Here is a 57,671-nt window from a genome sequence, read left to right as displayed (position 1 = left end):
TAGCATTATAAGGCTGCAATTTCGCATAAGTACTAAAACTCCCGTAGGGAGAATCTTCCGAGCGCGTTGAAGAATAACTTAAAGTATTCATTATCTGCAACCAAGAACGATGACGAAAATCAATCGTTAAACTAGCACCAGCACGACTCCGATGCGATCCGATCATCACTCCGTTATTACTATCGTAATTCAAATCCAAGCTATACCGGATACTTTCCACCCCTCCCTGCAAATTCAAACTATGTTTATGATTAAAAACATTTCTCAAAGGCTTGGCTAACCAATCCGTATCGACACCACGCAAAACATTTGCCAATTTATTCTGATATTCAATATTCTTCGTAATCTGCATACTCGGAGTTTCCGAGGTATACACTCCTGCCCACTTTTCCAATTCCAACTTTTCAGCCGCATTACACAAATTATAATCGGATAAATCCGGGAACTCCGCACCTCCGTTAAAATTATACGTAATCCTCAACTCCCCGGGTTTAGGAGCAACCGTGGTAACAACAACGACCCCATTAGCCGCCCGTGACCCATACATGGCCGTTGCCGCCGCATCCTTTAGAATCGTCATACTTTCAATCCGATTCATGTCCATATCATATATCTTCTGAACAGAAACTTCAAAACCATCTAATATAAAAATCGGTAAATTAGGGTTATCGGTTAAATTTGTTCGTTGAACTTGCTTAGCCTGCTCCACGTCTAGCCCCTTATTCATACCAATACTCGATTCCCCACGAATATTGAACTCGGGTAAAGCATTCGGATCAGACCCCCACAATGTATTTTCTTTAATACGAAAAGAAGGATCAAAATATTGCAACGCCGCGATCACGCTTTTATTATTTACTTTAAGCAAATCCTCTTTCGTTACGGTTGTCGCATTCCCGGTAAAACTTGATTTCTGCACGTTAGCATATCCGGTAACCACCACTTCGTCCACACGTACCTTATCCTCTTGCAAAATAACATTAATTGTATCTTTTCCCACATATTTTATCTCCCGAGACTCCATTCCCACAAACGAAAAGATTAACGCAATATCTTTCATTTCTGGCAATGTTAAAACATACTTTCCCTCCGAATTCGTGGCCGTTCCCACGTTGGTTCCTTTAACCATGACCGTCACACCGGGCAAAGCCATTTTCTCCCGGTCTGTAACCTTACCAACAATCCGGATCTCTTTTCTTTTCTCTTCGTCCTTCACAGGCTTCAAAACAATAACGTGATCTTGAATAACATAAGTCAATCCTGTCCCCTTCAAACACGTGTTCAATATCTCCTCTACCGAGGATGCTTTAGCTTCAACATTCACTTTTCCCACCTTATCCAAATCTGCTTCATGATACATGAACACGAATGTTGTTTGCCTTTCAATAGCCCACAGAATATCCTTCAAAAAAACATCCTGCATAGAGATCGTAACCTGCTGTTTATTCTGGGAATAAGCCACCCCATAGGTATTCATCATCCCAAGAAAAACAAATAAAAATGTCCACTTTGACATACGCCATAATTTTTGCAATTTCTCATGTTTATTCACAAGAAACATCAGATAATTTTTCATAAATTTGTTCTCTTGATATTAGTTAATAATTATCTCTGTTCTAACAAGGTAATTACACGCAGGAAATGCTAGACCCATTTCCTGCTTTTATCTTCCTTGTCTTATCTTTAATACCGTTCCTTCTTTATTTATTTTCACTTTACCATTTAACTCAAAAATATTCAATAAAGGCTCAATCGTTTCATGCCTACTCATGTTAAAACCAAAACGCAAATTTTTAACACTCTCATCTTCATATACGACCTGCACGTTATACCAACGCTCGACAGCCCTCATGATATCTTCCAAACGCACATCCCGGAACCGGAATTTACCATCTTTCCAAGCCACGAAATAACTTACATCAACAGACTTGACTCCACATTTCCCACTTTCCCGATCAAACACGAACTGCTCATCTGGTTTCAACACAATTTTTCCTTCTATCCCTTCTCCGGATATAGCAACGGCTCCTTCCACCAAAGTCGTTTCAACCGTACTCTCTTCCTCGTAAGTTGAAATATTAAAATGAGTTCCCAAAACCTGCACGTCATAAGTCCCCGTTTTCACGATAAAAGGCTTCTCCACATCTTTAGCGACCTCAAAATATGCCTCACCCTCTAATTCAACTACTCGAGTTTGCCCTGAAAAAAGTACTGGAAAACGTAAACGAGTTAACGAATTCAAATAAACCAACGTTCCATCACTCAACTTCACTTGATATTCCCCACCCCTCGGAACCCGAACTTCATTATAAACAACACGCTCTTCCTCCAAATGAACCACATCTTCATACGAAATCTGCTTCCGAGTATTATGAATCAACACGTTTTCCCCCTTTATAACTCCTGTTTGCTCGACCAAATCAATCAACTTTCCATCAGCCATCACTAATTGCGCTTGGGGTTTACCCGGCATCACGGATACAGGCTCTCTGTCAGACAATTTTTTACTCTCATTGCCTGCAAAAAAATAAAACACCCCCCCGACCAATAGCACTATTGCCGCATAATTCATGATCCTTATCCGTAATGATTTCCGACGATCTTTCTTCTGTTTCTCCCGAAAACCGTCCCATCCTGCCAATTTATTGAACGAAGCAAATTTTTCCCGGGTCAATTTTTGTCTCTCCATATTTTGCATACGTTCATACAACTGCTGATGCTCCTCAGATTGTAAACGCCATTTTTCTAATAAATGATACTCATCATCCGTTAATTCTCCAGTCAAAGATGCCGCAATCCACTTTGCCACAAGCAACAAGTCATTTATATAAATCTCCCCGTCTTGATTACCTTTAAAACGACACTTACTCTTCTTATCCATAGCTTAAAATTAATTGAAAATACAATTCTTGTAAACAATAAATTTCACCAACTTCATTTATACAACACAAAAACCAAAATTCATGGTGAACGGGAAAGTAATTATTTTTAGAAATAATTCATTTTTTATCATTTCAGAACATGCAAAAACTAAAAATGAATTACAGTTTCAATACACACAGATAGGATACAAGCGTTTGTTATTGACAGGTTTATTCTATATCCCTACCATATTATTAGCCAGCAAAAGCAATAACTCTCGGCAATACCTATTTCAACCAAGAACAAAAAACAAACAGAAGGTAGTAATAATCCTTTAAAGCCGCTTTCAATTTTTTATACGCCAGTTTTTTCAACGTATGAACAGAATTCTCGCTAATCTCCATCTTTTCAGCAATCTCCGAATTTTTCAAACCATCTAACGCTAACTGAATCACTTCCCGAGTTTGCACGGGTAAAGCCTCCACTGCATTATAAAAAATACGATAAGCTTCTTCTTCTATCAGCGTATCAGCAAAAAATGAACTGGATTCCAAAACAGAAATATCTTCCCATTTTTCCCTGTGATCTCGGATAAAATTCAGACAATCATGCCGAATCATTGTATAAAGAAAAGATTTTACCTTGAAATAATTATCGAAATATTGCCGTCGATTCCAGAACTTCACAAATCCTTCCTGCACGATATCCGCCGCCAATGCATCATCCTTCAAGTAAGTCGAGGCAAACACACATAATGCCTGATAGAATTCGTCAAACAAATTCTTGAACACCCGTTCATCTATTTGTAATATGCCATCATTAAAAATGCTCATCCGCATACACCTGCTATATACATAGGCAAACCTACTAAAAAATATAGAATCGCACAAACTCTTACTCACAAATCGCATTTCACGTCTCACGCAATTAACTTTCTACCCATTACTCCACTCCACCTCATATCCATCGCTTACATCTATTCGTTATCTCTTTGTTAAACATTCGTTATATCTTCGTTCCTATACAAGGCTATTTTAACGATAATATATCGAAGAGATAACGGAGATATGTAAATGATACTATTGAGCAGTACTAGTTTACACATGTAGAATCTTCCTTTTGTCAATCCCCGAACAATTCACTACTTTTGCCTTCGGATTAATGACTAATTTATATCACATCATAGCATGTTTATAGATACACATTCACACATCTATGCCGAAGAGTTCGATCAGGACCGGGAAGAAGTCGTTCAACGGGCATTAGAGGCCAACGTGCGAAATATCATCCTCCCGGATATTGATAGCACGACCCGGCAAGCCATGTTATCTCTGGCCGAGGCTTATCCGGAAAACCTGTTTCCCACGCTGGGGGTTCATCCGACATCGGTCAATGACTCGTACGAAACGGAAATGCAACTTTTCGAAAAATCCCTCGGACAACATACTATATATGGAATCGGGGAATGCGGGATAGATTTGTACTGGGACAAGACATATTACAAAGAACAAGTCATCGTTTTCGAACGACAATTAAATATCGCCCGGGAAATGGATTTACCCGTCATTATCCACTCCAGAGAATCCCTCGCGGAAATATTCACCGTGTTGCAAAGACAACATTATAATATGAAAGGAATACTCCATTGTTTTCCCGGCACGGAAGAAGACGCCCGTCGGGCTATCGACTTGGGCTTCCTACTCGGTATTGGGGGAGTTGTTACATTCAAAAGATCACTCATGGCAGAGGTTGTGCGGGAAATCGGGACGGATCACCTTGTGCTGGAAACAGATGCCCCCTACCTAGCACCCGTTCCACACCGGGGAAAACGCAATGAAAGTAGTTATATTCCGTGTATAGCCGCTAAAATTGCTGAAATACTAGGCTCCGACACGAAAAAAGTCGAGGAAATAACAACGAATAATGCAATGAATTTATTTAATTTGCATACCAGTAGCGTGGATCGTCCATAAAAGCAACAACGATCGAGTGGCTGGTAGGAGCGTGATAAAAGCCTGAGGCTTATAATATTTTAGTTTTTAACTTTGTACGTATGACCAAACCCGTATTAATCATATATACCGGAGGAACAATCGGAATGGTAAACGATCCCGAAACCGGAGCGTTGTGTCCGTTCAATTTTGACCAGATCGCTTGTGAAGTACCGGAAATTAAAGAATTCGGCTTCACGATTGATAGTTACACTTTACCGGAGATTATTGATTCTTCCGATTTACAACCCCAGTTGTGGAAAGATCTTTGCGAAATCATTCTTAAAAATTACGACAACTATCGCGGATTCGTCATCTTGCACGGCACGGACACGATGGCCTATTCGGCTTCGGCCCTAAGTTTCATGCTGAACAACCTGACAAAACCCGTCATTTTCACGGGCTCACAATTACCGATTGGGAAAATCAGGACAGACGGGAAAGAGAATTTAATAGCCGCCATCGAGATTGCGGCCGCTTACGACCAGGAAAAAGCGATCGTTCCGGAAGTCTGCATCCTGTTCGGGGATAAACTATTCCGGGGCAACCGGACGACAAAAATCAACGCCGAGAGCTTCGACGCGTTCCAATCGTACAATTACCCGGCACTGGCTCATATCGGAATACATATTCATTACGACTACAGCGCAATCGATTACACTCCGAGAACGGAACCCGTGAGTGCATTCTGCGATGTTGACACGAATATCGCTATATTAAAGATATTCCCGGGTATGCGACCGGAGGTCATCGATGCCGTGACCGACATCCCCGGTTTAAAAGGAATTATACTGGAAACCTATGGATCCGGTAACGCTCCGACGAATAAAGTTTTTCTTAACAAAGTAAAGGAGGTCCTATCCAAGGGGATTTTTATATATAACGTTACCCAATGCCAGGGTGGAAGCGTGGAGATGGGTAAGTATGAAACAAGTAGAGAACTACTTAACGCCGGGGTGATCAGCGGGCACGACATAACGACCGAAGCGGCGGTGTGCAAAATGATGTACGTACTCGGCAAATATAAAGACACTAACGAAATAAAAAAATATTTAAATAACGGCTTGAAAGGAGAAATATCTCCCAAATATATTGGATTTTAACATTTTTTTTATACCTTGGTGCCCGATTTGAACCGGAGTGCGGTGCAAAGTGAGAAGAAAACAGCTTAAACAGATATTATAGAGTTAAATTTTAATTATTAATAAACTAAAAATCAGTTAAATTGATCATGAGAAAATTATTTGCACTAATAGCAGTTTTAGGAATGCTTACTATTGGAGCATCATCTATGCTAATGGCTCAAGAGAATGAAACGACTCAAACGGAGACCACTGAAACTACAGAGACTTATCAAGACGACGAGGAAACCACTGATCCTACCGTGTTAGAAGACGAATCACAAATCGAAAGTACTTCTTTCCATGCGGCTTTGAAACAGAAATTCATCGAGGGTGGTGCCGTTTTCATGAGCTTCGTTATCCTAGCGTTGATTTTCGGTTTGGCTATCGCTATTGAAAGAGTTATCTATTTGAACTTGGCTTCTACCAACACGAAGAAATTGATTTCAAGTGTAGAAGATGCATTGGAAAACGGTGGAGTTGAAGCAGCTAAAGAAGTATGCCGCAACACCAGAGGTCCTATCGCAAGTATTTTCTATCAAGGTCTGTCTCGTTACGACCAAGGTATCGACATGGTTGAAAAATCAGTTGTATCTTACGGTTCTGTTCAAATGGGACTTTTGGAAAAAGGAATGTCTTGGATCGCATTGTTCATCGCCTTGGCCCCGATGTTGGGATTCTTGGGAACTGTAATCGGTATGATCGACGCCTTCGATAAGATCCAGGCAGCAGGTGATATCCAACCGTCTTTGGTGGCAGGAGGTATCAAGGTTGCATTGATCACGACCGTGGGTGGTTTGATCGTTGCCATGATCCTTCAGGTATTCTACAACTATTGTATTGCTAAGATCGAGGGCATCGTTAACGATATGGAAGATGCTTCCGTAACTTTATTAGACATCCTTGTAAAATACAATCAAAAACACTAAACCATGCAGAAAATAACCAAGTTATTAAATATCCTGACCATTGTAATGCTCGCCGTTACGGTTGTGTTAGTTGGGCTATTTTACTTTGGGGGGGAACTTCCAAACGCCCAATACCCAACCCCCGTGTACACGGAGCAATTAATTTGGTGGGCATACGTTCTATTCGGGTTTGCCATCATAGCGGCATTGATCTTCCCGATAGCCAGATTATTTACCCGGCCGAAAGAAGCAATCAAGAGTTTAATCGCCCTCGTGGGTATCGTTATTCTCGTGTTAATCGCTTACTCAATATCTGACGGTACAGTGTTGAACTTACCGGGATATGACGGTGCGGATAACGTTCCTGCAACTTTAGAGTTTGCCGATACGATCTTATTTACCATGTATTTCTTGGGAATTATTGCTATCGGTGCTATCATTGTTACAGAAATTATTAGAAGAGTGAGATAATATTTCCCCGAAAGGGTGAAAAAAAAAGAGATAATATGGCAAGAAAAAAGACACCGGAAATTAATGCCACTTCAACGGCGGACATCGCATTCTTGTTGTTGATCTTCTTCTTGGTATCAACAACAATGGACGTAGACTCCGGATTGTTCAGACGATTACCGCCCATGCCGCCACCAGATATGGTGATCGCTCCGCCTGTTGCCAAACGTAACATATTACAGGTTTTGGTAAACAAGGACGACTTGTTGGCAGTAAACGGAGATCTGATGCAAATCTCCAACTTGAAGGAAAAGGCAAAAGAATTTATCTTGAATCCTCACAACAAAGAGGATCTTCCAAGTAAAGTGATCAAGGAAATTCCTTTCTTCGGGAAAGCGGAAGTCTCTAGGGGAATCATTTCCCTGCAGAGTGACCGGGGAACCTCCTACAAGATGTACATTGCCGTTCAGGATGAACTGACCGCGGCATACAACGAGATCAGAGACATGAAAGCCATGGAGAAATGGGGAAAGAAATACAACGAGCTCACGGAAGAACAAATGGATGCCGTGAGAAAGCTTATTCCGACCGCCATATCCGAGGCAGAACCGAAAAACGTTAGTGGGAAAGGAGGAAGAAAGTAATGGCTAAATTTAGAAAAGACGGCAAAAAAGAGGTACCTGCAATTTCGACAGCATCTCTACCGGATATCGTGTTCATGTTGTTATTCTTCTTCATGGTTAGTACCACGATGCGTGAAGTAACTCTTATGATCAACAACGGTATGCCCGAAGCAAAAGAAGTTACCAAGCTGGAGAAAAAATCTCTGGTAAGTAACATCTACATCGGAAAACCGAAAGATCAATATGTAGGTACTTACGGAAGTGATCCCCGTATCCAATTAAATGACAAACTGGCCGGTCTGCACGAAATTGCTAATTTCGTCATCGCCGAACAGGAAACTCGTAAAGAGGAAGAACGGAACATGATCACGAATAACTTGAAAGTTGATCAGTTTACAAAAATGGGTATCGTGACCGACGTGAAACAAGAATTGCGTAAAGCAAATTCTCTACGTATTAGCTACGCTACTCGTAAAAAAGTAAAATAGTTTATCTATTATACATTAAAAAAGGGAGCAAATTGCTCCCTTTTTTAAAAAAATGATTAGCTTTGCACTCGATAAATATTGGTCCCCTAGTTCAATGGATAGAATGAAGGATTCCGGTTCCTTTGATATGGGTTCGAGTCCCGTGGGGATCACCACTAAAAATAGTCAACCTCTCTCAGAGATTTAAGGTTGACTATTTTTTTATACATTTGCTATAAATCTATTCGTTATGCAAAGACCGTTCAAATTTACCAAGCTGAAATTGATCACAGGATACATACTCATTCTCCTGTTGGGAGCCATCGCCATCATCTTCATCTACAAACAAACGATAGCCCTGACCACAAAAGGGAATGACGAAGTAGTCATGCAACGGAAATTATTCATCATCAGCAACACGCTGGCAAAACTTTACGAGGCAGAGAACACGGGAATATCTTTCTCGCAAACCGGATCTCAAAAGAACTTTGATACCTACATGGACTTAATCGAAGATATCCGGAACAACATGGATACTTTGAAGAATCTTTCCGTGAGCTTGGAGCAAAACCTGCGAATAGACACCATAAATTACCTTTTGAGCAAGCGTATCACGAACCTGAACGACTTGCGCTATTTCAAAAAATACTCTACCCCGGAGGATTTTTACAACAAAACCATTGAAAAAATAGAAACACTCAAAGACACAACCGATGAAATACCCTATATCCGGGAGAAGGTCATCGCGGTCATCGACAGCAGTTACACGATCCGGGAGAAAAAAGGACTATTCAGAACGCGGATAGATTCCGTGTTGAATATAAATACCACGTATCATCGTATCGTGGACACGCTCAACACGGCTAATGACAACACGAACACGGACACCTTGATGAACGTGATCCGGGATTCATGGAGCCAGTACCAGCAACAAAAAGAGGAAATTGATACAGAGATTTCCCGGCGGGAAAAGATCGTTATCCAAAGCGGGCAGAATATCACGGAACGATTGAAACGAGTCTTGAGAGACCTTGAAAAAGAAGAGGTCGAAAACACGATCACCCGGCTGGAACAACAACAGATCACGACACATCAACTTACTCAAACCATATCCTGGATCGCCATCATAGCTTGCGTGCTGGTGGTCTTTTTCGTTGTCCTGATCATCAACGACATCACCCAAAGCCAGCGTTACAGGCGAGAACTGGAACGGGCGAAAACGTACACGGAACGCCTGCTGCATAACCGGGAAAAATTGATGCTGACTGTCACGCATGACATAAAATCCCCGCTAAGCTCTATCATCGGGTACATAGAACTATTAAACAATACCCGGCTCGAAGATCGGCAGCACTATTTCCTCAAAAATATGAAAGGTTCGGCCGAGCATATCCTGCATCTAGCCAATAACATGCTCGACTTCTCGAAACTGGAATCCAACAAGATGGAGATCAACACCATTCCATATAACCCGGGACGCCTGCTACAAGAAACAGTAGACAGTTTCCTGCCCTTGGCCGCACAAAAGAACCTAGAATTAAAAAGTGATATCAGTAAAGCCCTAAATGACCATTACATGGGTGATTCCATGAAAATTCGTCAAATCGTGGTAAACATTCTATCCAACGCAATCAAATACACCCGAGAAGGCAAAGTCTCCTTATCCGCATTTATCTCCGCCACCAAAGAGGAGCAGTTTGTCATCGTGATTAAAGATTCGGGACCGGGGATGACACGAGAAGAACAGGAACTCATATTCAAAGAATTCACCCGTCTAAACCCGCAACACAATAACGGCGCAGAAGGAACTGGACTTGGATTAACGATCACGCTTCAACTGGTACATTTACTCGGCGGAGAATTAACCCTTGACAGTAAAAAAGGCGAGGGAAGCACCTTCACGGTGAAATTCCCCTTGATAAAGGCCCCGACCCAAGAGATACAAGTCACGGAAGTCCCCGTCGCAGCACCCGTGATGCACGAGGGAATGAAAGCCTTTATCGTGGACGACGATCTTCTGCAACTGACAGTCACGACAGAATTACTACAAAAGGTAGGCATTCAATGTGCCACCTGCACAAACCCGCGAGAAGCACTATCCCAATTGGAAAAAGGGAAATTCAATATTGTCTTCTCGGATATCCAGATGCCGGAAATGGACGGTTTCGAACTCGTCAAACAAATACGGGAATCCAAACTTGAGCATGTAAAAAACATTCCCGTTATAGCCCTATCTGCACGGGACGACATGCAGGAAACCGAATACCAGAACGCCGGATTTTCCGCTTACCTGAATAAACCGTTCACCCCGGAACAACTCTACGCTAGGGTAAATCAACTATTAGGATGCTCGATAAATATTAAACCAGCAACGCCCCACACACAGGATACTAACGCCCCGTATGACCTGAAAATGATCATGGTATTTGCCGATAATGACAAAGATGCCGCTAACCAGATTATCGGTTCTTTCATCATGGACTGCAAAAATAACTTCCAACTATTAGCCAATCACCTGAAAGCGCGTGAAACAGAACAGATTTGTAAATTGGCACATAAGATGCTTCCGATGTTCAAGCAATTATCCATCCATGAGGTGATTCCCCCCTTGCTTTTCTTGGAAAAGATGCCAAAGGAAACCGAAGAAGAAAAAATAAGAGAGGCTATCGAGGAGATCCTGAACAAGGGTAACAAAATACTACAATTACTAGAAAAAGAAGTCGAGAAATGAGAGAGTAACAGTCTAATAGCACCTCTCTCAAAATTCTAATATTACAAAAAATCTTACAAGTCCTCCAACCCGTAACTTTTCAATTTATTATACAAGGTCTTCCGGTCAATCTGGAGCATACGAGCCGCCTCACTCTTGTTATTTCGACATTTCTGCATGGCCTCCTTGATAAGATCAATTTCCATTTCCCGCCGGGTCGTGGATGTTCTTTCCGGCTCCACGGGTTTCTGCTCCAATTCGGGAGGTAAACAACTCTTCGAAATCAAACTACCCATGCACAGTAGCGTAGCCCGTTTCACGATATTACGCATTTCCCGCAAATTCCCCGGCCAAGAATAGGTTTTGAAGATACGCATCACCTCTTCATCAAACCCGGCCACTTGTTTTCCAAGTTCTTCATTTGCCTTGTCCAGGAAATGATTGGCAAAAATCAGAATATCTTCCTTTCGCTCCCGGAGAGGTAAAGCCTGAATGGAGAATTCGTTCAACCGATGATACAAATCCTCCCGGAAACGCCCGCTAGCCACAGCCTCTTTCAGGTTCTCGTTCGTAGCTGAAATGATGCGGACGTCAAAAGGCACGTCAACATTTCCACCCACAGGATGCACCTTACGCTCTTCGAGCGCACGTAGCAACTGCACCTGAACGTCATACGGCAGATTACCGATCTCATCCAAGAAGATCGTCCCCCCCGAAGCCGTCACGAAATATCCCTGTTTATCACCAACCGCTCCCGTGAAAGAACCTTTCACGTGGCCAAAAAACTCGCTTGCGGCAAGATCTCTGGGGATTGCCCCACAGTCGACCGCCACGAAAGGCGCATCTTTCCGGTTACTCATCGAGTGGATCAACCGGGCGATGTACTCTTTGCCCGTACCGCTCTCCCCGTTTATCAACACGGTCATCATCGTGGGACCTACCAAATGAATATATTCGTATTGTCGATCAGCACCCTCGCTAACACCCTTGATATAGGCAAAGCTTGTCGTTTTCGCTTTAGCAGGAACGGGCTTACCGACAGGTTCGGCTTCCAGCTTCAACGCTTCTTGCAATTTTTTGAGTATTTCATCCGGGATAACGGGCTTCGCTACATAATCGAAAGCTCCCAACTTTATGGCAGTCACCGCAGTCTGGATATCGGCATACCCCGTCATAAGAAGCACTTGCGTGTCGGGAGTTTTTTCTTTGATCACCCGCAACAAATCAATGCCATCTTTATCGGGCAAACGCAAATCGGTAAGTACAAGGTCAAAGCTCGCTTTTTCCAGTTTCTTCACCGCCTCCTTGTACGAAAAAGCATTCTCCACTTCAAATCCTCGTTTTTCCAACCAGTTCTTCAACATGATACAAAATGTAGTATCATCATCTACGATTAAAATCTTTGCCATAAGTCGATTAATTTCAAACACGAAAATAGCCTTAATCGACTAAACAAAAAAGTATTTAACGGAATTTAGGAAAAGAAAGCAGGCATCTGCCTGATAAAGAGATGCCTGTTTCTCATTTTGTAACTATCAATTTCAATATATAGATTATTCTGCTTTATGTTCGGGTTCCGCCAAAAAGTGCGGTAACAAAAGTCCCGAAATAGCCATCACGATAAAAAATATACAAATTCCCATAACCAATCAATTTTAATCATTCAATCATTTGCTTATAGTATAGAGAATTGTATGCCACGACAGCAAAATAAATATATTACACTATATATCAACAATATAACACAACACAAACGAAAAGGAAAGATGTGGAAAGTTGTGGAACAAGTGTGGAAAAACTCCCTACAACTTGTTCCCGTATCATGGATTATTCGAATTTCAACAAGCTATTTTCAGCCCCACGCACGACAGCTATATCCCACAACGCTTTTCTTTGCACAAATTTATCCCTGATTTGCTCCAGACAAAGATTGCCGATGCTACCTTCGTGCGTGTGGTGAAGGTCCCGCATCCCAGTCTGGTAAGTTCCCCGATGTATCTGCTCGCCAATCTCACGATAAGCCTCCCGGAAAGGTACTCCCGCCATGACCCGGTCATTGACATCTTCCACGGAGAAGATATATTTGTAACGGGGATCATTCAGGATATCCCTTTGTAATTCCATTTCCCGCAACACCAGATGAGCCATGAAAAGCGAATCGTTCAATTCCTTGAAAGCGGGCAGGTATAATTCCTTGGTTAATTGCATGTCCCGGAAATAACCTGACGTGAGATTCGTGCAGATCATTGCCATTTGCACGGGAAGCGATTGCAGGTGATTACATTTTGCCCGGATCAACTCGAATATATCGGGATTCTTCTTATGCGGCATGATGCTTGAACCGGTCGTGTACTTATCCGGCAAACGCACGAAGCCAAAGTTACTACACGCGAAAAGGCACACGTCGGCAGCTAAACGTCCTAAAGTGGTTGCCACGGAAGCCAGACTGAACAACACGTTTTTCTCCATTTTCCCGCGTTGCATCTGGGCGTAAACCACGTTATAAGCCAGACCGGAGAATCCCAACAAATCGGTTGTCATTTGACGGTTCAAGGCAACCGATGATCCGTACCCAGCCCCCGAACCCAGAGGATTCGTGTTTACCATGTCGTAAGCCGCTTTCAGTTCCAACAGATCATCGGCAAGCGATTCGGCATAAGCGCTGAACCACAGCCCGAAGGACGAGGGCATGGCCACCTGCAAATGCGTGTAACCGGGAATCAACAGGTCTTGACTCTCTCCCGCCCGCACCATTAATAAATCAAATAATCGCCCGACATGATCCAGCGTTTCAAACAAGGCCGCACGGGTAAATAATTTCAAGTCCAGTAACACCTGGTCATTCCGTGAACGCCCCGTGTGTATTTTCTTTCCAGCCTCCCCGCATTTCCGCACGAGCAGTAATTCTATCTGAGAATGCACGTCTTCTATTCCCGGCTCGATCGAGAACTCGCCTTGCTCCACCAAGCCATGGATATCCACCAAGGCGGGATGTAAATGCCTGTAATCCTCCTCACTTATCAGTCCGACAGAACGTAACATCTTTAAATGTGCCAGGCTCCCGATCACGTCAGCTTTCGCCAACAAGACATCAAGTTCCCGATCTTTCCCGATCGTAAACGATTCGGTAAAACCGTCTATACTGTATCCTTTATCCCAAAGCTTCATTCAATTTTAAGTTTTAGATTTCAAACTCCCCCCGGCTCCACCGTACTCCCTCTATAAACAGAGGGAGAATTGGAATAGTCTCCGTCTTCGGCTAGAGCTAGCAACTCCTCCTCTGTTCATGAGGGCACTGAAAAAGTCCCATTATTTAGACTACCACCCCTGTCCCCTCCTTACACAGGCGGGGAAACCGCTTGAAAATCATCTCTTCCCCCGTGTAAAGGGCTTTACACTCTCACTAACCATTCTCTCCCGTACAAGGGAAAGCTTCACGCTCTCACGAACTCTCCCCCTGTGTAAGGGGGAGCCGGAGAGGGTAGTTGTTTCTCTCAAAACCGACTTTTTCAGCACCCTCGTTTATAGAGGAAGTGGCAACGAAGCTGACGGAGGAGTTTCATTTTCAATTATCCATTTTCAATTACCCAACAGTTTCCTGAACAACTCCACGGCCTCACGAATCTCGTCCAAACGGATATATTCGTTTGCCGTATGCGAGCGAGCGCTATCCCCGGGACCGATTTTCATAGAAGCACAGGGGATGACGGCCTGATTCGACGTCGTGGGAGAGCCATACGGCAATAATCCCAACTCGACGCATCGTCTCACCATCGGGTGATCAGGCGACACGGAAGAGGAGTTCAATGAAAAAGAGCGGGGGACAATCTCGCATTTCACGTGACCACGGATTGTATCGAATATCTCTTGATTCGTGTGTAGTTCATTTACCCGTATATCCACCGTGAAACGACAAGTCGCAGGCACCACGTTATGTAGCGTACCCGCTTCAATCCCCGTCACGCTCACTTTCACCGGACCCAGTAGTTCCGACACTTTCTTGAAACGATAGGTACGAAACCAGTTTATGTCTTCCATCGCCTCGTAAATGGCATTAATCCCCTCCTCCCTGGCCGCATGTCCCGCTTTCCCTCTGGCATAACAGTCCAACACCATCAATCCTTTTTCAGCGATAGCCGGGCGCATCCCCGTGGGCTCTCCCACGAGAGCGAAATCAATCTTCCCCAGTTCCGGGAACACGCTCTGTATCCCGTTAACCCCGGTATTTTCCTCCTCGGCCGATCCCAGAAAGACAAGATTACATGCGATGTCTCTATTTCCCAACTCCAAGAATGTTGCCAACATGGAAACGATGCTTCCTCCCGTGTCGTTACTTCCCAGCCCGAACAGTTTCCCGTCCTTCACGACCGGAGTAAAAGGATCGGTTATCCACTCCCCGTTAGGACGCACGGTATCCAAGTGTGCATCGAGTAATAACGTGGGCTTCCTCTCGTCGAAATTCTTCGAGCGACTCCACACGTTATTACCTTTCCGATGCACGTCGAACCTATATCTTTCGAGGACGTCGGCAATGATCCCGGCCACTCCCTCTTCCTGTTTACTAGGGGAAGGCGTGGCAATAATCCGTTTCAGAAGTTCTATTGCGGCATTTGCATCCATTGTTCTTCCAGTGTTATTTCTGTTCCAGCTTCCGGGTTATCCAGTTCATCGGGATGCAGCAAGCGTACCGTGCCGACCCCGTTACGAACGGATTTAAAAGCGTTATCCAGTTTGGGAATCATCCCGGAATGAATCATTCCCTTCCGTTTATACTCATCGTATGAAGCCGGCGTGAGCCGGGCGATCACGGAACCCTCGTCCCGCATATCCGCCAACACGCCTTTTTTGTCAAAACAGTAAACCAGTTCCGTGTCGTAACATGCGCTCAGCGTTTCCGCCACGGCAGCCGCAATCCCGTCAGCATTGGAGTTCAGCAGGACGCCTTCCCCGTTATGAGTGATCGGCGATATCACGGGGACCACGCCGGACTGTAATAATAACTCCAATGCCCCCAGATGTACCTGCCGGATGTCACCGACGTACCCCCAATCCACGGATTCCCGCACCCGCTTATCAGCCCGCACCAAGTTCAAGTCGCACCCGGATAACCCACAGGCGTTTACCCCCAAGGCTTGCAAGCGGGAGACCAGCGTTTTGTTCACCCACCCGGCATAAACCATAACCGTGACTTCTAACGTTTCTCGATCCGTAACCCGCCGCCCGTCGATCATTGAGGCCGGGATTCCCAATCGCCCGGCAAGCCGCCCGGCAAAGGTTCCGCCCCCGTGCACGATGACAAAGGGAGAGGCGATAGAGGAGAGTTTACGACACAACCGGTTCAACAGTTCGTCATCCTCGATCAAGACACCCCCAATTTTTATGATTTTACATTTCATCCGTTAATTCATTACTCGTTTAAATCGTTCCACGAACTCGTCGACCTCTTCCCGGGTGACACACAAGGGAGGTAACAACCGCAACGTGTTTTTCCCGCTATTCCCGGTAATCACGTGCTGGTCGGCTAACAAGCGGCGGCGGAATATAGCGTGTGGGATGTCAATATCCACCCCGATCATCAATCCCTTTCCCCGGACTTCAATCACCCCGTTCAAAGGTTTTAACCGTTCGGCCAGGTAGTCCCCGACACGAGCGGCATTCTCCACCAATTTCTCCTCTTTCATGACATCCAGCACGGCAATCGCCGCCGCACAAGCCAAGTGATTTCCCCCGAAAGTCGTGCCCAGCATTCCTTTCCGAGCCTCGATCGAATCGTGAATCAGGAGTCCCGCCACCGGGAAACCATTTCCCATACCCTTGGCCATAGTAATGATATCCGGCCGGATTCCCGCGTGTTGATGAGCGAAAAACTTCCCGCTCCGGCCGTATCCCGATTGTATCTCGTCCAGGATCAACAGGGTTCCCGTCCGGCTACACGCCTCACGTGCCACCTGCAAGAAGCCGGATTCAGCGATCCGGATTCCCCCGACACCCTGTATCCCCTCCACGATTACCGCGGCGTATGGCTCCCCGGACAATTCCCGTTTCAACGCCTCGACATCGTTCAAATTGATAAACGTCACCTCGTGTCCCCGGTTCAACGGAGCCTGAATCCCCGGGTTATCCGTGACGGCGACAGCCCCGCTCGTGCGCCCATGAAAAGCGAAGCGCATGGATAGCACTTTCGAGCGCCCCGTGACAAAGGAAGCCAGTTTCAGCGCGTTCTCGTTAGCCTCCGCCCCGCTATTACACATGAACAGGTTATAACCCGGGCAACCCGAAAGTTCCCGCAGTTTCCGTTCCAGTTCCTCCTGCAAACGGTTCTCCACGGAATTCGAGTAGAAACCGATATTCTTCAACTGCCCGGACACTTGTTCCACGTAGTGCGGGTGCGAGTGGCCGATTGAAATAACGGCATGCCCCCCATAAAAGTCCAGGTATTTATTCCCTTCCCGATCCCAGAAATAGACACCCTCCGCTTTCACGGGTTCTATATCCAGTAAATTATATACATCAAACATAGGCGATCTCTATAAATTAAAAGTAATTCGCTTTCAAGTGTAACCCCGTCGTCTCTTCCAAGCCGAACATCAGGTTCATATTCTGCACGGCTTGTCCCGACGCTCCTTTCAACAAGTTGTCGATAACGGAGGTCACCAGTACCTTGCGTCCCTGTTGTTCCAAGTGGATAAAACAATAGTTCGTGTTCACCACCTGTTTCAGGTAGACAGGCTCGTCACTTACCACCGTGAAAGGATGTCCCTCGTAGTAACTCGCATACAGGCGCTTCAACTCGCCCACCTCCAGATCGCTATAAAACACGGTGTTCACCATGATTCCCCGGGCATGACACCCGCGCACGGGGACAAAAGCGATGTCCGTCGCTTCGCCCAACGTCTCCCGGATTTCCGCCAGGTGCTGGTGGGAAAAAACCTTGTAGACCGAAAGGTTCTGCGCCCGGTTACTGTAATGCGTCTCCCCCGTGGGTTGCTGTCCCGCTCCCGTCGCCCCGGTTATGCCGAAGGCCGACGCACACGAGGGTAATACCCCGCCATTCGCTAAAGGCAGCAAGCCCAATTCTATCGCCGTGGCGAAACAACCGGGATTCGCCACGCGACCCGCTTGCCGGATAATCTCCCTGTTTCGTTCCGGCAACCCGTACACGAAATTTCCCGCATTCGCTTTCAACCGGAAATCGTTCCCCAGGTCAATCACCCGTACTGATGCTGGTACCGGATTCTGCTGTAAAAAACGGGTAGACACCCCGTGCCCCATGCACAGGAAAAGGACATCTATATCCGTGTAATCCAGATCGGAAAACACCCGATCCGAGTAGATCAGATCCCGGTGTACCTTGCCAATCGGCTCCCCCCGGTGCGACTCGCTTTGCAAGTAACGCAACTCGACACCCGGGTGTGCAACCAGCATGCGGATTAATTCCCCGGCCGTGTACCCGGCCGCTCCTGCAATTCCTACTTTTATCATGACACTATTAATTATTAAAACTTCCTCCCGGCTTCGCCGTATTGAGCCCGAAACGGTCTCGAACTAGCTCTCGCTCGACAGACTATGAGCAAACACCCCGTCTGTTCTCGTTTAATCGCTAGTTCCCCTCTATGAACAGAGGGAGAGCTGGAATAGTCACCGTCTTCGGTAAGAGTCACCAGCACCTCCTCTGCTTATAGAGGAAGTGGCGGCATAGCCGACGGAGGAGTTTTCAACTCTAAACTTTACACTCTAAATTTCCTCCTTGTTTACCGCATTATAAATCCGCAAGGGCATGGACAATATCCTCGTGAATCCTTTCACGTCTTCAGCCGTCCAAGCGCTCGTTTCTTCCCCGTAACGGGCGAAAGAAGCGTTCATCAAATCGTGTTCCGACTCGATTCCCAGCAACTCGAAACTGTAGGGACGCATTCGCACTTGCACCGTACCCGACACGTATCGCTGGGAGTCTTGCAGGAAGCTCTCGATATTCCGCATCACGGGTTCCCCGTACATCGCCTCGTGCAGAAACATCCCGTACCAGTTTGCCAGTTGTTCTTTCCAGTACGCCTGCCACTTCGTGAGGGTGTGCTTCTCCAGTAACTCGTGGGCCTTGATAATGATCAGGGGTGCCGCAGCCTCGAACCCCACCCGTCCCTTGATACCGACGATCGTATCGCCCACGTGCGTGTCTCGCCCGATCGCCCACCCGCCAGCCAATGCCTCCACTTGCCGGATTGCCTCGATCTTGCTCGTGTAGCGCTCGCCATTAACCGCACACAGCTCTCCCCGCTCGAACGACAAGGTTAACGTCTCCTCACCCGCCTTCCATGCGGCCGAAGGATAAGCCTCTTCCGGGAGATAGAGGTGGGAACTCAACGTCTCGCACCCTCCCACCGAGGTTCCCCAGAGTCCTTTATTAATCGAGTAAGCCATTTTCGACCAGTCCCGCTCCACGCCTTTCGATCTCAGATAAGCGATCTCCTCCTCCCGGCTCAACTTCAAATCCCGCGTGGGCGTGATAATTTCCATTCCCGGCGCGAACACTGAAAAACAGAGATCGAACCTCACCTGGTCATTCCCCGCCCCAGTGCTGCCGTGGGCTAGCGCATCGGCCCCGATCTCTTTCGCGTAACGAACAATGGCCAACGCCTGAAACGTACGCTCGGAACTCACGGAAATCGGGTAGGTTTTATTCCGCAGGACATTCCCGAAGATCATGTACTTGATACATTTATCGTAATACTCCGCCGTCACGTCGAGCGTCACGTGCCGTCTCGCCCCCAGGGCATACGCTTTCTCCTCGATCGCAGCCAGCTCGCCGGGCGTGAATCCCCCAGTATTAGCCAGAGCCGTGTAAACCTCGAAGCCCATTTCCTCGCTCAGGTATTTAACACAGTAGGAGGTGTCCAGTCCCCCGCTGTATGCTAGAACTACTTTTTTCATGGAATCTGATTACAAGTTACAAATTTGCTATATTTTTCATCGTCGAGCGAGAAGTCGCCCGCCCGCGAACGGCCAGCATCGAGCTCACGACATGGCGGACGTGCTTGAACAAGCCCGACGACGCGCTCTTTCCCGCCTTCCGCGCCAGCTCTTGCTGCCGGGCCACGGCTTCCGGGTCGTACACCATCCCGGTGCAAAGGCATTTCGTCATGTTGGTCCGCTGCAAAATATCGTAATTCACGCATGACTTGCATCCGGCCCAGAACTCCTCGTCATCGGTGAGCTTGGCAAAGGTAACAGGCACGTAACCCAATGAAGTATTGATCCGCATCACCTGCTCGCCAGTTGTCAGGCCGAAAAGCTTGGCCTCCGGGAATCGCCTTCGCGACAAATCGAAAGCGGCCTTCTTGATTTGTTTAGCCACCCCCAAACCCCGGTACGCCGGTACCACGATTAACCCGGAGTTCGCCACGAATTTCTGGTGACCCCACGATTCGATATAACAGAACCCCACGAACTCCGCCCTGTTCAAGGCGATAATCGCTTTCCCACTTCGGATTTTATCGGCGATATACTCGTTCGTTCTTCTGGCTATACCAGTACCTCTCGCTTTTGCAGCATTATCAATCGCATCATTTATCGCTGTCACGTACGACAGGTGTTTCTCGGATGCAACTACAACTTCAATCTTCATTTTCTTACAATTTAATCTAAATCATTCAAATTCTTTTTGGTTACTCAATTGTGCATATTTATTTATTCACTTTGCAAATATATGCACAATTACACGGTTAAAACAAATATTTTCCCATTTTTCTTGAAATAATTTCACGATCTCCCGTTCTCGGGCCGGGGGCAAGACAACCAACGCACTATTTACCAGCACGCAACAACCCATCCAGCCCTCCTTCACCTCCTCGTAACCCTCCATTTCTTCACGAAAAACCCTCAACAACTTCTCGACCCTAACACGAGAACTTCACGAGAAGTCGACGAGAACTTGCACCACCCAGACCGGAGGAGGAGCGAAGACAGAGGGGTAAAATATGGATAAATATGCAATTCACCCCGAAAACTTTCTCGTGCCACCATGCATGGAAATCCATAAAAAATTCGTAATATTGTGATTTAATATAATACATAGACTTATGTACAAACTATTCTCTCTCTTCATCTTAGCAGGATTCCTACAAAGTTGCGAGGATTCAACGGGGACAAGACCGTCCCCCGGACCGTACAACTATGCCCGGATTAATACCTTCACGAAGGATAGAATGACCGACCAATACTTCTGGGCCGAGGAGGTCAAGGACAAAAACATTGACCCGGACAGTAACCCGGAAGAGTATTTCGCAACCATGAAATATGGCGGTGACATCTGGTCACGTATCACGAGATCCAGCGGGCTGGGAGAGATCGCCGATGCCTCCGGTTACGACAACGGTTTCGGTTACAACCTCACATTCTGGGAAAAAGACGGGTACATATTCGCCGATATCAACTTCGTTTACCCGAATTCCCCCGCGGCAAAAGCCGAACTCAAACGGGGGGACCTGATTACCCACATGAACGGGGAGAGAATCACCACTGAAAATTACACGGACTTGTATTACGCCGGCAAACTATCCATCGGATTGTCCGCTGACGAGCAATCCGAACCGTACGAGACGAAAGAGTTAACGGCCCAATCATATGTCGTCGATCCGGTCCTCGATTACGGGCTAATCCCGTGGGAAGACAAGAACGTGGGTTACATGATTTACACGGATTTCGTGTACAGGGGCCCCTCGTCCTTGACACAACTGAACCACGCTTTCCAGGAATTGAAAACGGGAAAGATCGACGAGTTTATCCTCGACTTGCGCTACAACCAGGGAGGTTATATCTTCGCCGTGAAGCAGTTATGCTCTCTCATTGCCCCCGAGGAGTTCGTGAACAACGAGGAATTACTCGTACATAAAAACTGGAACAAGGTTTACCAGCAAAAATACGCCGACGATCCTGCGAAACTGGAAGAACGTTTCGACAAGACCGTCCCCGCAACTTCCCGGCTGAACTTGAAACGCCTCTGGGTTATTACCAGCAAAGTCACCGCATCAGCCGCCGAAATGCTAATCAGCGCCCTGTCGCCCTACATGGAAGTAAATATGGTCGGCGATGTCACCATGGGCAAAAACATGGGTGGAATTATCTACACACCCGAAGAAAAAGATTTACAAGGGTGGAACATCATGCTGATCTCCACGGAATACACCAACAGCCGGAACGAATCCGTGATGGGGGGACTCGTACCCACGTATCTCATGCAGGAACAATTCCATCACCAGTATCAACTGGGAGACCCCAAAGAACCCCTACTGGCCGCCACGCTTCAATTAATTTCCCGGAAGCCCGTAGCTACCCCGAACAGGATGAGCAGGAGCAGCAGCGAGGAAAGAAAATTACAGCGTGTCATCCCCCCGTTCGTGCAAGCCAGATCGGTATTAATATTCGGGACGGAAGAGTAGTTAAAGAGCCCATAAGATCCATAAAGTCCGTAAAGTCACGGGTGTCCTTCGACAGGATTTAACGGCAGCATTAGCTGCCGTAGACAAAGCGCTCGCAGGGTCTAGGACCTTATAGACTTTATGGACTTTACGGACTTTATGGACCTTATGGACTCGATAGTAACACCCGAGCCTCGATACAGCAAGAAGGGATAGGCCCGAGAAAACGGGAATCGAGGGCATTTCCCCGGTTATCTCCCAGCATGAAATAATAATCCTTCTCGAAAACATAGGAAGTCAACGAGTCGGGGTTCTTCACTCGTTCCGGGCCCCGGAGAATAGCACCGTATAATTTCCGGTTCCGGGGAGTCAATTCAACCCGCATTCCCTTGTAAGGTAACTTGTAGGGCCCCCAATCCTGAAAGTTCCAGTCACATTCCCCGGCAAGAAAGACTTCCCGCCGGGCCTCCCCGCGCTGGCGAAAAACAAGACTATCGGTCACGTTATGTCGACGCAGGCTATCCAGCGTGGGTTGATCAAGAGCCAAGTAAACGGCGTCTTCCGAAACCGAATAATCATCCGAATTCAGGAACAAGCCCAACTCCTTGCACACCTTTCGGAACGCCAGGAAATCAGAAAAATAAGCCATGTAACGCAATTTCAACGCCCGATCCTCTTCCCGCGGCACCCCGTTGACAATCGCCCGACCTTCCCGCACGGAGACAACATCGCCCGGCAAACCGACACAACGGTCAATATGGATACAAGATGAATCACGGGGAGCGTAATAGACGAGGATATCATTCCTCACGGGTTTCCAGAAACCGATCATCTTCACCCGATCCGCGGCTGCGAACTTACCCGTCCGGTATTGGCTCGAACGGGTGAATATCGTCACCAGGGGCCACTCCTTTATCGCCGAAAGATAAATCCCGCCGTACCGCCATTTCTCGCCCCGAACGGTCACGTTATTGTTTAACACGGGCAACATGGATTTCGAAGGCACGAGATACGTCTCGTAAAACATGAACTTGATGCCGACGTACAAGAGCAGGACCAAGACCATCATGACCAAGGCGTACCGATCATACCGCGTGTCAAAAATCAAGATTCCCAGCACGACAAACAACAAGACATAAAAGAGCAGCCACAGATATTGAAAGAAAAGTAACGACAATATCAACAACAACCCTATCAAGCGATCACGTTTATTCATCCGGTTACAGTTTTTATCTTCACGAGCTGCGTGTAAACAACCCGACCCTCGATGTAAAGATATAAAAAACGGTCTGAAACGGGAGGAATTTTATCTCCTTTTTACCAACGTTCCCCTTCCCGTCACGTCTCGCTTGTCAATCCGCGGGTTGCCGTCGTAGATCAAAATACCCGCCGAGGAAATCTCGGCCTCCAGCTTACCCGAAACGTTAACCTCGGCCTTGGCAGCCCCGCTGACCTCGGCCTCACAGTCCGTCACGTGCAACTCCCACGCTTTCAAGGTTGAGGCGGTAGACATATCCAGTTCCAACCGATCCGCAGTCCCTTTCAGTTCCAGTCGTGCGGCCCCGGAAGCCTCCACGTCAACCTCACCCCCTTTCACGTCCAACTTCACGATCCCCGCCCCGGAAGCCACGATATCCAATTTCTTCACGTTAAACGGCGAAGTCCCTTCCAGTCGCCCGGCCGCCGCCACGTTTACACCCGCGAGCACGGGCACGGATACCGACACGTTCATCGCCGTGTAGCCCCGGATGATGACCTCCGGATCGAGGTACACGTTCAACTGCCCGTTCTTGATCTCCGTCTTTATGTAAGGAGCGATATTATCATCGGCCTCCACCGTGATTCCTTCCGTCTTGCCCTGCCCCACGTACAACGTGATCGACTGTTGCACGGACACTCGGGTAAACGGCTGCTCGGCCGGACGATCATGCACCACGAGATACCCCGTTCCCTTGATTTTCTTCACTTCCGCCGATACAATCCCGGCTACCAACACCCCCAATAACATGAATAATACCTTTTTCATAAAGCAATTGAATATTAAAAAGTTGAAAATAAACTCCCCCGGCCTTCGGGGAGGGAGTTTGTAATCTAAAATCACTCCAGTTTCCCGATCGCCTTCAGATACTCCGTCTCGGACAATTTCAACGAAGCCTTGGCATCCACCCAATCGCTCCACGCCTGTTGCCATTGCGCTTGGGCCTCCAACAAGTTCGTCAGGTTCTCCATCCCGACCTCGTACTGGTCTCGGGACACTTTCAGGTTCTCCTCCGCCTGCTTCAGCGCAGATTCGGTCAAACCTACCCTCGTCTGGGCGTCCGTAAGCTTGAAGCGATTCCCGGCAATCTCCAAGCGCATCATCTCGCCCAGCTTCTCCTTGTTCAGCCGGCTCATCTCCTCCTCGGCCTTTGCGATACGGACTTTATTACGTCCCTCTCCCCAGTTAAAGATCGGGATCTCCACGGAAGCCATCGCGCTGAACGAACCGGCCCTCGAATCGTCCCCGTTCAACTTGATTCCGCCCCCGTAACCGTAACCCGCAGAAACTCCCACCTGCGGCAAGAAATCGGCCCGAGTCACGTTCACCTCCTTGCGCTTCATCTCCACTTGTTTCTCCAGCATGTTATAATCTGGACGTTGCCCCAGTTCGTCCGGCAAAGCCAATGTCGCGGGTGACACCGTCGCCGACAAGGAATCCGTCAACTCCAAGGCGGTATTCAAGTCCAGTCCCACCAGGCGACAAAGATTCATTTGTGCCAATTTATGCCCGTGCTCTGCTTGCTGTTCCTGCAACAAAGCCTCGTTATATTTCACCTGTGCCTTCAACACGTCATTCACGGGAGCCATGCCCGCCTGTTGCGCATCTTCCAGGTTCTTCACCAACTCATTTACCACCGACTTGTATTTGCGGGCAACCGTCACCAATTCCCCCACCCGCACGCATTGCCAGTAAGCCTGTTCCAACTCGACAAGGACTTCCGAACGATTCAAACGGATATTCTCATCGGCAAGCTCTTCCCCGAACTTGGCAGCTTGGTGTGCCGCCCGGATCTTCCCACCCATGAACAAGGGTTGTTGCAACTGTACCGATGCCATGTACGCTCCCCGCAGCGAAAGTGAGATCGGGATATCCGGCAAATAGGCGTACTCGTGAAACACGGGCTTCCCGTCCGTACCCACCACCGGTTTCCCGTCGGCACCCATGACCACGTTAGGCTGCAAACTCCCATTCGCACCCGGTACGTAAGTAGGCAAATATCCCCCATCCAGCTTGTACTCCTGCTTCTTTTGGTGATACAGGTAAAAACCGGAGGCCGACAACTTCGGGAAATAATTCGCCCCGTACTCCTTCTTCGTCCACACGGCCTTCTCCTTTTGCTTCCCGGCAATGGCCATCTGCTTGCTATATTCCAACGCCATCTCCCGGCAACGTTTCAAATCCAAACGTTGCTGGCCCCGTGAAGGATAGAAGGCGAATAACAACAAAATCGACAATATATAAAAGCGCATAATAGAATAATTTAGAATGAAATAAGTTGATAACGTCAGTGGTTCCCGCAGGCATTAACCGTAACTCGCCAAAAGCGAAATTACCCCGCTTTGATTTTAAAGAACAACGAATAGAACACAGGCAGAATAACCAGCGTAATCACCGTCCCGACAAACAATCCTCCCATGATTGTCACGGCCAAAGCCCCAAACATATCATCGTTAACCAAGGGAATCATTCCCAGAATCGTCGTCATGGACGCCAGGAAGACCGGGCGCAAACGAGAAGACGACGCATCCAGAAGTGCCAGGAAACGGTCTTTCCCCGATCGAATCTGTATATCCACCTCGTCCACCAGTACAACTCCGTTTTTGATCATCATACCGACCAGTCCCAAGGCCCCCACGATCGCCACGAACCCGAACTCTTTTCCCGCAAGTAGCATTCCCAACACCACCCCGATAATAGCCAGCGGCAAACAGAGAATGATCATCAACGGCTTCTTGAAATCCTTGAACAGTGCGATCAGTATTGCCAACACCAGCACGATTCCCAACGGGACATTCTTGAACAAATACTGCTTAGACTGCGTGCTGGCCAGGTATTCTCCCTGCCACTCGGTAGTATACCCGGGCGGGATATTCAACTGCGCAATCTTGGGCAACAAACTGTTCCGCACGTCATTCGCCGTGTAGCCCGGGGCATTATTACATTGAGCCGAGATAGACCGCTGCCCATTATAACGCCGCACCACGGGAACCTCCCACGAGGTGGTAATCCCGTTCGTTGCCTGGTTCAAGGGAGTCGATCCAACGACGGCCGTCATTACCTCCTCAGTCGAGATCATCCCTGCCATCAACTCCTTCACCGTCTCCAGATTCAACATATTCGAGGAAGGCACGAGACTCCACACCGGGACATTGTTCAATCTCCCCGGGCTTGCCCCGTCTTTCCCCATACTCTTGATATATATCGGTAAATCATGTTCTCCCTCGTAATACGATCCCACGGGCAGCCCGTCCGTCGTCGCCAGCAAAGCCAGTCCCACATCCTCGCGGGAAAGATTGGCCACCCGCGCTATCGGCTGGTAATAATCCACGTTCAGCACGGGAGTCATCGGCCCCCAGTTATCCGTCACCAACATCGTCGTGGAATCCGCTTTCATCAAATCCACGACCTCCCCGCACAAGCGTTTCAACACGGCAGGGTCCGGGCCGGAAATCATAAACTGCACCGGATAATCCATGTACATCAGGTTGTATTGCTTCAACCGCACGTACGCCTCCGGGTAATGCTCCGACAAGTAAACCTGCAACGAGTCAATATTCGCCTCCAACGCCTCGGGCGACGTGAAATCCACGATCAACTCCCCGTAACTTAACGAGGGTTCCGCCACCGTGCGCACCAAATTATAACGGGAAGGCGTGCCTCCCAGACTCGTGGTTACGGCCGTGATCTCCGGGCGACTCATGAGATAGCTCTCGATCGAGGCCAGGTCTCGCTTCACCGTCTGGGGATTGGTCCCGTAAGGCATCTTATACTCCATGTACAACTGGTTATAACTTAAATCCGGGAAGAAACCCTGTTGCACGAACCGGAACAGGTAAACGCTGACCGCCAGTAACAGCACGATCCCGCCGATGACCCACACCCGATAGCGCACGGAGAATTTCAACGTACCCCGGAAAGCCCGGTAAACCCGCGTACCGTACATCTTCGTCTCGTCTTCCACTTCTCCCGGCTTCACCCGCAACCCCCGATCCGCCTGTATCGGCACGTAAGCCAAGGCCAGAATCCAACTCAACCACAGCGACACGGCCAGAACGATAAACAAGTCCCGCACGTACTCGCCCGTGGTGTCGGGAGACAGGAAGATTGGCAGGAACGTCAGGATACCGATCGTCGTGGCACCCAAGAGAGGCCAAGCCGTCTTCTTCGTGATATTCACCAAGGCGGCAGGCTTCGGTATTCCTTTCTTCAAGTCCACGAGAATCCCGTCCGTGATCACGATCGCGTTATCCACCAGCATCCCCATCGCCACGATAAACGAGGCCAAGGATACCCGCTGCAACGTACCGTGCATCATGTACAAAACCAGTAACGAACCCAGCACGACAATCACCAGCCCCGCCCCGATAATATACCCGCTGCGGAATCCCATGAAGAGCATCACCACGAGAATCACGATCACCACCGATTCGATCAGGTTGACCATGAAAACATTTATGGCGCTCTTCACGCGTGTCGGCTGGAAAAAGACTTTCTGGAAATCAATCCCCGCCGGGATGATCTCTTCCTTCAACTCGGCAATCTTGGCATCGACCTTCTTCCCGAGTTGAAGAATATTCCCCCCTTCCTCCATTGCGATCGAGATAGCGATAGCGGGCAATGTATCATATAGCAAGCCTTCACGTTCGGGCTTCACGTATCCTTTCGTGACCCGTGCCACATCCGAGAGGCGAATCTGATCCTGCTCGTGCCCCTTGATCAACAAGTTGCGAATATCCTCGATCGCCTTGTAAGCACCGTTCACGTTGACCCGAACCCGCTTCTCCCCGCTATCGAAATAACCGGAATAAACCGTCTTGTTCTGCCCGTTCAACGTCATGATAATCTCTGCCGGATGCACGCCCATGTTGGCCATCTTATCCTCCAGAAACTCCACGTTGATACAGGATTGTCGTTCCCCGTAAATATCCACGCTGCTCACCCCGTCGATGTCCAGAACCGAACGGCGAACCAGCTCGGCGTAATCCGACATTTCCTGATAATCAAAACCGTCTGACGTCATGGCATAAAACATACCGTACACGTCACCGAAATCATCCATAACAATGGAGGTTTGGGCACCATCCGGTAGCTGAGCCTGTACTCCCATCACTTTCCGCCGCAAAATATCCCACTTCTGCTGTAACTCCGCCAACGGAACCGTACTACTCAATTCTACCATAATCTCCGACACGTCATCTTCCGAAATAGAGGAGACATGATCCAAGTCTCCCATCGAACGAATCGCCTTCTCCAATACATCCGTCACTTCCAACTCCACCTGATAGGCAGAAGCTCCCGGATAGGCCGTCACCACCATGGCCTGCTTCACCGTAATCGCCGGATCCTCCAACTTACTCATCGTGAAAAACGAGTATATCCCCCCTACAACCAGAACGAAAACAAAGAAGTAGACAAAAGCCTTATTCTTTAATGCATATTCCGTGAAATTCATTGTATATTGTTGCTTTGCAACGTTGCAAGTTATCAGGTTGCAAGTTGCAGGTTAATTTAGTTTCAATTATATCTTTCAGAGTAACTTCCCCACGTTAGAAGAAGAAACCGGGGGTAACAAACGTACTTTCTGCCCCTCCTTCAAACCGTTCACTCCCGCGGCAACAATCCTCGTACCCGAAGACAAATCCGCCTCCACGATCACCTGCCCGTCCTTATCCAACTCAACGACCTTAACAGGATTCATTTTCACCGTTTCCTGTTCCGCATCGTATACCCAAACGTAAGATTGATCCTCTTTCTGGAACAAAGAAGAGATCGGAACGACGGCCAGCCCCTCCTGTCCCGGGGCGAAACGAATGGTCACGCTAACACTCATCCCGGCAGCCAGATTCAATTGCCCTTCCGGCTTCATCCGGAAACGAATCCTGAAAAGCTGATTATAATTAGCCTGTTGCGTCACGTCCAACAATTCCAAAGGAATCTTCACGCCCGGAAAAACATCGGCCTCGCAATAAAACTCCTTAAAACTCTCCCGGCGGATAAAATCACTGGAAGGGATATCAATATTTACCTCGTAGTAATCATTATTAATCATCGACAAGACGGGGATCCCCGTGTTCACGATCTCGTGAGCGTCAAAGAATTTCTTCTGGACATACCCATCAAACGGGGCCTTCAATTTCGTATCATTCAGCGCGTTCAGGTGAGCGTGATATAATGCGGCGATCCGTTGTTTAGCCGCCACCGCCTTATCGTAGTCATTCACCGGAACACTCTTCCGCTGATACAACTCGATGATCCGGTTTGCCTCGTCCGTCACCTGCGTGTACTCCGCCTTCGTCGCCTCGTACTGTAATTTATAATCTCTCGGATCAATCTCCGCCAACACTTTTCCTTGCTTCACATACTCCCCCACTTCAGCGTTAAAACGCAAGATCGGTCCCGCCACTCGGAAAGCCAACTGCACATCTGAAGCCGCTTTGATCTTCCCGGGATAGGTCGTGCTACACTCCCCATCATACTTCTGTACCTCTGCCGTCTTCACCAGTTGCGCAATCTCCAAACCCGGAGTAGTCCTCCGGCAAGACATAGCGACTAGCAAAACTCCCGAAACAGAAGCCCACTTCAATACCGAAAACACTGTCTTATCCATATATATAAACTTTTTAAATCGAGTATATATACTCAAAAGACGGTGCAAAAGTTTCAATTATTTTTTTCCCACGTAGACCCACTTCACCGCATCACCAAAAAGTAATTGTTCCGATTCCCCCCGATCCGAGAGCGTCACTTTGCACTCCCCGGGAGAAAAACGGTATGTTCCCAGAAGCACCCACTCCCCGGGAGTAGCCACATTTCCAACAACTTCATACTCCTTCCCGGCATTCGTGATCGTGTAATATTGTTTTATTTCTGGTCCATTCCCGGAGCCACCAAAGCTAACCGAAAAACTTGAACTGACTGACATCCCAAATCCTCTTCCCCCGCCTTTATTCTCTCTCTTTTCCCGATACACGTGAACAGGGGACGGAACGTACACGTAAACATCGTACTCGCCCTCCCGGTCTATCCGCGTTTGCCATTCCATGCGTGCCCCACTCCCCTCGTCCATGAATGCCGCACTACGTATTCCCAAACCGTAAGCCATGTTTTCGATATAAAGTCCCGGCTCCACCTTGCTTCCTTGCTTCACGGACACCATTCTCGAACCCTCGTAATATTTGTCTTTCACCGCCTTGTTAAAAAGAGTACGCACGAAAGACTTATCGGACCCGCCACTCAATTTAAATCCTTCATCTTCATTATCCACAATAATTTCCCCCTCTCCGGGCAAAAAAGATGATTTATCAATATTCAGAACACGCCGAACGGTATCCCGCGTGAACTTCTTTTCGAACATACCCCGCCCCACCACGATATTAGGTAAATGACGCGACAAATTGGTTGCCAAAACGGTTGAACTCGGAGCGTTATCGCTAACCGTCACGATCTCCTTTCCGCTATTAGCCGGAATCAGGTAACTCTTAATAGAATAAGAACTCATTATCCGATTCCACGTCTTCCCCGTAAGTTCATGGCTTACCTCCTCAAAAACAATTGAAACCATTCCTTCGACATTGCTGTTATTGAAGACTTTCACCTTCACACACACGGGAGAGGGCGTCATTCCGGGAATAACCAACGTTTCTCCTTCCTTGCGATTCGCTAACAGCTTCTCGATACTGACACCATCCATCGGCCCCTCCCCGATAACTTCAACCTTGAAATCATCAACCCAGAATGTTGGCAATTGATCCCTCGTGTACCAGTCAGGTATGTAATCCTCCCAATTCTGCCCGAAACGTTCGTTGAACTTCTGGTTAAAATCATTAAAATCGACTTGTTTAAAATCATGCTCATTCACGTACCCCCGGATAAAATCAAGCATCTCGTTTATAGTTCCCCCATTTATCGACAACAACCTCAACATCTCCTCGGACTTCACTTCCAACAAATCTGTAAAAAAGGCAGCCTTCAACGACCGATCGTAAAATGCATCCTTAAGACTATGCCCATCAAAATAGTTCACCACCTTCTTATCCACCTCATGCTGAAACCTCCTGAACTGTTTTCTCAACATAGAATTCAACACGGCCCCCATCACAGGGTAGTCCCGCGAACGGAAAGAAACCGTGTAATTCAAAAACATGGAAGACACGTTATACGGGCTATTAATCTGATCAACATCCGAAAACGAGAAATTCCGGGATAACACCGGGAAGAAACCACGCAATATATCCATACTCCCGAAATCATACTTCCGGTCTCCCGTCAAAAAAGACCTGAAAAATGATCCGACCATTTGAGCGCACCGGGCTTCTAGCGGTTCTTGCATGACCCGATCTCGAAACTCCGCAGGCACCCCTTTATATTTTACAGCCTCCATGACATCCCGCCAGTAACCCATCCCCCGCTCCGGCACGAAAACCAGACCGGGCTGAACACATTCGGAACTTCCCCTTTCATTCCGGTAAAAACTAACAAACGAAATCGGGACCTCCGCCAAGATAAATTGAGAATACGGGTAACTTCTCCCCATCTCAAACTCCAATTGCTCCTTCGTATCCCGGAGCAAAGAAGGCAACGTATCCCGGAGAATGTCCAACCCGTAGAGCAATTTATCATGCCCTTTAAACAGGTAGAGTTCATAGGTCGTCGAGTCTACTGTGATCGCCCGACGATCAAATTCCCCCATGTAAAGCGAAATCCCATGCAAAGGATATTCCCCGCGATAAGTCACCTCATCTCCCGTCTCTTCTCGTTTCCCCTGAGAAATCACTTTCTTATCCCCGACACCGGATACATGTAGAGTGTACATCGTGAAATCTTTCGGAATATCATAAGAAACCTTTGGATTCACGGGAGGCAACGCCACCGGATACCATAAACACTCAGGAATCAACAACGTGTAATCGTCTCGCAACAACACGAAATCCTTCCCGTAACGACAACTGGAATAACGATGAAACGCAGTACTATACAACACGGGATCGGGTACATCCAGATAACAAATCTGCGGATCAATTCCCCCTTCATACCTGATCCGTAGCTCTACTTCCTGTCCCGGAGAAACGTCCTTCCGTACCCTTATCACCTGATGTTCCCGCTCGAAAGTCAAATTACCCTCCTGATCCTGAACAGAAACAATATCTAATTTCGGGTTCAAATATAGAATCACCTCCGACAACGCCTCGGAAGTACTATTTCGCAACACGAAACGACTCTCCGCCACCAAGCGAGTCCCTTCCTGCCGCACGTCAATATCCTGCCGGACGATGCTCCCCTTGGGTGCATCCGCATATTTATCATACATCTCCGCGTATATTCCCCGCCTATAATCCTTTTCCGCTTGCCGCAAATAAGCAAATATCCCGAACAACACACCCACTGCCATCAAAGCCATCACACTCCCCATAACTCGCACCCGGTTAATCGGATGATTGGACAGACGTTTGAAAAACAGTATCGCCAGTCCCATAAAGCCAAACCCCAGGAGTAACCAACAACAACGCTGCAACAAATAACCCGTCATATCCGGATGCCCCGTGACCTTGGAAAACGCACCCGGCAACGTCACTCCCAACGGGTCAAAAAGTCCATGCTGGAAATCATCCATCCCAAAAACGATTAAGGCCGTAAAAATCAAAAGAATCAAGATACTAAATGCCCGGTTACGTACCCAACAATGAATGAAAAAAGAAAACCCCGCCATAAAAACCAAAGCCGGGAAAACCAACGTTACCCAGTAAAACAGGTAAAGCCAGAAATCAAACGGGGCCTTTGATGCAAAAAGATGAATCACTAGCCCGAAACACATGGAAATCGCGGCCATGCACATAAACACGGGAATAATTCCCCACAATATCCCCAAAACATATTCCGCATTACTCTCCGGACGATAGTAAATCGCATCCATCGAATCAATCTTCTTCTCCTTCACCAGAAGCATCCCCGCCAAGAAACAAAGCGGGATTGTCTGTAAAATCGTGAACCAGTAAGCATTCATGAACGGGATAAAAGAAGATAACGTAATCAACCCCGAATTATAAGGAGGGAATAAATCACTTTGGGAAACCACGTGGTACACGATGATGATACAAAACATCAGGAAGAAAAAAAAACGAAACAACCAACTCCGTAACAACAACTTCGAATTATAACAAGCAACCGTTCTCAAGTTATGCAGATTCATGACAATGGCGTTAAAGATTTACTATTCAATACTTCACACACGATTGTACAATAATACTAATAATAAGAGACAATTGCAAATCTACCTGTTAATACTCCAGAACAACCCGTCAAAACGTTTTTACACCGATTCCCCCCGAAATGAAAGGCAAATGAGAAGAGGTAAATTCTATTTATTTTCCCACAGATTCCCATTTAATAGCATCCCCGAGAAGTACCTGATCCTCATTTCCTTGATCCGTCAACACGACTTTGCATTCGCCTTTAACCAGGAAATAACCCACATCGAATTCTGAACATTCAAACCAACCTGATCCTTTTTAGCGTATTTATCCTAGATAACTCGCCGATAACGTGAAATTATTACGATCAGTAGCTTTCCTCACGCTCAGGTTATATTATTGATAGAACGAATTACGTTTCGCAAACTTCTCCACGTCTTTATAATAACGATATCCCCTTGACGCCAACTCCGCTAATTTTGCGTCTGCATCCACCTGTCCGATTTTCTCCGTGCAAAGATCAAGCAATTGATAATAGGTATCAAACATCATCTTCATACATCGTTCATCTCCTGCCTCCACCAGTTGAATTATCGTTGATTCTTTTACATCGGGCACAGTTGCTATCTCTTTACGTGACACCGTAAAGTTAGAATTATTCCCGCTAATTGTAAAAAAAATAATTCACATACACCATCCTCCAACTTTTAGTTTTTAGCCATTACCTTTTAGCTTATAATTAATGAGGCTTGCCCCAAGAGCAAGCCTCATTAATTATAACCGTCCCGTCGCCTTCAGATACCTCGTCTCGCTCAACCGCAACTCCGCCTTAGCGTCAATCCAGTCACTCCATGCTTTCTGCCATTGTGCCTGAGCCTCCATGTAATTCGTGACCGTTTCCATCCCCACCTCGTACTGGTTCTTACTCACCGTCAGATTCTCCTCCGCCTGACTCAACGACCTACGGGTCAACGTCACTCTGGTATGGGCATCTTCCACATTATAACGGGCCCGGGCGATCTCCAACAGCATCATTTCCGACATCTCGTCCCGTTTCAATTGACTCATTTCCCGTTCTGCCTTCATCGCCTTGATCTTTCCCCGGCCTTCGCCCCAATGATAAATCGGAATCTTCACCGAAGCCATTGCCGTGAACGAAGCGACATCCGCCGACTGCCCGTTCAGAGATACCCCTCCCGAATAACCGTACGAAGCAGACACCCCTAACTCGGGCAAAAAATCAGAACGAGTCAACGCCACCTGTCTCTCTTTCAACTCGACATCTTTCTCCAATAAATTATACTCGGGACGCTGTTGCAAACCCTCCTGCCCGTTCAACACGCCCGGGGTAATATCATCACGCAGGGAATCACACACCTGCAATTTCGAATAAAGATCAATCCCGATCACCCGGCAGAGATTCATACCCGCCAACGCCTTCCCATTCTCCGCTTTCTGTAACATCAACTCCGCCTCGTTCAACTTCACCTGCGCCTTCAACAAATCATTCCGGGAAGCCATACCCGCCTCGTAAGCATCCGTCAGGTTACGCACCAACTCGTTAACCACCGCCTTATACTTCTCGGCAGAAACCACCAATTCAGTCACCCGCAAATACTGCCAGTAAGCCTCGTCCGCCTCGGTAATCACCTCCGCCCGCGTATACCGCTTATTCAACTCCGACATCTCCTTTCCGATTGTCGCCATACGATAAGCCGAACGAATCTTCCCTCCCATGTAAATAGGCTGTTCCAGCATCGCTCCCGCCGAATATACACCCCGTAATCCCAACTCCAACTCGATATCCGGCATAAAAGCATATTGTGCGGCAAGAGGAATCCCGTTCTCTCCCATCACCGGAAGCTTCGTCGCCGGATCAATATAAAGATTATAAACTTTATTCCCGTTTGCATCAGTTATAAACGTCGGTAAATACCCCCCGTCAATCGTGAACGAAGTCTTCTTTTGCATGTAAGCATACAAACCCGTCGCCGATAACTTGGGTAAAAAATTTGCCCGGTAAGCTTTTCGCTCAAACTCGGCCTTCTCCCCCTGTTTTGTCGCAATCGACATCTTTTTACTACTCTCCAATGCCATTTCCCGACACTTCTCCAAGCTCAACGAAATTTGTCCCCGAACCGGAGAAATACCTACAACCAGTAATATGATCAACAAATATCTCATAACATTCAATTTTTCCTTTCCTTAAAGAATACCGCATACAATACGGGAATAAACACCAGCGTGATCACCGTACCGACCAACAAGCCGCTCATAATCGTGACCGCCATGGAACCGAACATATCGTCTCCCAACAAAGGAATCATCCCCAATATGGTCGTCAAAGAAGCCATCATCACCGGCCGGAAACGAGAGGAAGACGAATCCAGTAATGCCTGCGTCTGATCCTTTCCCGATGCAATCTGCAAACCGATCTCGTCCAGCAACACCACCCCGTTCTTGATCATCATCCCGACCAATCCCAACGCCCCGACAATAGCCACGAACCCAAACTCCTTACCGCTAATCAATATCCCCAACACGATCCCGATCGCTGCCAAAGGCAGACAACAGAAAATAATAATCGGTTTACGGAAATCTTTAAACAGCATAATCAATATCGCGATCATCAGGATAACCGCCAACGGGATATTGGCAAACAAATATTTCATCGAATCGCTACTTGCCTTGTGTTCCCCCAGCCATTGCTTAGCGTACCCTTCCGGCAAAGTAATCGTATCTATCTTCTCCGCGATAAGCGAACGGGCACTCTCGGCCGTATACCCCAGGGCATTATTACATTGTGCCCGCATAGCCCGTTGTCCATTGTAACGCCGCACCACCGGGTCCTCCCATTTCAACGAAATCCCTTTCGTGGCCTGATTCAACGGGATAGAACCTATGCTTTGGGACAACAACTCCTCCCCGGACATCGTTCCCATCAACAACCCTTTCAGCGACTCCTCGTTCAAGGCTGCCGTCGACGGCAACACACTCCACACCGGAATATTATCCAACGCTTCCACCTTCTCTCCCTTACTATCCACACTCTTCATGTACAACGGTTTTGCATGAACCCCTTCGTAATAAGACCCCACGGGCATCCCATCCGTGGCCGAAAGCATCGACAAACCGACATCCGAGCGGGAAAGTCCGACAGAACGGGCTATCGGCTGATAATAATTCACCATCAAAGTAGGCGTCATCGGTTCCCAGTCATTCGTGACCAGCGTGATTGCCGGCTCGTCCCGCATAACCTGTTCCGCCTTGGCCGTCAAATCCTTCAACACGGCCGGGTCCGGTCCCGTGAACATCACCTCTATCGGGAACTTCTTGTACATCAAATTATAGCGTTTCATCCGCACGTAAGCATCCGGATAATGAGCCGTCAAGTAATCCTGAATCTCCGTCATCGAAGCCTTCAACGCATCGGGAGTCGTGTAATCCACAATCAACTCCCCGTAACTCATCGTGGGTTCTGCAATAGAACGCACCAGATTATAACGGGCAGGCGTACCGCCCACGCTTGTCGTCACGTGCGTAACATCCGGCCGACTCAACAAATAATCCTCGATCCCCGCCAAATCCGATTCCACACGTTCTACCCGTGTTCCCTCCGGCATCTTAAACTCGATATACAACTGCGTGTAACTCAAATCCGGGAAAAAACCTTGCGGGATATAACGATACAGGAATGCCGTGATCGCCAGCAAAACCACCACAACACCGATCGCCATGGATTTGTGCCACAACATAAAGGACAAAAACTGACGGAATAACCGGTATATCTTACTATCATACAAATTCTCGTTTGCCTTCTTGGCCTTCACTTTCAGCAAACGATCCGCGTGAATCGGAATTTGTGTCAACGCCAACACCCAACTCAACAACAACGACACCGCCAACACGATAAACAAATCCCGCACGTACTCGCCCGTCGTATCCGGAGAAATAAAAATCGGGAAGAAAGCCAGAATCGCGATCAACGTCGCCCCCAACAACGGCATAGCCGTCTTTTTTGCAATATTCGTCAACGCCGCCGGACGCTTCACCCCTCGCTCCAGATCCACGAGAATCCCGTCAACAATCACGATCGCGTTATCCACCAGCATCCCCATCGCCACGATCAACGATCCCAACGATACCCGCTGCAAGGTCCCGTCAAAAAGATAAAGCACCACGAACGACCCCAGCACGATAATCACCAATCCCGTACCGATAATCACCCCGCTCCGGAACCCCATCGTAAGCATCAACACGAGGATCACGATCACCACTGACTCCACCAGGTTAATCATGAAAACCCCGATCGCGTCACTCACCCGATCCGGTTGAAAAAACACTTTCTGAAAATCCACCCCCACGGGGATACGGGATTCCTGCAACTGCGCCAACTTCTCATCGACCTTCTCGCCCAACGTGATAATATTTCCCCCTTTCTCCATTGAAACAGCCAAACCGAACGCCCGCTTCTTGTCATATCGCATCTGGTTGCGAGCGGGTTCCTCATACCCCTCCGAAATGGAAGCAATATCCCGCAAACGCAACTGATCATCCTCGTGCCCCTGTATAATCAGATTCTTAATATCATCGACCGACTTATAACTATCATTAATCGCCACACGCAAACGCTGATCCCCGCTATTAAAATACCCGGGATACACCGTCTTATTCTGACTATTCAACGTGGACAACACCTCCATCGGATGAACGCCCAGATTCGCCATCTTATCCTGCATCATTTCGATGTTGATACATGGAGTCCGGTTCCCGTATATCTCCACCCGGCGAACGCCCTCGATATCCTGCAACTCCCGTTTCACCAACTGTGCGTAATCCAACAACTTCTCATCTTCCACCCCGTCGGTCGTTATAGCATAAAACATACCATACACGTCACCGAAATCATCCATCACGACAGACGGACGCACCCCATCCGGCATTTGCGCCTGCGCGTTCGTCACCTTACGCCGCAAAATATCCCATTTCTGTTCCAGTTCATCCGGACTCACGGTACTCTCCAACTCCACCGTGATCAACGACATATCCGCCATGGATTTTGACTCGATACTACCGATAGCTCCCATCGAACGAATAGACTTCTCCAGTACATCCGTCACCTCCAACTCCACCTGGTGAGCCGAAGCCCCGGGATACACCGTCACCACCATAGCCTGTTTCACCTTGATCTCGGGATCTTCCAGCTTGCTCATCGAAATAAAAGCGAAGACACCCCCGATCACCAGCACGGCAATAAAAAACTTCACCAGTGCCCTATTATTTAATGCATATTCCGCTAGATTCATCTTTTTTGTTGCTTCGCAACGTTGCAAGTTTACAAGTTACAAGTTGCAGGTTAAAAAAAGTTTATAAAGTCCATTTTAGAGAATTTAAAATTTAGAATGAAAACATTCGGTGATTGACGATTAAATGATTGAGTGATTATAAAAGAAGAGCGTTAGAATTGTGCGAGGAAATCACTTAATCTGAAATCATAAATCAAGAAATGAATAGGATCTAAAATTTAAAATCTAAAATTAAAGCAGTCCCCCCACATTCGTCCCGGAAGTCGGCTTCAACAACTCCACCTGCATCCCTTCCTTCAAACTATGTACCCCAGCCGAAACAACAATTTCCCCGGCCGACAGTCCCTCGGAAACTATCAACTCCCCGCTCTTCAACAACTTGTTCAAATGAATAGTACGTTTCGTCACGTCCCGCGTTTTCGGGTTATACACCCACACGGCAGCCTCCCCGTTTTCCTCGAACATCGCTGACAACGGGATCACGGCCAACACCTCCTCGTTCGGATTATACTCTATCGTCACGTTCACACTCATCCCCGCCGCAATATCCACTCCGGGTACGGGCTTCAACCGCAATCGCATCCGGTACAACTGGTTCAGATTCGCCTTCCGGGTAATCTCGATCAACTCCAAAGGAAACACCTGATCCGGGAAAACATCTATCGTGCAAGAAAACGACTTGAACAAATCCTGCCGCACGTAATCACTGGAAGGGATATCAATCTCCACGTCAAAATAACTGCTGTTAATCATGGAAATCACCGGATAACCGGCCGCCACCGTCTCGTGGGCATCGTAATATTTCTTCTGTACATACCCGTCAAAAGGAGCCGTCAAACGGGTATCCTCCAATGCATTTTTATGAGCGTTATACTTCGCCGTGATCTGCTTTATCCCGGCAACCGCCTTATCGTAATCATTCACGGGTACACTCTTCCGGTTGTACAACTCGATCACCCGTCCGGCCTCCTCCTTCACTTGATTATACTCCGCCTCGGTAGCAGAAAACTGGATCTCGTAATCCCGGGGATCAATCTCGGCAAGTAATTGTCCTTTCTTCACGAAAGCTCCGACCTCTGGAGGCACAGCCCGTATAGGCCCCGCAACCCGGAAAGACAACTTCACCTCCGAAGCCGCCTTTATCTTTCCCGGATAAATAATCGACAATTCTCCTTGATAACTTCTCACAGTATCGGCTTTCACCGTCACCTTACCCCGTTCCCGATTCGATTGGGAACTTCCACAGGCACACATCAATAAAATCAACCCAAACAAAGGAAGTACAACACCTTTCATCGTTTTTCAATTTTAATTATCATCCATAAACTTCCGGTCATACAACAAAACCGGCAAGCACGAAACTACCTAACCGTTAATTTTTAACTTTTTATACTCTCTTTTATACAACAAACATGCCACAATAAAATAAACCACGATTAACACGCACAATCCCCAAAATTCCGGCAATACTTCCGACAGTGTGGCACCCGTATTATTGATTTTCACGAAACCATCAATGCCAAACGAAGAAGGGAACAACTTCCCGAACCATACCCAATACTCCGGTATCGCTGACTTCGGCCAGGAAATCCCGGATATAAACATCAAAGGAACGGAAGTAAACACGAATATCAAGAACGGCATCTCCCGCTCCCGGCTCAAAAACGACATTGCTATCGCAAAAAACACGCACGCCAGTAAAAACGGGAACAAAAATAACATCACTTCCCCTCGTTCCCCGATCTGCGTCATTCCGAACAAACGAGGCACGATAAAAAACACCCAGTAACTCATCACGAAATAAATCGGAAGATAAGCAAACGCCTTTCCCAACACCACCCGACTCGGGTGACGGAAATGCTTGTTCACTGGCAACATCACCCGCCTCCTACGCCGATCCCGCTCCGTCCCGGCAATCGTTCCCACTCCCAGCAACAACGATTGCTGAACCACCAAAATCAACACGGCAGGAATCAAGAAAGAAGTAAACCCTCCCTGCGGGTTAAACAACTTTACATCCTGAATCTTCACCGGAGAAGCCGCGATCTGTTCCGTGATCACCGTGGCATACTCCATCCCCTCCACCTGAATATCCTTCCCCATAGCCAGAGAAACATCCGTGGCTGCCGTCAACAACGCCTTGTAATTCAGCAAGGCACCCATATCACAATAAAGCGAAATATGCGCCTGTTCTCCACGGGCAATATTCTTGCTAAAATCCGCCGGAATCTCCAGTATACCGTAAATATCTTTCTTGTACATCAGCAGCTTCGCTGCCTCCATATCCTCGCAACGGGCAATCACATCCACGCTCGCCGTGGCATTCCAGTTCCGGACAAACTCCCGGCTTATGGCAGAATTCGAATGATCGACCACCGCAACCGGAACCTCCCGGGCCACCTCGTTACTATATATAAACGTGTAAACAACCGGATACGCTAACATCAACGCCACGAAAAAAGTCAACACGGCATGATCTCGGAACACCATGTAAAACTCCCGCTTAAAAACGTAATATATATCTGTCCAAAACCCCATATTAACTTTAGATTTATGATTTTAGATCCTATTCATTTCTTGATTTATGATTTCAGATTAAGTGATTTTGCCACACAATTCTAACGCTCTTCTTTTATAATCACCCAACCATTCAATCATCAATCACCGAATCCTTTCATTCTAAATTTTAAACTTTAAACTAAATTCATGCCTCTCAACCTGCAACTTGTAACCTGCAAACCTGTAACCCGTAAGTCCCCGACTTACGGCAAATATTTAAACTTCAACAAATCCAACTTCAACTTGGGAAGAACGAAAATCGGTAAAAACAGGAAAACCATCAATGCCGCGTAATTCTGCCAAGAATATATCATTGGGATACCGTTTAAAGCCTGATCCACGTAAATCAAAAAATAATGCCTCATCTGGAACAGGTTCGACCCGATTTGCGCTAATTCCGGCATGGAACGCACGGGATAGGTAAAACCGCATATCGAGAACGACAACACGCCCCACAGCGCACATACACTCAAAGCTATCCGGCTGCGGCGAGTCATTCCCGTGATAAACAAAGCAAAACATTGTGACGCCAGAATCATCAGTATCATGGCTAAAAACATCGGAAAAAACCCGCTATTCAACGGGAAATGAGCGTAAGCGTACAACATGGAGAGATACAACATCCCCATAATCGTGAAAATCACCCCCTGAGGTACAAGTTTACCCAACAAAGCCACGATAATCGAATTATTTCCGGCTTCCAACCACTCCCGTGAAGTCCTCCGCTTGATCTCCTCGCTGATACTATACACCGTGGTAAACATCACGAACATACACAAAAAAGCGGGCAACAAGAAATTCGCCAGGTAAATAGCATAACTCAACCATGGATTATTCAGCGGGTGAGTATCCAACGAAATCGGCACCAACTTTGCCGACAACAACGGACCTCCCTCCCCCTTGGCCAATAACAACGTCTGTTGCACCACCCCATTAGCCAGGTTCGACTGCATCCGCATATCCTTGTAAAGCAAAGAACCCGCCAGAAAATAGGTATCATTTGTATAAAACGACAACACGGGCTCGCTTCCCGTCGAAGCATCCCTTCTGAAATTCGCAGGAATATAAAAAATACCGTAAACCTCTCCCCGCTGCAAAGCCTCCCTCGCCTCGCTGAAATTTGCCGTACGCATAACAACATCCGTCTGCGCGAAAGTATTCAGCGACCGCACCAGCGACCGGGATGTCGTGGTATTATCCTCGTCCACCACTGCCACGGGCAACTTCTTGGGCAACCCGTCCTTCAACAAATCCATGAAAAACAGGAAACAGAACAAGGGAGCAAAAACCATCACGAACCAGTAAATCCGATGCGTCGCCAGCATCCGAATCTCCCGTTTCATCAACACCCCCATTGCCCTTATATTCTCTCGCATATATCAATTTTAGATTTATAATTTTTGACTAAGCGATTCGGTGATTAAAAAACGTCAGCCCGTGCGGCTGGAATCTAAAATCTAAAATCACTAAATCTACAATTTTTTTAAAACGCTCATCCCCGGCCTCAACCCCTCGACTTTTTCCATCGGCATAGCCTTCACCTCGAAAGTCTTCGCGTCATATTGCCCGGTTGTCTTCGTTGCTCTCCAAGCCGCGTAAGTACCCATATTCTTCAAATAAGTCACTTTCAACTGCACCTCCTTATTCCCCAACGCCGGAATATACCCCGTGAAAATAGCCCCCATCTTCAAATCACCCAACAAATCTTCACGCACGTTAAACACGACCCACATATCTTCCAAGTCCAACACGTTCATCACCGGAGATCCCGTCCCCACCAATTCGCCCACCTTCGGGTAACGCTCCGAAATCTCTCCCGAAATCGGGGATACCAAAAAAGTCTCCTTGATATACGAACTAACTTCCTCCACGGCCCCTTTCGCCCGGCTCACCTGAGCCTCGGCCGCCATCTTATCTTCCTTCTCCGCCCCGTTCTTTGCCATATCGTATTGAGCCTTTGCCGCCTGTTCGGTTGCTAACATAGCCTTATAATTCGCCTCCGCCTCGTCCCTCTTCTGTGCAGACACCACCTCGTTCTCGAACAACTTCTGCACCCGGTCGTAAGACTTCTTCGCTACCTCAAGAGCAGCCTGAGCCTTCTTCCAAGTCTGGAAAGCCATCGCCTTCTGTTCCTCACGAGCTCCTTTCTGGGCCTTATCACTCATCGCCTGGGCTGCCTCTTCCGCCGCCTGAGCTTGGTTAAACTTTGCCATCACCTCAGGACTATCCAGAATCGCGACCGTATCTCCCTTCTTCACCTGATCCCCTTCGTTCACCAGAAACTTCTCGATTCTCCCCGGCACCTTACCGGAAATTCTCACCTCGGTAGCCTCCGCCTCTCCCTGTATCATCTCCGGTACCGGCTCCCAAAATATAAAACCAAATATAGCTACTAAAAATACGATGATCACAATCCCCGTAAACATCAATACCTTCCCGCTAACTTTCTTTTCATTCGTCATAACATCTAAATTAAAATTCAGAATTCAGAATTTAAAATGAATCATTTAAACCCTAAAATTCAAAATTGTCACATTATTCTATTTTTTATCTCTCAATCCTTTAATCCCCAATCACGGAATTTCTCAATTTAAAATCTAAAATTTAAAATCTAAAATTCCATATGCCTTCTCCAAATACACCTTGCACAACCTCGCCTCGATTTGCGTGTCGATCAACTCCGAATTCGCTGTCAACCATGCCGTTTGTGCCTCCAGCACGTTCAACACCGGGATCGTCCCCTCCTTGAAGCCTAGGTTCGCAAACTTCAAATTCTCCTCCGCCCGTTCCAAATTCTTGCGAGCCATCGCCAACTTCTTCGTAACCTCCTTCATTTTAAACTCCGATTGGTTCACCTGTAACTCAATCTGTTCCTTCGCCTCCTCCAACTTGTAATTCATCACGTTCGTCTGGGCCTTTGCATTTCGCAAACTCTTGCGGGAAGCCCCCCAGTGGAATATCGGAGCCTTGATTCCAACCCCCACGCTCCACATCCCGTCGAACTTCGTGCTGATCCCATCATAAAATGAAGGCGTGCTACTCAAATAATTCGCCGTCAAAGCCACCGTCGGCAAATACTCGGACATCGCGATCTTCTCCTTTTTCTTGTAAATATCCGCCGCAAACTGCAAACTGGCCACTTCCGGACGACGGTTATACACCTGTTCCAGACTCTCTCCCGGCACTTCCTCCACGTCCGTATCCACGACCTCCTCTTTCAACTGCACGATCGTATCCGTCGGTAACCCGCAAATCTGGTTCAACAACATCCGGGACAAACTCAACCCGTTATCCACCTTCGTCTGCACCATTTCCCCCTCGTTCAACTTCACCCGGACGGAAAGCACGTCCGCTTTCGTGGACACCCCCGTGGTATACATCAGTTCCACGTCATGCACGAACTTCTTCAACGTCTCCACGTACTTATCCGCCAGTTTCTTCCGATTCACCAAAGAAATAATCTGCCAGTAAGCCTCGTCCGTCGTGAGAATCACGTTCTGCAACTCCTGCGCCCGCTTGCTCTTCGCCAGCTTCTCCGATAACCCGGCAATCTGATTATAAGCACGTATCTTTCCTCCCATGTAAATCGGTTGCGTTAACCCCACCTGCACGACACCCAGATTCCGCTCGTCCACGGTCATCGCGTCCTTGGGCAACAAAGCGTAATCCTTCGGGACATACTGCCCGTTCACCATCACCGGTTTACCATCTGCTCCAACCATCAATTGATCGGGCCGGAATGTAAACTTCCCGTCCGCTCCCATTGCCCCCACCGGCAAATGCGCGTCTTCCGACAGCAGATTAATCTCCTTCTGGTTCCGCATATACACACCCATAGCGTCAACACTCGGCAAATATTTCGTGAAAGCCTCCGCTTTCTGCGCGGAACTCGCTTTCACTTCCTCGTCTGCAATTTTCAGTTTTTTATTATTCTCTATCGCCAGGCGCCGACAATCCTCCAGACCTAACACGTTCTGGGCTTTCGTCTGCGACATAAAACACAGAATAACAACAAATAAACTCAACCATGATTTACATACAGTAATCGTCTTCATTACTTCCTCGTTTTTATATTCTTACTTTAAGCCTCTCTATTTTTATACTTTTTGGTATGTACCCCTATAAAAATCTTAATTCACTTTTACCAGCGAATACAATTGTTCGTATTGATACCGTACCGATGACAGCGCGTAGGAAATATCCTGATGCATCACCACGTAATTGATCAACCCGACTCCTATATTCAGCAAATTCTTTGCCAAAATGGACGTATCCACATCATCCCTTATCTCTTTATCGCGTTTGGCCTCCAAAATCACCCCTTCCAACTTCGACATCCACGAAATCTTCGTGTCGCTCACCATTTGTTTGAACTCCGGGTACAGGGAAATTACCTCTACCATCAACGAAAGACACAAAATCTCCGGGATATCGCTATCAAATCGTTTCGCCCCGTAATGCCCGATCCCTTCCAGGTTATGAATCGTCAAGTCGATAAACTCCCGCAACGAATGCACCCGTCCCATCTCCTCGGCCCTTCGGTTATTCAACACCCGATAATACTTCGTCACCCCCTCTTTCAGCACTTCCTCCTTGTTCAGGAAATGATAATAAAATGTACCTTTAGTCATTCCCACCGCCTTTTCCAAGTCCGTGAGAGTTACCGCCTTGTACCCCTTTTTCAAGAACAACAAGAAAGCCGTTTCTATAATCGTATCCCTCGTCCCGCTCATTTCTTTACCAGCATATAATATTGTTCAAATTGCATCCGCATATCTGAAAACACGTATTGAAAATTTGCCTGTTCCAGCTCGATATTCAACATACTGCTCGACACCGACATCAAATTACGCGCCAAGACCGAGGTATCCAACGTCTCCCGAATCTCCCCGTTCCGCTTCGCCTTCAATATAATATATTCCCAATGCGCCAACCGTCTTTTCGAAAGCGTGTATATCCGTTCCCGGAATGCGGGGAACAACACCGCCACCTCCAACACCAGTTGAAAAAATAACACCTCCAACACGAAACAACCGAAAACCCGTTGCGAGAGATCGGCACTCTCTTCCTTATTCCTAATGACCAGGTCAATGTACTCCCGCAAAGACGCCACCCGCTCCAAATCCCCGTCACTCTCCTCCTTCATCACCCCGAAATAACGCTCCATCCCCGCTTCCAAAATCTCCTTCTTATCCTTAAAGTAATAATAAAATGCCCCCTTCGTCAATCCCGTGGCTTGCTCCAAATCCTTTAAAGAACAGGCTTTATAGCCCCTGTTCAAAAATTGCAGGAACGCTTTCTTTATTATTTCATCCCGAAGTTCTGTCATAACCCGATTTGTTATTCTTTGCAAAGATAGAGATAAAAACTGAAAAGCGTACGAAAGCGTTAAAAACACTTCTATCACTTCATCCGGCATACGCGCACAAAGGAATGATTAATTAATATACATGTACATGAACTAAAGTAATTCAAACTCTATAGAGTAGGAATACTTGATCACTACCGTCATGAACCCTATACGAACCCTATAGTAACCCTATATGAACCCTATTATAATAAGATTCATATAAGATTATTATAATTTAATAAAAAGCCTATAACCGGTACTCCTCAAGTAATCATCAAGTGGTAAACAAGTATTCGAAACTCAATTCTCCCTATCCTTCCAAGGATGCGACCTCTTCCAACTCTTCCCGCGTGCCTTTGTGCTTGGAATCTTTATTGATCCGATCCATGATCACGGCAATGGCCCCGTCGCCAGTCACGTTACAAGCCGTACCGAAACTATCCATCGCGATATAAAGAGCAATCATCAACCCTTGTGCCGTCTCGTCAAATCCCAACATGGACTGTAATAATCCCAAGGCCGCCATGATCGCACCCCCCGGCACTCCCGGAGCCGCCACCATAGCGATACCCAACATAAAGATAAAACCGGCCATTACCCCGAAAGAGATCGGCATGCCCGACATCAACATGATCGCCAAGGCACAAGCCACGATCTTCATCGTACTTCCCGACAAATGTATCGTTGCGCAAAGCGGAATAACGAATGCCGCCAATTCCCGGTTGACACCGTTCTTCACCGTTTGCTCCAAGGTCACGGGAATCGTGGCCGCAGAAGACTGCGTGCCCAATGCCGTCATATAAGCGGGTAGCATATTCCGGAATAACCGGAAAGGATTCTTCTTCGACACCGCCCCGGCAATAAAAAATTGAATGAACAGCAACACGATCGTCAGGAAGAATATAACCACGATGATTTTCACGAACACCCCCAAGACTCCGGACACCTGACCGGAGTTCGAGATATTCAGGAAAATACCGAATATATAAAGTGGTAACAAAGGAATAATCACCCCCACGATCACCTTGTTTATAATATCCTTGAAATCCTCCATGGCCCCTTTCAAGGTTGCCCCGTTAATCACCGACATACCCAATCCAAGGGTAAAAGCCAGAATTAATGAAGTCATCACGTCCATCAAGGGAGGCATCATCACCGTGAAATACGGGACCAACGGTTCCACCACCGCCGCTTCCACCGGTTGCAATTCCGCATCCTTCAACAGCCAAGGATAACTCAGATCACAAGCAAAATAGGTAAAGAACCCGGAAAACAGAGTAAATCCATACGCCAGCAAAGCGGTAAGTAGCAACAACCTCCCGGCACCTTTACCCAGATCGGCAATACCCGGAGCTACCAATCCTAATATCAACAACGGGATAATAAACCCGAGAAAATTACTAAACAAACCATTTATCGTGAGGAAGATTCTCACCAACCAGTCCGGGAAGAAAAGTCCGCACACGATACCCAAAGCGATCGCGATCACGATCTTCGGCAACAAGCCTATCTTCATTTTTTTCATACGCCCATCTATTTATATTAAAAAATAAACTACATTCGCATGACAATATCAGATTCATGAGCCTATGACAAAAGATAAATGGCACGGCCACATGGCCATCTTCGCCGCTAACATCCTCTTCGGGATTAATATTCCCATCGCCAAAACCTTGATGCCGGAGTGGATCGACCCGGTAGGCCTCACGTTCCTGCGCATGTCATTCGGAGCTATCGCCTTTTGGCTAGTCTCCGTATTTACCTTAAACGAGAAAGTAAGTAAAAAAGATTTATTAATCCTGTTTTTTTGTGCCATTTTAGGCACGACTGTTAATCAACTCACGTTTATCGAGGGACTTGGCATGACATCCCCGATTGATGCCGGGTTGATCGTGACGTTGAACCCCATGATGGTTATGTTGATTTCCGCTCTCGTGTTGAGGGAACCGATTACGTCCAAGAAAGCGGGCGGGGTACTGGTGGGAGCCTGCGGGGCCTTACTGATCATCTGGCAATCTTACACCACGGGCGCGGGAATAGGCGGTTCTATGATGGGGAATCTGCTTTGTTTCCTAAGCGTGATCAGTTACGCCACTTATCTCGTGATCTCCAAACCGATCGCCCAGCGCTATTCCCCGGTGACCTTGATGAAATGGATGTTCCTGTTTTCAACGATCTTGATGGTCCCGTTCAGCATGCAGGAGGTAGTGAACGCCAAACTATTCTCGTCGGAAACAACATTCAGCGCACTCTCCAGCCTGTTCTACGTGGTATTTTGCGCCACGTTCCTCGCCTACCTGTTTATTCCGATTGCCTTGAAACGTATCCGCCCCACGACGATCAGCATGTACAATTACGCCCAACCGCTAGTTGCCGCCGCACTGGCAATCTTCATGGGACAGGCCAAGTTGACGTGGGACAAACCCGTGGCCGCCCTGCTCGTTTTCACGGGAGTTTATCTCGTGACGCAAAGTAAGTCGCGGGCTGAACTGGAAAAAGGAAACAAGTAGTTCGTCAACGCAAGGATAACTTGACCGAAGCATAAAGTTTATCGGGGGCCGTGAATGCAACTCGTCATGATCACGTCCCTGCGACCTATTACTTGTCTTTATACCCCTCTTTGAAATATTTCAAAATAGTTTTTCCTTTAAACATGGTGATTTATACTTTTATCTTTAAATTTGTGCAAGGATAAGTAGCGTGATCATGATTATTAGCGAGAAACATTTTCAACAGTTTGTCAAAGGTGATGAAAGATCTTTTGAATCGATCTTTTGCCAATATTACAAGACATTGGTTTCTTATGCCATGCGTCATGACTTGGAACTCATGGAGGCAGAGGATATCGTGCTTGAAATATTTCATCACATCTGGCAAATACGGGAAGAACTAAAATCACCCGCCGCTCTTCACTCCTTACTTTTCACTGCCACGAAAAATCGTACGTTAAACGTGGCGCGTAATCTCAAAAACCGGCAAAAACTCATCACAGAGAATTACCCGACAAAAGAGGAAGAAGAGTCTCAAGATTACCTGATGGAAGAAGAAATGAGTCGTTTGCTGGATGAAGCGATTAATCAATTGCCTAAACAATGCGAACAAGTCATCGTCGGGTTACTAGAGGGGAAGTCGCTTCAGGAGCTTGCAGACAAGATGCAAATATCCATTAATTCGGCAAAAACCTACAAGTTAAGAGCTATTCAAACTTTACGCTCTTTATTAAAAGATACTCCATTCTTGTTGTTAATCATCCTGATACGCACCAACAAGAAAAATTAAAACGACAAAAACTTCAAAAAAATACCTTTCCGTGTCACCGAAATAAAAAGTTGCGGGTTTATAAGATATAAAATAGCAATTATGGACCCGATCATAAAAAAACAACGTATCGCAGCTCTCATTTTAAAAGAGAAAATGGACGAATTGAGCAAGTCCGAGAAGGAAGAATTAACTTCCTGGCTTCAAGCTTCTCCCAAAAACGAAAAAATATATGTTCGTTTACAGGAAAAAAGTTTCAGCGAGGATATTGCCAGATACCAGCAGATAAGTACCGCTCGCGGCCTAGATAACTATCGCAGACGCTACAACATACAAAAGAACTCGCGATTGCTCGGCAAATGGTATTGGGCAGCGGCTGTTGCCGCCTTTGTCATCGGTATATCCACCCTATTTTTCTACCAAGAAGCCCCCCCTACCGTGGCCAAAACCACTATTTCCCCGGGAAGTTCCAAGGCAATGCTAATTTTAAACAACGGGGAAATCATTTCCCTTTCGGAAAAAAACAAAACAGAAATCGTTGCCACCGAGGAATTATCCATCCGGAATGAAGGTTCGCAATTACGCTACACGGTATCCGAAAACACCAAAAACGAACAGGCAAATAATTACAACGAACTGATCGTTCCCAAGGGAGGCGAGTTCACACTTACCTTATCAGATGGCACGAAAGTATGGCTCAATTCACAAAGCAAAATAAAATATCCCGTCATATTCAACGATATCACCCGGGAGGTCTACCTGGAAGGTGAGGCCTATTTTGAAGTCACCAAAGATACCCAACATCCATTCCACGTGAACGTGAAAAACGGGGTAAGCATTGAAGTACTCGGAACTTCTTTCAACGTGCGAAGTTACATGGACGAGAATACAATAGAAACCGTACTCGAAAAAGGGTCCGTGAGAATGAGCCAGGGAAAGGATGCCGTCATTTTAATCCCGGGCAACAAGGCGGTCTATCTTCCCAACGAACCGATCCGATTGACGACGGTCAACACGGAACTCTACACGGCGTGGAGACACGGACAATATATATTCATGAACGAAAGCGTGGAAAATATACTGAAACAATTGTCCCGCTGGTATGATATAGAAGTATTCTACAGCAACGAGGCGGCAAAATCCGTCGTGTTCAGCGGGGATGTCAGAAAATATGACAATATTAACACGTTACTCGAAGCGATGGAAATCCTGGGAGGCTTGCATTTCAAGATAAACGGGAAAACATTAATCGTAAGTTACAATAACTAAGCGATATTCTTTACAATACATTAAACTTAAGTACTTTATAAAACGATCGTTTTATGAGATAATCATAAATATGCAATTTTTTAACCACAATCTTATGAAAAAGAACTGTCGATTTTTAACCGCAACGCTACTTGCACTGATAGGTTTGTCTTCCTGTTCCGATGAAGACAATAAACTATCAACCACGGGCCAGATTAGTTTTTATGGGGAAAATTATCTGCTGGAACAAGGAGCAATTTATCACGACAACAATCACACCGTGATTGCCGTCTCGGACTACCTCTTCGAAGATCGTTATCAGGGAGAAAACGGGGAACAAACAGATCAGGTAAAAGGTTTTTCTGCTGAAGTAAAAGAGAAACAAACCGGTAATTTCCTGATCGGTCTCTACGAACACGGGTTCGTGTTAAGTGATCTGACCAAAGACGCACGTGGGAATGGGGCCTGCATATGTCTACGGATAGCATCGCCGGAGATTGACAAACTAGTACCCGGGAAATACACCTACTCTTCAAATCGCGACGAGTATACTTTTAAAGGGAATGCCAGCGTGAATTACAATTCCGGAGGAAGCACGAATCCCAATGAATTGACCGGGGGAGAAATCAACATCACTCAGGAAGGAGACCTCTACACGATCGCATTCAAATGTGAAACCAGTTTCGGGGGACCGATAGAAGGGACATACACGGGGAGCTTGAAGCCATTCGATATCCGCAAAGAGATCGGAACGGTAAACTTCTACGAGAATGTCAAACTGGAAGCCCTGTTCGATAAAGTAGAATACACGGATCTGGAGGGGATATTTCACAGCGAACCGGATTACCTGCGGGCAACGTCTTTCTTCCTGAGTTCCACGCAACAAGTGTATTCCGCCAATCTGTACAAAGGACTTGCAGAATCCGCCAAAAAGGGGATCGATATTGCCTTGGCTTACGACGCAACAAACAAAGCAGTATATTTTGAATCCCCGATAAAAATGAGAGCCTTATTGTGGCATAACACATTCCAGAATGAAAACCTGTTCAATTACAGTTTCGATCTCCCCTGCCACACAAAGTACATGCCTGCTCCACAAGATTTCACGAATACAGATTTCGAGGCTCTGGCAAAACAAGAAGATTTTGTTTTCGATTTTTCCGAAGCAAAAGTATCCATTCCCATCGAATCGGCAACTCCGCGTTTCGTCTTTGTACAAACCGGTAACGGGTTACAGGGAGTTATCCGCATCAAAGAGATTACCCCGGAAAGTACGGAGATGATTAGTGGAATTATCTATCCCGTAAACCCGGCCATTATCATGGATGTCAAATTCCCCCGAAGTTTTTCGGAACAACAAATCAGATAAGCTCATCACAAAATAGCTAACAACATCTACTATGAAAAAAATCAATTATAAAAATAATTGTATGGGGAAGCTATGGAATTTTTTCAGGTTCTCGCTACTTTTTTTAGCGGTTCTTTTCCCCACATTATCGGCTAACGCAACAACAGAGGATACCAAACTAAACCTATCGTTAAAAAATGCCAATCTCCCGACAATTTTAAAGGAAATCAAAAATCAGACAAAATATGATTTCATGTATAATCCCAAAGAGATTGATGTCAACAAAACGATTTCCGTGAACGTGAAAAACGTCTCTCTGGATTCCGCTTTAAAAGTATGTCTCTCTCCTTTCGGGTTAACTTACACGATGAAAGATAAAATCATCATTTTGAAAAAAATGGAAGAAAAAGTCATCATCGGGAGCACACAACACGTTGTAGCCGGAATCGTGAAAGACAAGCAAGGAATGTCCTTGCCCGGGGTTGCCGTAATCCTGAAAGGAACCACGTTAGGAACGGTTACCGATCCCAATGGACGGTTTAAAATCAATATTCCACAAGGAAAGAATATATTAGGCTTCACTTTTATCGGGATGAAGCCTGTGCAACGTGAAGTAGAAGGAGAACAAAACCTCTCGATCACGCTGGAAGAAGATATTGCCGAACTGGATGAGGTGGTTGTTACCGGTATGGAAACGATCAAGAAAGACCACATGACAGGTAGTGCTTCCGTAATTACGGCAAAAGATTTACGCACGCAAGGAATCAACTCGATTGACCGGATTCTGGAAGGAACCATCGCCGGACTCAACAGTACAACCTTATCGGGAGCTCCCGGCACCCGGGCAAAAATTACCATCCGGGGTGAAAATAATCTGACGGGCCGCACGGAACCTCTCTGGATCGTGGACGGACTTCCGCTCATGAGCGGGGTTCCGGAAAACAATACCGGAGATTACGCCGGTACGATCATGCAGGACGGAGTCGGTAACATCATGCCGGAAGATATTGAATCCGTAACTATACTAAAAGATGCTTCCGCAGCCGCTATCTACGGGGCAAAAGCAGCGAACGGAGTTATCGTTATCACCACGAAGAAGGGGTTCCGTTCAAAAACACAATTCAATTATACCGGTAATTACAGCCTGGCCGAAGCACCCAGCCTGCACATGGATTTCATGAATTCCCGGGAGAAATTACAATACGAGCAAGATATTCTGAAGACTTTCGGACTAAGTTTTTCCAACTGGACCGGACGAGGCGGGTATCTTTACAAACAATTGTTGGAAGGTTATATCACGCAGGACAAATACGATACGGAAATCAACCGCCTGAAAAACACGAACACGGACTGGTTTAACGTGTTATTCCGCACGGCACAATCCCACTCTCACAATATCAGTATTCGAGGTGGTTCCGACGAGATGACGTATTACACTTCCGTCAACTTTCAAGAGAAAAACGGAATACTGCTTTCAAACAAATACACGAATGCCGGGATCTTGATGAAGCTAGATTATCGCCCGATCAAGAATTTGATCCTTGCCCTTGATTTATCTGCCAATATCCGAAAGAACAGGGATCACGCTTCAGCCGTAGACCCGTTCACGTATGCAGTCTTTGCCAATCCTTACGAACGTCCTTACGATGAAAACGGGAATTATGCCGCCGATTTGAGCTATCTCGGCACGAACTACACGGAAATGACTGCCTCCGGGTATAAATACGATTCGTTTAATATTCTTCGAGAATTGAAAGAGACCAAGAAATCGGATGACGGACTGGATGCCAGTTTGACTTTTAATATTCGTTATGACATCATCCCGGGACTTGCTATTTCATCCATCATCCGAAAAGGAGCCAGTTATAACACAACGACCACCGAGATCGAGGCCGGAACGTACACTTCCTATAACAAAGAAACATTTGCCAAGCAAATATACAAAGATGTTCTTCCAAGTGAATTCAACAACGGAGAACTATCCGAATCTTCGGGTAAAAACTTCAACTGGTCTATCCGAAACCAGATAGATTATTCCTTCACGATCAAGAAAGATCATTTATTCAGCATTCTAATCGCTAACGAGGTCACATCTAAAAAGTTCAATAATTCCGGCTACACTTCTCCCATGTTTTACGGGGATTATCGCATCACGGGCGTTCCGGACTTGGGGAATGACGTTTCTTACGAAACATTACGGGCTCAAATCGGAAATATGTTTAATACTTCAACAGGGCAGGATCGTACCGTATCCTTCCTCGGAACCTTCCGTTACGGGTATAAAGACCGGTATATCCTGAATTTCAACTACCGGGCGGACGGAGCAGATGCTATCGGAGACGCCAACCGATTCACCCCACTATGGTCCATCGGATTGCGATATAACCTACATCATGAAAAATTCTTCAAAAATGATATCATCACGGAACTATCCCTTCGCGGGTCGTACGGTTATACCGGAAATATAGACCGGACGGCTTACCCGTTCTCCACGATCACGCTAGGTAGTGATGCTTACGAGGGGAACCGATTCGCAACCAAATTTACCTATCCGAACCCTTCCGTGGGTTGGGAAAAGAAAAAAGACCGGAATCTCGGTGTCGACATCGGTTTCTTTAAAGGCAGAATCAATTTCACCATGGATTATTATAATAACCGGACGGAAGATATTCTGGAAAACTTAAGCATTCCTATTTCCACGGGTAGATCGAGTGTAAAAGCCAACGGGGGAACCGTAGAAAACAGCGGTATCGAGTTCTTCCTCAATATCAGATGGATCAACCGGACAAACCTGACATTCAGCACGTCGGCAAACGTGGCCAGAAATAAAAATGTCATCATCCGTTCAGAACATGATTATGATTCCTACGCGTCTGCCATTCGTTCCAGTATTCTAAAGGGAGGTGTCGTTAACGTGATCGGGAAAGAAACCGGTTCTATCTACGGTTGGAAGATTGCAGGAGTAGACCCTTTGTCAGGGAATCCCCAATATTACTTGACCCCGGAAGGGAAACGGGCCTACGCTCAATTACTCGACAATTGGGATAATTTATCCGAATCCAGCAAACAGACTTACCTGAATAGCGGTGCCGTTACATCCCTGGATGCCGTACCGGATTATGTGGCCTATGACCGGGAAGCAGGTATGTACCCAGACTATTTCAGACCCTCCATGCAATATCTAGGACGTTCCAACCCGAAGTACGTGGGTGGTTTCAATACCTATTTCCGTTACAAGAATCTGGAATTCTCCACTCAATGGAGTTACAAGGTGGGACATATCATCCAATCATTTAACGATCTTCAGAATGCTCCGAATAACTGGGGTAATGCAAGTCAAGCCGCTATCGGGTATGCCAGTGACTTGAGCGTGTCGGGAACCAACCGAGAACGACGTTACCTGAATTTCTGGAAAACAAGAGGAGACATGACCGATATCGCTCGCTTTGTCTCTTCCGGTAACGATTATTGGGCAGGTGTTCACACTTCAACCAAGTACGAAAAGGGGGATTACCTGCGTTTGTCTAATATCGCCATCAGCTACCGTCTACCTTCGGAAGTGGCACAACGTTTCGGGATGAAAAACATGTCGCTTTCCCTTAACGCATACAATTTATTAACTTTTACCAAGTATAAAGGGTTGGATGTCGGTACATCAGGGGCATTCTCTTACCCGACATCAAGAGAATACAATATCAAACTATCCGTAGGATTCTAAAAAATCAACGATATGAAAAAGTTATATATATTAATCGCCTTGACAAGTTTGTTCTTCGTCCAAAGTTGTGACAAGTTTTTGGACTTGAAACCGGAGAATATACAAGTAGTCAGCACGGTAGAAGATTATCGCGACTTGTTGGCAAGTTACATGAGACTATTGAAAACCGTGGATGGTAGTCAAAAACCGGTACTAGGAGGCTATTTCCTATATCCTCAATTCAACGTGGGATCAATATTCGCCTATCGTTCCGGGGAACTCACCATTAACAAAAACTCAAGTTCTTATTATGACGCCTCCCTTGGAGAATATAAACAGAGCGCCGTGAATCTGATGAGCTGGATGGGAAACGCCGACGGTTGCTGGACCAGATATTACTCTTTTCTTGGCCCGATCAACATGATCATATCAGGGATCATGACAGCCGAAGGGGATGATGAACGTCTGCGGGATTACGTGAAGGGAGAGGCCTTGGTATGGAGGGCTTATTCTTACTTTAAATTACTCCAATATTTCTCTCCTTATAAACAAAACGAATATGGAGTTCCCGTATATTTAAAACCATACGAGGATCCGGGCAACGCCATGCCCAAACGTGAGACACAAACGAATGTTTACAAACAAATCCTTACGGATTGCCAAGAAGCTCTCGACTTAATGGAACGTACCCCTTCCACGACATGGAACTGCGCTTACGAACCCCGTTTTCTTCACGGGATGCTTGCCAGCATCTATTGCTACAAAGCCATGTCGGCAGTTGCCGAAGAAAATGATTGGCAAAACGCAATCAACCACGCGGACAAAGCGATGACCGGACGTACTTTCGTTCGTGATCAGGCAACATACGATGCCATATTTGACTCTCCAGCATTACAAGCATTCACGAATGA

At 46.9% G+C, this 57,671-nt stretch carries 43 protein-coding genes and 1 tRNA gene (2 of these 44 cut by a window edge); 15 read left to right on the top strand and 29 right to left on the bottom strand.

Annotated elements, in window-relative coordinates:
• From DWW52_RS12275 to DWW52_RS12265, 3 genes are all read right to left on the bottom strand, one after another.
• Window positions 1-1,516, bottom strand: the 5' portion of a protein-coding gene (locus tag DWW52_RS12275) for a SusC/RagA family TonB-linked outer membrane protein (RefSeq protein ID WP_233556879.1). It extends 1,805 nt beyond the left edge of the window; 1,516 of the gene's 3,321 nt are visible here — the first part of the coding sequence; the start codon lies at window positions 1,514-1,516; the stop codon falls past the left edge of the window.
• Window positions 1,517-1,663: 147 nt separating this feature from the next.
• Complete coding sequence (locus tag DWW52_RS12270; RefSeq protein WP_118715808.1) at window positions 1,664-2,881, bottom strand: FecR domain-containing protein; 1,218 nt, start codon at window positions 2,879-2,881, stop codon at window positions 1,664-1,666.
• 268 nt (window positions 2,882-3,149) lie between these two features.
• Window positions 3,150-3,701 (bottom strand): sigma-70 family RNA polymerase sigma factor, encoded by a 552-nt coding sequence (locus DWW52_RS12265; protein ID WP_233556878.1) that lies wholly within the window; start codon window positions 3,699-3,701, stop codon window positions 3,150-3,152.
• Window positions 3,702-4,049: 348 nt separating this feature from the next.
• On the opposite strand from DWW52_RS12265, the gene DWW52_RS12260 reads away from it, so the two are divergent.
• The 8 genes from DWW52_RS12260 to DWW52_RS12225 all read left to right on the top strand — a co-directional run bounded on the left by DWW52_RS12260 (window position 4,050) and on the right by DWW52_RS12225 (window position 11,153).
• Window positions 4,050-4,835 carry a TatD family hydrolase gene (locus DWW52_RS12260; RefSeq protein ID WP_118715807.1) on the top strand — a complete coding sequence of 262 codons (786 nt, stop codon included), beginning with the start codon at window positions 4,050-4,052 and terminating at the stop codon, window positions 4,833-4,835.
• Between the two features lie 80 nt (window positions 4,836-4,915).
• A complete protein-coding gene (locus DWW52_RS12255) occupies window positions 4,916-5,956 on the top strand; it encodes an asparaginase (RefSeq protein WP_118715806.1) in 1,041 nt (346 codons plus the stop codon).
• Between the two features lie 128 nt (window positions 5,957-6,084).
• Window positions 6,085-6,903 (top strand): MotA/TolQ/ExbB proton channel family protein, encoded by an 819-nt coding sequence (locus DWW52_RS12250; RefSeq protein ID WP_118715805.1) that lies wholly within the window; start codon window positions 6,085-6,087, stop codon window positions 6,901-6,903.
• A 3-nt stretch (window positions 6,904-6,906) separates the two neighbouring features.
• Window positions 6,907-7,353, top strand: a complete 447-nt coding sequence (locus tag DWW52_RS12245) for a hypothetical protein (RefSeq protein ID WP_118715804.1) — start codon at window positions 6,907-6,909, stop codon at window positions 7,351-7,353.
• Between the two features lie 35 nt (window positions 7,354-7,388).
• Complete coding sequence (locus tag DWW52_RS12240) at window positions 7,389-7,976, top strand: biopolymer transporter ExbD (RefSeq protein ID WP_118715803.1); 588 nt, start codon at window positions 7,389-7,391, stop codon at window positions 7,974-7,976.
• Window positions 7,976-8,443, top strand: coding sequence for a biopolymer transporter ExbD (locus DWW52_RS12235; RefSeq protein WP_118715802.1), 468 nt, complete (start codon window positions 7,976-7,978; stop codon window positions 8,441-8,443). The genes DWW52_RS12240 and DWW52_RS12235 overlap by 1 nt, the downstream gene beginning before the upstream one ends.
• Before the next feature lie 80 nt (window positions 8,444-8,523).
• Window positions 8,524-8,598, top strand: a tRNA-Arg gene (locus DWW52_RS12230).
• 74 nt (window positions 8,599-8,672) lie between these two features.
• Window positions 8,673-11,153, top strand: coding sequence for an ATP-binding protein (locus tag DWW52_RS12225; protein WP_118715801.1), 2,481 nt, complete (start codon window positions 8,673-8,675; stop codon window positions 11,151-11,153).
• A gap of 53 nt (window positions 11,154-11,206) precedes the next feature.
• On the opposite strand, the gene DWW52_RS12220 is transcribed toward DWW52_RS12225, so the two are convergent.
• The 9 genes from DWW52_RS12220 to DWW52_RS21005 form a co-directional block, all read right to left on the bottom strand.
• Window positions 11,207-12,541 (bottom strand): sigma-54 dependent transcriptional regulator, encoded by a 1,335-nt coding sequence (locus DWW52_RS12220; RefSeq protein WP_118715800.1) that lies wholly within the window; start codon window positions 12,539-12,541, stop codon window positions 11,207-11,209.
• 418 nt (window positions 12,542-12,959) lie between these two features.
• Window positions 12,960-14,300 carry an argininosuccinate lyase gene (gene argH, locus DWW52_RS12215; RefSeq protein ID WP_118715799.1) on the bottom strand — a complete coding sequence of 447 codons (1,341 nt, stop codon included), beginning with the start codon at window positions 14,298-14,300 and terminating at the stop codon, window positions 12,960-12,962.
• Window positions 14,301-14,711: 411 nt separating this feature from the next.
• Window positions 14,712-15,752, bottom strand: coding sequence for a M20 family metallo-hydrolase (locus tag DWW52_RS12210; protein ID WP_118715798.1), 1,041 nt, complete (start codon window positions 15,750-15,752; stop codon window positions 14,712-14,714).
• Complete coding sequence (gene argB / locus DWW52_RS12205; RefSeq protein WP_118715797.1) at window positions 15,731-16,528, bottom strand: acetylglutamate kinase; 798 nt, start codon at window positions 16,526-16,528, stop codon at window positions 15,731-15,733. The genes DWW52_RS12210 and argB overlap by 22 nt, the downstream gene beginning before the upstream one ends.
• Before the next feature lie 3 nt (window positions 16,529-16,531).
• Entirely contained in the window at window positions 16,532-17,650 is a 1,119-nt protein-coding gene (locus DWW52_RS12200) for an aspartate aminotransferase family protein (RefSeq protein WP_118715796.1), read from the bottom strand.
• Between the two features lie 16 nt (window positions 17,651-17,666).
• Complete coding sequence (argC, locus tag DWW52_RS12195) at window positions 17,667-18,614, bottom strand: N-acetyl-gamma-glutamyl-phosphate reductase (protein ID WP_118715795.1); 948 nt, start codon at window positions 18,612-18,614, stop codon at window positions 17,667-17,669.
• A gap of 252 nt (window positions 18,615-18,866) precedes the next feature.
• On the bottom strand, window positions 18,867-20,060 hold the full coding sequence (locus DWW52_RS12190) for an argininosuccinate synthase (RefSeq protein WP_118715794.1): 1,194 nt from the start codon (window positions 20,058-20,060) through the stop codon (window positions 18,867-18,869).
• Between the two features lie 16 nt (window positions 20,061-20,076).
• Complete coding sequence (locus DWW52_RS12185) at window positions 20,077-20,754, bottom strand: GNAT family N-acetyltransferase (RefSeq protein ID WP_118715793.1); 678 nt, start codon at window positions 20,752-20,754, stop codon at window positions 20,077-20,079.
• 66 nt (window positions 20,755-20,820) lie between these two features.
• Window positions 20,821-20,991 carry a hypothetical protein gene (locus DWW52_RS21005; RefSeq protein ID WP_158582582.1) on the bottom strand — a complete coding sequence of 57 codons (171 nt, stop codon included), beginning with the start codon at window positions 20,989-20,991 and terminating at the stop codon, window positions 20,821-20,823.
• Between the two features lie 217 nt (window positions 20,992-21,208).
• Between DWW52_RS21005 and DWW52_RS12180 the strand changes: the two genes are divergently transcribed.
• The gene (locus tag DWW52_RS12180) at window positions 21,209-22,567 is read left to right on the top strand and encodes a S41 family peptidase (RefSeq protein WP_118715792.1); all 1,359 of its coding nucleotides are present in this window, start codon (window positions 21,209-21,211) and stop codon (window positions 22,565-22,567) included.
• Window positions 22,568-22,712: 145 nt separating this feature from the next.
• Here DWW52_RS12180 and lepB read toward each other — a convergent pair whose 3' ends face one another.
• From lepB to DWW52_RS12095, 17 genes are all read right to left on the bottom strand, one after another.
• Window positions 22,713-23,762, bottom strand: coding sequence for a signal peptidase I (gene lepB / locus DWW52_RS12175; protein ID WP_118715791.1), 1,050 nt, complete (start codon window positions 23,760-23,762; stop codon window positions 22,713-22,715).
• A gap of 90 nt (window positions 23,763-23,852) precedes the next feature.
• A complete protein-coding gene (locus DWW52_RS12170; RefSeq protein ID WP_158582581.1) occupies window positions 23,853-24,572 on the bottom strand; it encodes a head GIN domain-containing protein in 720 nt (239 codons plus the stop codon).
• A 71-nt stretch (window positions 24,573-24,643) separates the two neighbouring features.
• Window positions 24,644-26,056 (bottom strand): TolC family protein, encoded by a 1,413-nt coding sequence (locus DWW52_RS12165; RefSeq protein ID WP_118715789.1) that lies wholly within the window; start codon window positions 26,054-26,056, stop codon window positions 24,644-24,646.
• A gap of 80 nt (window positions 26,057-26,136) precedes the next feature.
• Window positions 26,137-29,259: an efflux RND transporter permease subunit gene (locus DWW52_RS12160; protein WP_118715788.1), complete on the bottom strand. Its 3,123-nt coding sequence runs from the start codon at window positions 29,257-29,259 to the stop codon at window positions 26,137-26,139.
• A gap of 75 nt (window positions 29,260-29,334) precedes the next feature.
• On the bottom strand, window positions 29,335-30,414 hold the full coding sequence (locus DWW52_RS12155; RefSeq protein ID WP_118715787.1) for an efflux RND transporter periplasmic adaptor subunit: 1,080 nt from the start codon (window positions 30,412-30,414) through the stop codon (window positions 29,335-29,337).
• 57 nt (window positions 30,415-30,471) lie between these two features.
• Complete coding sequence (locus DWW52_RS12150; RefSeq protein ID WP_118715786.1) at window positions 30,472-33,993, bottom strand: hypothetical protein; 3,522 nt, start codon at window positions 33,991-33,993, stop codon at window positions 30,472-30,474.
• Window positions 33,994-34,390: 397 nt separating this feature from the next.
• Window positions 34,391-34,612, bottom strand: a complete 222-nt coding sequence (locus DWW52_RS12145; RefSeq protein ID WP_118715785.1) for a hypothetical protein — start codon at window positions 34,610-34,612, stop codon at window positions 34,391-34,393.
• 156 nt (window positions 34,613-34,768) lie between these two features.
• Entirely contained in the window at window positions 34,769-36,178 is a 1,410-nt protein-coding gene (locus DWW52_RS12140; protein ID WP_118715784.1) for a TolC family protein, read from the bottom strand.
• Between the two features lie 5 nt (window positions 36,179-36,183).
• The gene (locus DWW52_RS12135; RefSeq protein WP_118715783.1) at window positions 36,184-39,300 is read right to left on the bottom strand and encodes an efflux RND transporter permease subunit; all 3,117 of its coding nucleotides are present in this window, start codon (window positions 39,298-39,300) and stop codon (window positions 36,184-36,186) included.
• A 231-nt stretch (window positions 39,301-39,531) separates the two neighbouring features.
• Window positions 39,532-40,596 (bottom strand): efflux RND transporter periplasmic adaptor subunit, encoded by a 1,065-nt coding sequence (locus DWW52_RS12130; RefSeq protein ID WP_118715782.1) that lies wholly within the window; start codon window positions 40,594-40,596, stop codon window positions 39,532-39,534.
• 69 nt (window positions 40,597-40,665) lie between these two features.
• Window positions 40,666-41,838 (bottom strand): ABC transporter permease, encoded by a 1,173-nt coding sequence (locus DWW52_RS12125; RefSeq protein ID WP_118715781.1) that lies wholly within the window; start codon window positions 41,836-41,838, stop codon window positions 40,666-40,668.
• A 224-nt stretch (window positions 41,839-42,062) separates the two neighbouring features.
• Window positions 42,063-43,235: an ABC transporter permease gene (locus DWW52_RS12120; RefSeq protein WP_118715780.1), complete on the bottom strand. Its 1,173-nt coding sequence runs from the start codon at window positions 43,233-43,235 to the stop codon at window positions 42,063-42,065.
• Window positions 43,236-43,331: 96 nt separating this feature from the next.
• On the bottom strand, window positions 43,332-44,321 hold the full coding sequence (locus DWW52_RS12115) for an HlyD family secretion protein (RefSeq protein ID WP_118715779.1): 990 nt from the start codon (window positions 44,319-44,321) through the stop codon (window positions 43,332-43,334).
• Window positions 44,322-44,456: 135 nt separating this feature from the next.
• The gene (locus DWW52_RS12110) at window positions 44,457-45,914 is read right to left on the bottom strand and encodes a TolC family protein (protein WP_233556876.1); all 1,458 of its coding nucleotides are present in this window, start codon (window positions 45,912-45,914) and stop codon (window positions 44,457-44,459) included.
• A gap of 75 nt (window positions 45,915-45,989) precedes the next feature.
• Window positions 45,990-46,592: a TetR/AcrR family transcriptional regulator gene (locus DWW52_RS12105; RefSeq protein ID WP_118715778.1), complete on the bottom strand. Its 603-nt coding sequence runs from the start codon at window positions 46,590-46,592 to the stop codon at window positions 45,990-45,992.
• Window positions 46,589-47,188 carry a TetR/AcrR family transcriptional regulator gene (locus tag DWW52_RS12100; RefSeq protein WP_118715955.1) on the bottom strand — a complete coding sequence of 200 codons (600 nt, stop codon included), beginning with the start codon at window positions 47,186-47,188 and terminating at the stop codon, window positions 46,589-46,591. The genes DWW52_RS12105 and DWW52_RS12100 overlap by 4 nt, the downstream gene beginning before the upstream one ends.
• A gap of 331 nt (window positions 47,189-47,519) precedes the next feature.
• Window positions 47,520-48,734 (bottom strand): dicarboxylate/amino acid:cation symporter, encoded by a 1,215-nt coding sequence (locus DWW52_RS12095; protein ID WP_118715777.1) that lies wholly within the window; start codon window positions 48,732-48,734, stop codon window positions 47,520-47,522.
• 64 nt (window positions 48,735-48,798) lie between these two features.
• On the opposite strand from DWW52_RS12095, the gene DWW52_RS12090 reads away from it, so the two are divergent.
• The 6 genes from DWW52_RS12090 to DWW52_RS12065 form a co-directional block, all read left to right on the top strand.
• Complete coding sequence (locus DWW52_RS12090; RefSeq protein WP_118715776.1) at window positions 48,799-49,719, top strand: DMT family transporter; 921 nt, start codon at window positions 48,799-48,801, stop codon at window positions 49,717-49,719.
• Window positions 49,720-49,915: 196 nt separating this feature from the next.
• Window positions 49,916-50,488 carry an RNA polymerase sigma factor gene (locus tag DWW52_RS12085; RefSeq protein WP_118715775.1) on the top strand — a complete coding sequence of 191 codons (573 nt, stop codon included), beginning with the start codon at window positions 49,916-49,918 and terminating at the stop codon, window positions 50,486-50,488.
• An 81-nt stretch (window positions 50,489-50,569) separates the two neighbouring features.
• Window positions 50,570-51,736, top strand: a complete 1,167-nt coding sequence (locus DWW52_RS12080) for a FecR family protein (RefSeq protein WP_118715774.1) — start codon at window positions 50,570-50,572, stop codon at window positions 51,734-51,736.
• Window positions 51,737-51,830: 94 nt separating this feature from the next.
• Complete coding sequence (locus DWW52_RS12075) at window positions 51,831-53,084, top strand: hypothetical protein (protein WP_148315365.1); 1,254 nt, start codon at window positions 51,831-51,833, stop codon at window positions 53,082-53,084.
• A gap of 31 nt (window positions 53,085-53,115) precedes the next feature.
• Window positions 53,116-56,781 (top strand): SusC/RagA family TonB-linked outer membrane protein, encoded by a 3,666-nt coding sequence (locus tag DWW52_RS12070; protein WP_118715772.1) that lies wholly within the window; start codon window positions 53,116-53,118, stop codon window positions 56,779-56,781.
• Window positions 56,782-56,793: 12 nt separating this feature from the next.
• Window positions 56,794-57,671 carry the 5' portion of a RagB/SusD family nutrient uptake outer membrane protein gene (locus DWW52_RS12065; RefSeq protein WP_118715771.1) on the top strand. The gene runs 625 nt beyond the window's last position, so the window shows 878 of its 1,503 coding nt (coding positions 1-878); the start codon lies at window positions 56,794-56,796; its stop codon lies off the right edge, out of view.

Source organism: Odoribacter sp. AF15-53 (assembly GCF_003479425.1).
In the GTDB taxonomy this organism is placed as follows: domain Bacteria; phylum Bacteroidota; class Bacteroidia; order Bacteroidales; family Marinifilaceae; genus Butyricimonas.
This window is presented reverse-complemented; position numbering and strand designations above follow the sequence as displayed.

Bases quoted from the DNA above. Each gene is read 5' to 3' on its own strand.
- DWW52_RS12245 (WP_118715804.1), top strand. From the start codon at position 6,907: ATGCAGAAAATAACCAAGTTATTAAATATCCTGACCATTGTAATGCTC.
- DWW52_RS12185 (WP_118715793.1), bottom strand. From the start codon at position 20,754: ATGAAGATTGAAGTTGTAGTTGCATCCGAGAAACACCTGTCGTACGTG.
- DWW52_RS12125 (WP_118715781.1), bottom strand. From the start codon at position 41,838: ATGGGGTTTTGGACAGATATATATTACGTTTTTAAGCGGGAGTTTTAC.
- DWW52_RS12270 (WP_118715808.1), bottom strand. From the start codon at position 2,881: ATGGATAAGAAGAGTAAGTGTCGTTTTAAAGGTAATCAAGACGGGGAG.
- DWW52_RS12090 (WP_118715776.1), top strand. From the start codon at position 48,799: ATGACAAAAGATAAATGGCACGGCCACATGGCCATCTTCGCCGCTAAC.
- DWW52_RS12235 (WP_118715802.1), top strand. From the start codon at position 7,976: ATGGCTAAATTTAGAAAAGACGGCAAAAAAGAGGTACCTGCAATTTCG.
- DWW52_RS12095 (WP_118715777.1), bottom strand. From the start codon at position 48,734: ATGAAAAAAATGAAGATAGGCTTGTTGCCGAAGATCGTGATCGCGATC.
- DWW52_RS12130 (WP_118715782.1), bottom strand. From the start codon at position 40,596: ATGAAAGGTGTTGTACTTCCTTTGTTTGGGTTGATTTTATTGATGTGT.
- DWW52_RS21005 (WP_158582582.1), bottom strand. From the start codon at position 20,991: ATGGAGGGTTACGAGGAGGTGAAGGAGGGCTGGATGGGTTGTTGCGTG.
- DWW52_RS12100 (WP_118715955.1), bottom strand. From the start codon at position 47,188: ATGACAGAACTTCGGGATGAAATAATAAAGAAAGCGTTCCTGCAATTT.
- DWW52_RS12150 (WP_118715786.1), bottom strand. From the start codon at position 33,993: ATGAATCTGCATAACTTGAGAACGGTTGCTTGTTATAATTCGAAGTTG.
- DWW52_RS12110 (WP_233556876.1), bottom strand. From the start codon at position 45,914: ATGAAGACGATTACTGTATGTAAATCATGGTTGAGTTTATTTGTTGTT.
- DWW52_RS12120 (WP_118715780.1), bottom strand. From the start codon at position 43,235: ATGCGAGAGAATATAAGGGCAATGGGGGTGTTGATGAAACGGGAGATT.
- DWW52_RS12085 (WP_118715775.1), top strand. From the start codon at position 49,916: ATGATTATTAGCGAGAAACATTTTCAACAGTTTGTCAAAGGTGATGAA.
- DWW52_RS12165 (WP_118715789.1), bottom strand. From the start codon at position 26,056: ATGCGCTTTTATATATTGTCGATTTTGTTGTTATTCGCCTTCTATCCT.
- argC (WP_118715795.1), bottom strand. From the start codon at position 18,614: ATGATAAAAGTAGGAATTGCAGGAGCGGCCGGGTACACGGCCGGGGAA.
- DWW52_RS12160 (WP_118715788.1), bottom strand. From the start codon at position 29,259: ATGAATTTCACGGAATATGCATTAAAGAATAAGGCTTTTGTCTACTTC.
- argB (WP_118715797.1), bottom strand. From the start codon at position 16,528: ATGAAATGTAAAATCATAAAAATTGGGGGTGTCTTGATCGAGGATGAC.
- DWW52_RS12210 (WP_118715798.1), bottom strand. From the start codon at position 15,752: ATGGATGCAAATGCCGCAATAGAACTTCTGAAACGGATTATTGCCACG.
- DWW52_RS12140 (WP_118715784.1), bottom strand. From the start codon at position 36,178: ATGAGATATTTGTTGATCATATTACTGGTTGTAGGTATTTCTCCGGTT.
- lepB (WP_118715791.1), bottom strand. From the start codon at position 23,762: ATGAATAAACGTGATCGCTTGATAGGGTTGTTGTTGATATTGTCGTTA.
- DWW52_RS12200 (WP_118715796.1), bottom strand. From the start codon at position 17,650: ATGTTTGATGTATATAATTTACTGGATATAGAACCCGTGAAAGCGGAG.
- DWW52_RS12250 (WP_118715805.1), top strand. From the start codon at position 6,085: ATGAGAAAATTATTTGCACTAATAGCAGTTTTAGGAATGCTTACTATT.
- DWW52_RS12135 (WP_118715783.1), bottom strand. From the start codon at position 39,300: ATGAATCTAGCGGAATATGCATTAAATAATAGGGCACTGGTGAAGTTT.
- DWW52_RS12220 (WP_118715800.1), bottom strand. From the start codon at position 12,541: ATGGCAAAGATTTTAATCGTAGATGATGATACTACATTTTGTATCATG.
- DWW52_RS12225 (WP_118715801.1), top strand. From the start codon at position 8,673: ATGCAAAGACCGTTCAAATTTACCAAGCTGAAATTGATCACAGGATAC.
- DWW52_RS12070 (WP_118715772.1), top strand. From the start codon at position 53,116: ATGAAAAAAATCAATTATAAAAATAATTGTATGGGGAAGCTATGGAAT.
- DWW52_RS12155 (WP_118715787.1), bottom strand. From the start codon at position 30,414: ATGGATAAGACAGTGTTTTCGGTATTGAAGTGGGCTTCTGTTTCGGGA.
- DWW52_RS12240 (WP_118715803.1), top strand. From the start codon at position 7,389: ATGGCAAGAAAAAAGACACCGGAAATTAATGCCACTTCAACGGCGGAC.
- DWW52_RS12170 (WP_158582581.1), bottom strand. From the start codon at position 24,572: ATGAAAAAGGTATTATTCATGTTATTGGGGGTGTTGGTAGCCGGGATT.
- DWW52_RS12190 (WP_118715794.1), bottom strand. From the start codon at position 20,060: ATGAAAAAAGTAGTTCTAGCATACAGCGGGGGACTGGACACCTCCTAC.
- DWW52_RS12180 (WP_118715792.1), top strand. From the start codon at position 21,209: ATGTACAAACTATTCTCTCTCTTCATCTTAGCAGGATTCCTACAAAGT.
- DWW52_RS12260 (WP_118715807.1), top strand. From the start codon at position 4,050: ATGTTTATAGATACACATTCACACATCTATGCCGAAGAGTTCGATCAG.
- DWW52_RS12080 (WP_118715774.1), top strand. From the start codon at position 50,570: ATGGACCCGATCATAAAAAAACAACGTATCGCAGCTCTCATTTTAAAA.
- DWW52_RS12075 (WP_148315365.1), top strand. From the start codon at position 51,831: ATGAAAAAGAACTGTCGATTTTTAACCGCAACGCTACTTGCACTGATA.
- argH (WP_118715799.1), bottom strand. From the start codon at position 14,300: ATGAAGCTTTGGGATAAAGGATACAGTATAGACGGTTTTACCGAATCG.
- DWW52_RS12255 (WP_118715806.1), top strand. From the start codon at position 4,916: ATGACCAAACCCGTATTAATCATATATACCGGAGGAACAATCGGAATG.
- DWW52_RS12115 (WP_118715779.1), bottom strand. From the start codon at position 44,321: ATGACGAATGAAAAGAAAGTTAGCGGGAAGGTATTGATGTTTACGGGG.
- DWW52_RS12265 (WP_233556878.1), bottom strand. From the start codon at position 3,701: ATGCGGATGAGCATTTTTAATGATGGCATATTACAAATAGATGAACGG.
- DWW52_RS12105 (WP_118715778.1), bottom strand. From the start codon at position 46,592: ATGAGCGGGACGAGGGATACGATTATAGAAACGGCTTTCTTGTTGTTC.